We start from the raw sequence: 52,660 nt of genomic DNA, 5'->3' as shown, positions 1-52,660 counted from the left end.
GTTAGCAGTTAGCAGTTAGCAGTTAGCAGTTAGCAGTTAGCAGTTAGCAGTTAGCAGTTAGCAGTTAGCAGTTAGCAAAAAATAAAATATAATTTGGGAAAGAACAAAAAATGAGTAAATATTAATGTCCCAAATTTCGACGAAGTCGAAAACAACGATTTTTAGAAATAAAGAGCGAAAGGATGGAACTGCAAAGCGAAGCTTTAAGCATGGAATCCTGAAAGCGAATGGTGCTTTAGCAATTTCCTTATAAATCGTTTTGAATTTTTGGTTCGTTTTGTTTCAAGACAAAATGAACAGAGAAAGAAAAAATATTATATAAAAGAAAGCAATTAAAAACAGATTCCCACATTAGTGAGAAGTAAACATGAAACAACTACTAAACAGACTAATAAATCAAGAAAGCATCTCAAGCGAAGAAGCAAAAAACGTCTTGGTTAATATATCAGCGGGTCAATACAATCAAAGTCAAATCGCATCATTCCTAACCGTTTACATGATGCGGAGCATCACTTTAGACGAACTCAGAGGATTCAGAGATGCCCTTTTAGAACTTTGTATTCCTGTAGATTTAAGCGATTACGATACCATAGATTTATGCGGAACAGGAGGCGACGGAAAAGACACGTTTAATATCTCAACATTGTCCTCTTTTGTTACAGCAGGTGCAGGAGTACATGTTACTAAACATGGAAATTATGGCGTATCCTCAGCTTGCGGTTCATCCAATGTCATGGAACATTTGGGTATAAAATTTACTAATGATATCGATTTTTTAAAACGAAGTATAGACGAAGCAGGCATTTGTGTGTTACACGCACCTTTATTTCATCCAGCTATGAAAAATGTGGCACCAATTAGAAAAGAATTAGGTGTAAAAACCTTTTTCAATATGTTAGGACCAATGGTAAATCCTGCATTTCCAAAAAATCAAATGGTTGGTGTTTTTAATCTGGAATTACTAAGACTTTACGGTTATTTGTATCAAGAAACCGATAAAAATTATGCTGTGGTTCATGCGTTAGATGGTTATGATGAAATTTCATTAACAGGTAAAACAAAAGTCATAACCAATGCATCCGAAACATTATTTGAACCTTATGAATTAGGTGTAGATACGGTAGAGCAATCTGCAATATTCGGAGGAAACACAGTTGAAGAAGCCGCTAAATTATTTACAAAAATCATCAATGGCAATGGCTCAAAAGCCCAAAATAATGTTATTTGTGCCAATGCAGGTTTAGCTATTGCTACCGCAAAACAAATTTCACACAAAGAAGGGTTTGAATTAGCAAAAGAATCACTAATGAGTGGAAAAGGAAAACAAGCGCTAGATAAGTTGATTGAGATAAGTAATTAAATGTTAGTAGTTAACAGTTAGCAGTTAGCAGTTAGCAAAAATGAAACATTATTTGAGACAGAAAAAAAATGAGTATAAGTTAAAGTCCCAAATTCCGACATAGTCGGAAACATCAAAATTCAGAAATAATGAGCGAAGGAACGAAGATGCGAGGCGCAGCCTCAAGCACGAAGTTCTAAAAGCGAATGTCGCTTTAGCAAATGCTCAGCATTCACGATTTCAAAAAAACAATAGAAATCTATGAGTAATTCCTAATTTTGATTGTGATTTTTGATTCGTTTGCATCAAGGCAAATGAATAAATAAGAAAATGAATTAAAAATAAATCTGCTTTCACAGGCATTAATATGAACATATTAGACAAAATAGTAATAGACAAACGTAAAGAAGTTAATTTACGAAAATCTCTAATTCCTGCAAGTCAATTAGAACAATCCATTCTATTTGAACGCGACACTATTTCTCTAGCTCAAAACTTAAGAAACAGTCAATCAGGAATCATAGCCGAGCACAAAAGACGTTCGCCATCTAAATCCGAAATTAATCACAATTTAAATGTGCAAGATGTAGCAAAAGGATACGAAAATGCAGGAGTTTGTGGTATGTCTGTTTTAACTGACGGAAAGTATTTTGGTGGTTCTTTAGATGATTTAATCTTGGCTAGAGCAAGCTCTAACCTACCACTTTTAAGAAAAGAATTCATCATTGATACCTACCAAATTCTAGAAGCCAAAGCTTATGGAGCTGATGTTATTTTATTGATAGCAGCTATTTTAACAAGAGAAGAAATTAAACAATTTTCGCAGTTTGCAAAAGGTCTAAATCTCGATGTGTTATTAGAAGTTCATAACGAAGAAGAATTACACAAATCAATAATGCCTTCATTAGATATGCTAGGTGTAAATAACAGAAATTTAAAAACATTTGAAGTCAGTTTAGAAACCTCAAAACAATTGAGTCCAGTAATTCCTGACGAATTTGTAAAGGTATCCGAAAGCGGAATAAGTTCGGTTGAAGCTATAAAAGAACTACAACCTTTTGGCTACGAAGGCTTTTTAATAGGAGAAAATTTTATGAAAACGGATAATCCTGGAGAGAGTGCAACTAAATTTATAAAAGACCTAGCAGGTTTATAAAACCTAACAGGTCTCAATTTAAAAATTAAAACAATAAACTGTCATTCCGCACTTGATGCGGAATCCACAATAACCCACTAAATTAATAGATTCCTGCCTTCGCAGGAATGACAAAAATTATGAAACTAAAAATCTGCGGAATGAAATATAAAGACAATATAGAAGCTGTTGCGAATCTGCAACCTGACTTTTTAGGCTTTATATTTTACGATAAATCTGCTAGAAATTTCGATTCAATAATTCCAGACATTCCAAAATCGATTAAAAAAGTGGGTGTCTTTGTAGATGAAAACCTAGAAATTGTAAAAGAGAAAATAGAAAAATATAGTTTACAAGCCGTGCAACTTCATGGCCATGAAACACCAGAATATTGCGCACAAATAAATAATGTTGAAGTCATAAAAGTATTCAGCATCAAAGACGAATTTAACTTTGATGTGCTTCAGCCTTATGAAAAAGCTTGCGACTATTATTTATTCGACACAAAAGGTAAATTACCAGGTGGCAATGGTTACACATTCAATTGGAATGTACTCAACCACTACCCTTCCACAAAACCGTATTTTTTAAGTGGAGGCATCGGATTAAATGAAATTGAAAGTGTTCAGTCATTCCTGCGAAGGTCGGAATCTCAATATTGTTACGCTATCGATGTTAATAGTAAATTTGAAATAGAACCTGGATTCAAGAATGTCGAGGAATTAGAAAAGTTTAAAAAAGAAGTAAGCAGTAAGCAGTAAGCAGTAAGCAGTAAGCAGTAAGCAGTAAGCAAAAATTAAAAAAACTTGGGAAAGAACAAAAATTAGTAAAAATTAATGTCCCAAATCAATTCAGAGAATTGAACATCAAAATTCAGAAATAATGAGCGAAGGAATGAAGATGCGAAGCGAAGCTTCAAGCACGAAATTACGAGAGCGAGTGTTCCGAAGGAATTTCCTATATTTTGATTGTGATTTTTGGTTCGTTTGCATCAAGGCAAATGAACAAAATAAAAAAGAAAACAAATTGCAACACTGAATAACAATTCAATTTCGCAATAAAGAAACAAATAAAATGAGTTACAACATCAACGAAAAAGGCTACTACGGAGAGTTTGGAGGTGCATACATTCCAGAGATGCTATACCCAAACGTAGAAGAATTAAGACAAAACTATCTTAAAATAATGGCAGAACCTTCATTTCAAGAAGAGTTTAATGCCTTATTAAAAGACTATGTTGGTAGACCTTCGCCACTCTATTTCGCCAAACGCCTTTCAGAAAAATACAACACAAAAATTTATCTAAAGCGTGAAGACCTCAACCATACAGGAGCACATAAAATCAATAATACTATTGGTCAAATCCTTATGGCAAAACGTCTCGGCAAAAACAGAATTATTGCCGAAACTGGAGCAGGTCAGCATGGTGTGGCTACAGCAACCGTTTGTGCACTTATGGGAATTGAGTGTATTGTTTACATGGGAGAAATTGATATCGCTCGTCAAGCACCAAATGTTGCGAGAATGAAAATGTTAGGAGCAACTGTGATTCCGGCTTTATCAGGAAGTCGTACTTTAAAAGATGCAACCAACGAAGCTATAAGAGATTGGATTAACAATCCTGTTGACACACATTATATTATTGGTAGTGTGGTTGGACCTCATCCATATCCAGATATGGTAGCTAAATTTCAAGCAGTTGTTTCAGAAGAAATAAAAAGTCAGCTTTTAGAAAAAGAAGGTACGGAAGACCCAACGTATTTGGTGGCTTGTGTTGGTGGTGGAAGTAATGCAGCCGGAACTTATTATCATTATTTAGACAATGAAGCTGTAAATATTATTGCTATTGAAGCCGCAGGACATGGTGTTGATTCAGGAGAAAGTGCTGCAACATCTGTATTAGGAAAAGAAGGTATTATTCATGGCAGTAAAACCTTATTAATGCAAACTAACGATGGACAAATTACAGAACCCTATTCAATTTCAGCAGGATTAGATTATCCTGGTGTTGGACCAATGCATGCTAATTTATATAAAACAGGTCGAGCGGAATTTATAGCCATTACAGATGATGATGCCATGAAAGCTGGATTGGATTTATGCAAACTTGAAGGTATTATTCCTGCGATTGAAAGTTCTCATGCTTTAGCTGTTTTTGAACATAAAACGTTTAAACCAGATGATATCGTAGTGTTAAATTTATCAGGACGAGGAGATAAAGATTTACAAAATTATATTGATTATTTTAAGTTGTAAATTCGAAGTAAGCAGCAAGCAGTAAGCAGTAAGCAGTAAGCAGTAAGCAGTAAGCAGTAAGCAAAAATTAAAATATATTTTGGGAACAAAACAAAAAGCAGCAAAAATTAATGTCCCAAATTTCGACATAGTCGGAAGCAACGATTTTTAGAAATAATGAGCGATAGGATGGAACTGCAAATCGTAGCTTTAAGCATGGAATCCTGAAAGCGAATGTCGCTTCAGCGATTTCCTGACAAATCGTTTTGAACTTTTGGTTCGTTTTGTTTCAAGACAAAATGAACAAACTAAATAAAACTATAACATTTTGAACAGAATAAACCAAAAACTAGAAGAAGACAAAAAGCTATTATCCATATACTTCACAGCAGGATACCCAAACATTAACGACACAGTTACTGTCATAGAAAATCTTGAAAAATCTGGTGTAGATATGATAGAAATAGGACTACCATTCAGTGACCCTTTAGCTGATGGTCCTACGATTCAGGCAAGTTCTACAAAGGCATTGCATAATGGTATGACTAGCGAACATCTTTTTGAACAACTAAAAGACGTTCGTAAGACGGTTTCAATTCCGCTAATCATAATGGGTTATTTTAACCCAATGCTACAATATGGTGTAGAAGAATTTTGTAAAAAATGTCAAGAAGTTGGCATAGATGGACTTATTATTCCTGATTTACCAGTTGACGTGTATCATGATAATTACAAATCTATTTTCGAAAAATATGGCCTAATCAACGTCTTCTTAATTACACCACAAACCTCAGAAAAACGTATTAGATATATAGATTCTATTTCAAACGGATTTATTTATATGGTAAGTTCTGCAAGTGTCACAGGTAGTCAATCAGGATTTGGAGATGTACAAACGCAATATTTTCAACGTATAGCCAACATGAAATTAAAAAACCCACAAATTGTTGGTTTTGGAATTTCTAATAACGAAACATTCACACAAGCAACAAAATACGCCAAAGGCGCCATTATTGGTAGTGCATTTGTAAAACACTTAACTAATTCTGGTGTCGATAAAATTGATGATTTTGTAACTGCTATTTTATAATATGAAACTCTTAAACGACTGGAAATTAATTATTCTTTTATGCTTAACTTTAGGTTTGGCACCATTTTTTCCAGAACCTCACATCGTTGGTAAAATCAGATGGATTGAAGGTGGTGCAAATGGAATGACCGTAAAAGACTGGTTTGATGTTGTTTTTCATGAATTTCCATTTATTCTATTAGTCCGAATAATAATCATAAAGCTTTTAAAAAAGCCGAACGTTAATCGAGAATAATAAACTTCAATACATCTATTTTAAATTAAAGTTTATATTTGAGTCACATTAACCAACTAAAATCAAATTTATGGAATGGTATTTAAAAGTCGTAAGAGATAATTACGCAAATTTTACAGGTAGAGCAAGACGTCAAGAATATTGGATGTTTGTTTTGTTTAATATGCTTTTTGCTTTTGCAATTGTACTTGTTGCTGGTGGATTAGTTGCATTGACAGAAATAGGTGCATTCGCAGGACTATATCTAATATATATCTTAGGTATCATAATTCCTAGTTTAGCCGTTGCGGTAAGACGATTACACGATATAGGAAAAAGTGGTTGGTTTTACTTAGTAGCACTTATACCATTAGTAGGAGGTATATGGTTAATCGTTTTATTTGCAACAGAAGGCGACAAAGGACCTAACGCTTACGGACCAGATCCAAAAGAAATAGATTCTACTGTTACTGTTTAAGTCATCACACTTTAAACTGAACAATTAAAAACTTATATTTAATGCCTATTCTTATTAATTGAATAGGCATTTTTTTATTCTTAATTAAACTTAATAATGTCATTAAACATCGTACTCATAGAACCCGAAATCCCAAATAACACGGGTAACATTGGTCGTTTGGCTTTAGCGTCTGGTTCTACCTTACATTTAGTAAAACCATTTGGTTTTGAAATCGATGATAAACGACTTAAACGTGCAGGATTAGATTATTGGAAGCATCTAGACGTTATTTACTATGAAAATATTGATGATTTTTTCAAAAAGAATGACAATGCAAAAATGGTGTTCTTATCTAGTCATGGAACTCAAAGCCATTGGGATATAACGTTTGAAGATGATTTATTCTTAGTCTTCGGAAAGGAATCCGTTGGTTTGCCCAAAACAATTATTGAAGCTCATAAAAATGACCTTTTTAAAATTCCACTTTATAGTGAATCTATTAGAAGTTTAAATTTAGCGAATGCCGTAAGTATAATAGTGTATGAGGGCTTAAGACAATTAAGGGCATAATTCAGCAACTTATTAAATTAACTAAATTTTAAAGCTTTTTACCTTATATTGCTCTCATTAATGAATAATTAAAAAATTAATATTATGATTTTAAATACAATAAAAACAGGATTATTTTTCATAGCTATAACATCTTTCTCTTTTGCAAATGCTCAACAGAAACTTGAAACACAAAAAGTTCAGAATAAAAGAGCTATAAAAAGTTTTAAAGCACTTGACACTAATTCCGATGAAACCATAAATTTAAAAGAACTTAAAGCTAATTACAAAAAAGACGAATTTAGTGAAGAAGAGGTTAAAACCAAATTCCTTAAAATGGATACAAATAAAAACGGTTCCATAAGTTTGGATGAATTTACTTTGGCTTTCGAAATGAAAAAGAAATCTGCTCAAAAGACAGAATTGAAGCAGATTGAAAAAAACAAAAAAGCAACGCTAAAAAAAGATTAAATCCTTTTTTAAACATTTTAAAAAATCCTCATTTAGCAATGAGGATTTTTTTTATGATAATTAGTTTTACTTTAAGTTAGGATTCTTTTTTAAATACGCTAAATACATTTGCTCAACTTTAGTCCTAGCCCAAGGCGTTCGTCTTAAAAATTTTAAACTAGATTTAACTGAAGGGTCGTGCGTAAAACATCTAATATTAATCTGATAACCCATATATTCCCATCCATAATGCGCTTGTAGCTCTGTTACAATATCAGCGAGCTTTTTTCCATGCAATGGATTATTTGGTTGCGTAGACATATTATAAGCTATTTACTAAAGCTTTAATCTTAACGGCTTTTTCAAAATGGTCTAGCTCGTGTGTTTTTATCCACCACGTAGCGGCTTCCATCAACAATTCTGGATTATCATTTTTATTTTTAAAAAAAGCATAAAAAGAAACACCAACATTAGTTCCTTTTTGAGCAATCTTCTTATCGCAGACTTCAATTATTTTATGTTTTAAACTATCAGTCATCACAGCTTAATTACGCGTAGAATCGTTATTTCGGTTTCGGTTTCTACTTTTATTTCTATTAGAATTTCTGTTATTACCTGAACCTTTAGAATTAGAGTTTCTGTTATTAGTTCTTCTTCCTTTATTTTGATTTCTGTTTTGACCAGGTTTTATTGGTGCTGTTGAAGCGTTTGGATCTGGTTCAAAACCTTCCACTATTTCTACTTCAATAGATTCTCCAATTAACTTTTCAATACCTTTTAAATAACTAGTTTCATCTGCACTAACTAAAGATAATGCTTGGCCTTCTGCTCCTGCTCTACCTGTTCTACCGATTCTATGTACATAATCTTCAGAAATGTTAGGTAATTCAAAATTTATAACATGTGGCAATAATGGAATATCTATACCTCTTGCAGCAATATCTGTAGCTACCAATACTCTAACAGAACCATTTTTAAAACCTGCTAAGGCTTTTGTTCTAGCTCCTTGACTTTTATTTCCGTGTATAGCTGCTGCTGATATACCTGCACTAATCATCTTTTTACAAAGTTTGTTAGCACCATGTTTGGTTCTTGTAAAAACCAAAACTTGGTTCCAATTACCTTCAGAAATTAGTTTAATAATTAAGCCTGTTTTTTTGCCTTTTGCAACTCTATATACTTTTTGGTCTATAACCTCTACAGCCGTATTTTGTCGTGCTGTTTCAACCTGAACCGGATTATTTAAAATAGAATAAGCTAATTTTTTAATGTCTTTTGAGAATGTTGCCGAGAACAAAAGGTTTTGTCGCTTGTCCGGCATTAACTTCATTACGCGTTCAATATCACGTAAAAATCCCATATCTAACATTCTATCTGCTTCGTCTAAAACAAATATTTCAACACGTTTTAAAGATAATGCACCTTGATTTTGTAAATCTAGTAATCGTCCTGGTGTAGCTACTAAGACATCAACACCTTTTCTTATGGTTGCGATTTGCGGTTTTTGATTAACACCACCAAAAATTACAGCACTTCTTAAATTTAAAAATTCGCTGTATTCCTTTACGTTAGCAAATACCTGAGCTGCTAACTCACGTGTTGGCGTTAAAATTAATGCTCTTATTGGTCTGTATTTTTCCTTTGGATTTTCAGATAAGAGATGTAATAATGGTAATGTAAAACCTGCAGTTTTACCAGTTCCGGTTTGTGCTGAAGCCAAAACATCTTTTCCTTCTAAAACTGAAGGGATGGCTTTTGCTTGTATTGGCGATGGTGTTTCGTATCCTTTTTTACTGATTGCTTTTAATAACGGCTCAGATAAGCCTAATTCTTTAAATGACATATATAGTGTTTATGAAGCAAACTCTATATTATATTAGGTCACTCCTTTAATTTGGCGCGAAGTTACGCCTATTTTCTTGTTGACATAACTAATTACCTTCTTATTATGAATTTCTCGATTTTTTCCATTCTAAAAATTTAAAAAAAGGATTCGTCGCTCTGTTTTTATGACCATGCATTGCTGCATTTATCATTAATACAGCAGCAGCAATAAATGCAAAAACAGCAATCGAGTAATTATCATTTTTATTAGCAACACCAATACCAACTAATGCCCAGGCACCAACTAGAGCAAATTCGCGCATATTACGTTTCCAAATAACGGTAAGGTTAATTATTGTGGCAATAACTATTAGTGAAATTGCCCAGAATTTAGGTTCTAACCCAAATCCATTCCAATCTATTTTAACCAAATACGTAGACACATTTGCAATACTAGCTAATGTAACCCAACCTGCATAAATTACAAATGGCCACCATAAGAAGGCAATAATGGGAAATGGTTTATCATCGAGTTCCATTCTATTATTTACAATAATTTTTAAAATTGAAAACAATAATAAAAAGATGAATAGACAAGATAAGCCTGTAAATTCATAAATCCATGCAAAAACCCATAGTGAATTAAACATGCAAGACATAACAAACCACCAACCTGTTTTTAAAACAAAATCATCGTTTTTAGTCTTAAAACTTGAAGTTCTCGCTTGATAAACCACAAAGCATACCAACATAATATAAATAATTCCCCAAATTGAAAACGTATAACCTGCAGGCGTAAAAAGCGATTTATAACTGTTAGAAACTTCTCCAATAGTAGTGTTATTCATTATACCTGTATTAGACAGGTAATTAATAAATATGGTTATAATCAATGCTATTGCATTAGATATCTGAAGCGTTTTTCTCATTTTTTGTATTTCATACTAAGGTAATAAATATTTGAAATATCTTTAAGTTTGAATACTATCAATATTTGAGCAACTTATAACATCAAGAGATGAATTTCACACCTTTTACTGAACTTACTTCTGCACGACTCTCCCTCAGGAAACTGAAAGAATCTGATGCTGATACCATTCTCTTTTTACGTTCCAACGAAATTGTAAATCGGTATATTAAAAGACCTGAGCATAGACAAACTAAAACTATCTCAGATGCGTTAAACTTTATAAGAACACAGCATAATAATCTAGAGCATAGTATTTCGATTGTTTGGGGAATTACGCTAAAAGACAAATCAGAACTTATAGGTACTATTTGCTTGTGGAACTTCTCTGTAGACAAAAAAGTAGCAGAAGTTGGTTATGACTTAAATCCCAAATTTCACAATAAAGGAATTATGACGGAAGCCTTAAATTTGGTTCTCGACTTTGGATTTAATCAATTAAAACTTCAGAAAATTGAAGCTTTTACAGATACCAAAAATGAAAATTCTAAACGACTTTTAACTAAAAATGGATTTATTTTAAACCCTTCTCGAAAAGATGTAGATAATGAGTCTAATTTAATTTATGAGATTTTTGATGGAATTGTAAACAGCTAATTATAAAGATTTCAACAAACGTTCTACCTCAGCAATTGCAGTTCTGTAGATACGACGATTAGGTTTCGTCATATGCTTAGATTCTGTTGAGATTTCATTCAATAAATCCTTGCCTTCATTAGCTCTATTATTTTCTATATAGAATTTTGCTAATTCTAAACGCTCATTATAATTAGAATATGGTCTATCTATCTGTTTTAATTGTACTTCAGCATCTTCTAGTTGACCTAGTTCTTTTAAAGCTAAACCATAACAAAATTGTTGTTTAGACCCTTTAAATTCTGGTTTAGATTTTATGACTTCTACACTATCTAAAACTCCAGCATAATCTTGTAATTTAAAATAGCACAAAATAAGTTGTTGATGTGCGTATAAATTATTTTGGGATGTATCTTTTAACGTATGCTTATAATTAACAATAGCATTAGGCATATCGTTATTAGCGAAATAAGCATCTGCCAAATCAATTCTGTTTGTATACGTATCTGAAAATTCTAACTTCTTTTCTAAGTCCTTTGTTTTCTTAGTTGGATTGATGATAGACGTTAATTCACTTTGAATTTTATCGGCATCATTCTTATTATAAACTTGCGTTATGATGTATATAATTGAACCTACAACAGGAATAAAGAAGATGAGAAAAAACCAATAATATGGTTTATGATTTTTATAGACATGATAAATACAAAACGCCTGAAGCGCTACAATTAAATAGTAATACATGGATTAGAATTAGGTATCTAAATATAGTAACTATCTTGTAAATACCAATTCATTTTCAGAAGATAATTCTTCGCTAAATCCGTAGTTTTCTAAATTAAATCCTTTTACATCATCTAAAGTTTTAGCATCTGTATCAATGATGTATCTGGTCATTAATCCTCTAGCTAATTTAGCAAAAATGGCTACGATTTTATACTGTCCGTTTTTAAATTCTTTAAACGCTACATTAACGACTGGTACTTTTAAAGCTTTTGTATCTATGGCTTTGAAATACTCATTACTTGCCAGGTTAAGGAAAAGCTCATCATCTTCTAACTCTTCGTTTAAAGCTTTAGTGACTTTCTTTTTCCAGAACTCGTATAAATTTTTGTTTTTACCAACTGGCATTTTAGTTCCCATTTCTAATCGGTAAGGCTGAATTAAATCTAATGGTTTTAAAACACCATATAAACCAGATAATATTCTAACGGTATCTTCTACTTTATCTAATTTATCAGTATCAATTGTATAGGCATCTAATCCTCTATACACGTCGCCACTAAATGCATATATGGCTTGCCTTGCATTGTCTTTTGTAAATGGTAATTCCCAGTCTTGGTTGCGCTCATAATTTAATTGCCCTAAATTATCTGAAATATGCATTAGTTTAGATAAACTCTTTGCCGACTTCTTTTTTAATACTTTATTTAAACGTTCTGATTCCGCTAAAAAACTACTTTCCGTTGTTTTAGTGGTTGGTAATTTAGTCTCGTAATCTAAAGATTTTGCTGGTGATAGTACTAATTTCATATGTATTTGCTGCTACTGCAGACCTCTAATTTATGGTTAAACACTTCTTCTTTCTCAGTAGTAAAAATACGATGTATCTTAAAGATTTTCTAATATTTATTAATAGTAAAATTGATATCACTATTAGAAATAACTATGCCAATTCACAAATATGTTCAACGTAAGAATAGCTAAAAGAATTGGTTATTAACCTAAACGTGATAAGTAATGATTTGTCATTCTGAACTTGTTTCAGAATCTAATTTAATGAAGATGCTTTTGAGATGCTGAAACTAGTTCAGCATGACAAACTGAGTGAGTGAGTGAGTATTTTTAAACTTGCTCAAGATGTGCAGTTTTCTCATCTTTTCTCAATAGTCTTGGGAAAGCGCGTTAAGGATGGAAACGGCATCCTTTTTTGAGGCACGAAAAAAAGATATAGTGGACAGCCTGATTATTTTTTTCCTACAAGGTTTTAAAAACCCTTGAAGGTTAAAAAAAATAAAACGCCCAAAACATATTGTTTTAGACGTTACTGAGTCTTTGTTAAATCTACTTTTGATTCCGATAGCTATCGGAACTGCTTTCGCAGGAATTTGGCACTAATCATTAGCGTGCTTTGCATAATGTCTCCACTTCTCTATACATTGCGCGATATCCTGAGGAATTTCAGATTCGAATTTCATGAATTCTCCTGTGGTTGGATGCACAAACCCAAGCGTTTTGGCATGTAAAGCTTGTCTCGGCAAAATCTTAAAACAGTTTTCTACAAACTGCTTATATTTTGTAAATGTGGTCCCTTTTAAGATACGTTCGCCTCCATAACGTTCGTCATTAAAAAGGGTGTGACCAATATGTTTCATATGTACACGGATTTGGTGTGTACGTCCTGTTTCGAGCTTACAACTTACTAAGGTTACATAACCCAAACGTTCTATAACTTTAAAATGTGTTACGGCTGGTTTACCTTGTTCTTCTTCGTCATCTAGAAAAACCGTGTTTTGTAATCTATTTTTTGGATGACGACCAATATTACCTTCAATGGTGCCTTCTTCCTCTTCAATATTTCCCCAAACAAGTGCAACATATTCGCGCTCACTCGTCTTTTTCGCAAACTGATTAGAAAGATGTGCCATGGCTTGTTCGGTTTTGGCAACCACTAACAATCCGCTAGTATCTTTATCTATTCTGTGCACCAAACCTGGTCTTTCGCTTGAGTTGTTAGGTAAATTTTCGAAATGAAAAATTAAACCATTAATCAATGTACCCGAATAATTTCCGTGTCCTGGATGCACAACCATACCTGCTGGTTTGTTAACCACCAGTAAATCGTCGTCTTCATAAACCACATCAATCGGAATATCTTCTGCAATTAAAAGATTTTCGTGTGGTGGATGCTCAAACTTTACAGTGATGTAATCGTTTGGTTTTACCTTGTAATTAGATTTTACAGGTACATCATTCACAAAAATACTTCCGTCTTTTGCTGCAGCTTGAATTTTATTACGCGTAGCGTTTTCTATAAAATTCATTAAGTATTTATCGATACGAAGTGGCTGCTGACCAGCGACTACTCTAAAAGCATGGTGCTCGTAAAGTTCGTTTTCTCCTTCGTCTGAAATATCAGGAATATTTGGCATTGAATTGTTTTATAATTTACCGTTTCCTAACACCAAGTCTATCTTAGATGTTAATGGTAATTTTGTACCTGCTTTAAGAGGTTTGCCTTTATAAGACATAGACATTACACCTTCTCCAATAGCATCTTTATACGTAATTTCTCCTACTTTAAAACCTAAGGCTATTAATTGTGGTTCAGCTTGTCTAAATGTAAATTTTAAAATATTTGGCACTTCAACTTTACGATAATCAGAAGGATTTAATATTAAATAAATCTTTCTATTTTCCTTTACCTGAGAACCTGCTGCTGGCTTTTGCTCAATAACAGAATACTTTGGATATTTTGGATTGTAATTAGCTGAATCTTGAATTTTAAGCGTTAAATCTAAATCCTTTAATTCTATACCAACTGTTTCTAAAGATTTACCTTTTAAATCTGGTACAATTACAAATTCTCCGTGATTGGTAGAAATGTTTAACCATTTTAAAACAATAAAACACAAAACAACAAGCGCCACAATGGCCAATGCTATTTGTTTAAAAAACACTTTACTGGTAAGAAACTTAACTAAACTCATAAGCTATATAATTGTGGACAAAACTAAGAAATTCTAACGTTATATTAACGTCTCGCAAATAAAATACGTATTAACAACCCATTTAGATTATTAAAAATAAATTATACATTTACGCTATCGCTTATATAAACTAAAACAAACCCATTTTATTGGGTACATAAAATGAAGAAAAATATTGCAATTATTATGGGTGGCTATTCTAGCGAATACAAGATTTCCCTTAAAAGTGGTAACGTGGTTTACAATACCTTAGATAAGGCTAAATATAATACGTTTCGTATTCATATTTTTAAAGAGAAATGGGTTTTTATTAATGAACTTGATGAAGAAATTTCGGTTGATAAAAATGATTTTTCGATTGTAGTAGATGGCACAAAAATCACATTCGATTGTGTGTTTAACGCTATACATGGTTCGCCAGGCGAAGATGGTTTTATGCAAGCATATTTTGAACTGTTAGACATTCCGCAAACTAGCTGCAATATGTACCAAGCTGCATTAACATACAATAAGCGCGATTTGTTAGCGACTTTGAAACCTTATGGAATTAAAACGGCTGAAAGTTTTCCGCTTAACCTTGGAGACCAAATAGATGAAGACGCTATTATTACAAAAGTAGGTTTGCCTTGTTTTGTAAAAGCGAATAAAGCTGGTAGTAGTTTTGGAATTTCTAAAGTGTATAAAAAGGAAGAATTACAAGCCGCAATAGACAACTCATTTAAAGAAGATAATGAAATTATTATTGAACAATTTTTAGATGGTGTTGAAGTCTCTGTTGGAGTTATTTCTTATAAAGGCGAAACGCTCGTTTTACCAATAACTGAAATTGTTTCTGAAAATGATTTCTTTGATTACCAAGCTAAATACGAAGGAAAATCTCAAGAAATCACACCTGCTCGTATTTCTGATGATTATGCCAACAAAGTAAATATTGAAGCTAAACGTATCTATGAAATTTTAAAAATGAAAGGTTTCTCTAGAAGTGAATTTATCTTTAAAAACGATGAACCTTATTTGTTAGAAGTTAATACAGTGCCAGGTTTAACTAACGAAAGTATTTTACCGCAACAAGCTGCGAAAGCTGGCATTAGTATGGAAGCTTTATTTGAGAATGCTATTGAAGAAACTATCAATAATTAATAGTTATATTTGAAATAATTAAGACGTCTTTTTATAAGTTGTAAAACACTATCAATGAAACGAGCATTATTCCCAGGATCTTTTGATCCTATTACAAACGGACACTTCGATATTATAAAACGTGGTATTAAATTATTTGACGAAGTTGTTGTTGCTATTGGTATTAATGCCGAAAAAAAATATATGTTTTCTCTTGAAGAACGGAAAAAGTTTATCGAAGAAGCGTTTAAGAACGAACCTAAAGTAAAAGTGGTTACTTACACTGGTTTAACTATTGATTTTTGTGAAAAAATTGATGCAAAATTTATTCTTAGAGGCTTAAGAAATCCTGCGGATTTTGAATTTGAAAAGGCTATTGCTCACACCAACAGAAGGCTATCAAAAATTGAAACGGTATTTCTATTAACTGCAGCTAAAACATCCTTTATATCATCTTCAATTGTGAGAGATGTACTAAGAAATAATGGCGATTACACGGTTTTAGTGCCTGATAGTGTTAGGGTAAATACTAAATAAGATTATTTCGTTTCGCTTTCTGAACAGCTTCGAGTTTATTATGTACTTGTAGTTTTCTGTAAATATTTTCAATATGCTTTCTTATTGTCCCAGTAGATAGCATAAGGTTGCTCGCTATAGATTTATAACTTAACCCTTTGCTTAGCTGCTCTAATACATCAACCTCTCTTTCTGTGAGTTTAATTTCTTCTAACTTATCATTATCATTAGGAACAAATGGATTTCGTAATAATTTAAGAGTTTTTAAAGCAATTGAAGGATTCATAGCAGCACCTCCATTTAAGGTTTCTAATATGCCAGAATGTAAATCGCCAGCATTAATTTCTTTTAGCAAATAACCGTCTGCACCAGCTTTAATGGCATTGAAAATGTTTTCGTCATTATCAAAAACCGTTAGCATTATAATTTTAATATGAGGATACTTTTGTTTTACTTTTTCAGTCGCTTCAATACCATTCATTTCTGGCATTTCAATATCCATTAAAATTAAATCTAGATTATAATTTTCTTCTAATTGACTTAACAGAATGGCACCATTCATTGCTTTGAATTTTACCTCTAAGTTTTCAAAAAAAGATAATTTTTCCTCTACCGTTTTTATTAAAAACGAGTTATCATCTACAATAGCAATTTTTATTTTCATTCGTAATTATTACAAAAATAAGGTTACTGATGTTCCTTTATTCTCTTTTGTTTCTACACTTAAATTTCCACCTAATTCATGCGCGCGTTTTTTCATATTTCTTATACCATTACCCAATACTGTATTGGTATCATTAAACCCAATGCCATCATCTTTTATTGACACTCTAATATGATTATTTACTTGGTAAATTTCAACATTAATTTTTGAAGCCTTAGCATATTTTAAAGTATTGTGAATTGCTTCTTGGGTTATTCTATAAATATTCATCCCTTGTACTGAAGAAAAAACAGCATCATTATTCACATCTTTATCTACATTAAATTGAAAATCTATATTTTGAGCAGCAAGGTTGGCTTTGTCTATAAAATTTGAAATTCTTACTTGTAAATCTTCAAACGTAATCTCGTTTTTATTCATAGCCCAAATAGTATCTCGTAACTCATAAATAGTGCTTGAAGCAAAATCACTTATTGTACTTAATTTGGTCTTTAGTTTTTCGTCTTCCAGCTTAAAAGCATATTTAATATTATCTATAGAGGAGATAATAAAGGTTAATTGTGCTCCAATATTATCGTGTAAATCTCTACTAATACTTAGGCGTTGTTCTTGTAATTTATTTTGAGTTTCAATTTTAATCAAAGCTTTGTTCAACTCCTTTTCCTTTTCAAGTTGATGATTTTTTAAACGTTGTTGGTTATAAAAAAGATAACCTATAAAACTGAATATCGAAACCAAACCAATTAGACCATAGATCTGATAATTCCGCTTCTGTATAATTAAATCTTGTTCAGCTAATTCTGCTCGTTGAATTAATATTTGCTTTTGATTTTTTTCAGTCTCATATTTAATTTCCAAATCTGCAATGGCCTTTGCATTTTTTTCGGAAAAGATAGAATCCTTCAATGCTATATATTGACTTTTAAATGCTCTAGCTTTATTAAAATTATTCAGAATATAATAGCTTTCTGCGCCTGTTAAATACAAATCTGCAGACATAAGCGCACTTTCAGGATATTTTTCTACTAACAAAAAACCCTCGTTAATATAATTTAAAGCTTTTATTGGTCGGTTAGCATCATTGTATAATGTAGCAACATTATTGTATGTTGACAGTAAAGCTTTTTCATTTGCTTTGGCTTCTTTCGTTTTTTCAATAACCTGAAAATAGGTTTGTAATGCTAAATCTGTATCGCCATTTAGATTGTATGCATTGGCCAAATTATCTAACAGCTTGTGATATTCTAAATTATTGTTTTTTCGAATTGCTAAATCAATTCCTGTTTTATAAATTTCAATTGCTTCACCTATACGTCCAAGTTCCTTTAAATTAATCCCAATATTATTAAGTGATGCTATTTGATCGTTTTCTAAATTATATTTTTCTCTAACACTTAAAGCTCTTCTATGATATTCTAAAGCTTTTTCATTAAGATACATTTCTTGGTAAATGAGACCTATATTATTTAACGCGTTAGCTGTTGCACTTTCTTGATTTAAGGATTCATTTTTTTTAAGCGATTGAAAGAAGTAATCTAAAGCTTGGTCAAAATTGCCTCTATTCCAATTAAACATACCAAGGTTATTAATACACAAGGCTTCAATAGATTTGAACTGATGCTTTTGACTTATTTTTAAAGCTTTTTCAAAATAATATTGAGCAGAATCGCTTTTGCCCATAACATCCATATAAATGCCTTTGGTATTAATGAGTTCTGTTAAACCATATTGAAAATCAGCGCTATTAGCGAGTTGCACACCTTCTTCTAAGACTTTGATGGCTTTATCTGAATCATTGAAAATATATCTAAATCCAATTTTATTATACATTCTAATTTTTGCGGAATCATTAACTGTTTGTCTTGCAACAACGAGTAAACTGTCTAAATTTTGAGCAAAACCAATCAAACAGAAAAAGCATGTTAGGAATGCGATTTGATATTTTTTCATGTCTAAATTTAATTAAAAAGTGTTAAATACTATTTTCTTGTTAAAACCAGAACACAGACTTAACACTTTTTATACCATTGAATATCAACTAAAATAATATTGGTTTTAATAATTACTTAGAAATTCACTCGTATGAAAATCTAAAAATTTATTACCAGCATTATAAAGCCCTTCTACATATTTTTTTGAGTCTACATCAATCCATTTAGTAAGTGAACTGTAACTTGCTCCTGCAATAACCACAGGTTTAAATGACGTTGCAGTTTCTGAAGTTTGCTTAGAATATGCAACGACTTTTTCTTTTTTAATAACACCATTGATTTCTAAATCCTTTTTTAAAGTTCCGTTATATTGCGTCTCTGCTCCTAATCCCGTTTTACCTTTAGTAAAAGAAACCATAGAGTTAATTCTTTCTTGAGTTTGGGCACCTTTTAATCTTAAGCCTTTCTTTTTTGGTGCAGCAACAACATAATCTCCTATTAACCTATAGTTAGTAAACATTTTCACTTTAGCTCCACCTGCATTTTTAAAGAAATCATTACCAGCTTCAGAATACATAAAGTAGAGATTTACATTAGCTACGACAGCATCATCTAAATCATCAGATAATTTTTGAGGCACTAAAGAACCATTTAAAAATCCTTTTTTCTTCTTGCCTTTCTTTGTTTCTCCTTTATAAAAAAACGAATAACCATCTGGCACAGACGTCATAACACCAGGTAGACCAGATTCTATTACATAAGGTCCACTAGCCTTTTCCCAACCTTCATAAGTATCTGTTTTTCCTGCCATTTCAGCAGTTATAATCTCAAAACCTTTTGCTTTTAAATCTTCAATAAAATCATTGTAAAGCTGATTTGTTTTTTCTTGAATATCAGCTTCCTGTAGTCCATTAATCCCAATTGCAGCAGATGCAGTAGCTTCTCCTTTTGCCGTGTTTCTAAATCCTCCTGAAGATTTATAAGACACAGCCTCTTTATAAGTTTCAAAATTCACGTTAAAACTCGCTATGTATATTTTTTTTGGCCCTTTTTTAAGTTTACCTAAACCATACTTTTCTTTACCAGGTTTAAATTCTTCTAAATCTTGAGCATACGTTGTGCCAATAAGTAGGCAGCTAATAATAACAATAATGTGTTGTAATTTTTTCATGATTAATATGTTTATAAAATTGATTATGGGTTTCTATGTCACAAATTTGAATAAAAAGACAAAGCCAAACCATACGACGAATTGCGTATATTTTTAAACCAAAACAACATGGCATATTAATAATAGTTGTAACAAAAGGAGACTTTTAACTACACATAATTAATATATTGTTTCAATTCTATGCTAAATCAAATCACATATATGCTGTTTAAACTGAAGCTGACTCAGCCATCAGAAAACACTATTGATTATTGGGTTAATACCAATGCTGTTGAGAAACTAGAATATACCTTAAAACATGGAAATTATAAAACGAGATTATGGGCAGCGGAAGGATTAGAACATGAAGGTAGAGCATCTTCAGTTCCTGTTCTCTTGTATACTATTAACGATAAAATTCAGAATGTATCAATCGCTGCTTTAAATGCTCTAGAAGCTTTAGGTTGCAATAACGAGTTAACTATATCTATTACGAGTAAACGTTTTAATTGGGTAAAAACCATTAGAGATAAAGAAGAAAAACGTAACGTTATAATAACTAAAAAACATAATATTTACCGCTGGAAACGCGCTAGCAAGCAATCTTTTGACCGCGTAAAAGCACAGTTAAAAAAACCAATTAGATGAACTTGAAATCGATATTATTTAAAATCAAAAAAGGAATATTCTAATTTTAAGTTTTCAATATCCTTTTGAAGCTTGTTCAGAAAATCTTGATGTGCTTGTGAATTTGAATTAAACGGTCGGTGTGCTTTTCTAGACTGAATTGAACTAACTTTTTCTAGTGTTTCTAAAGCATCTTTAGATAACCAAACTGTGGTAAATTTTTCCCAAATATAATTCACAGCTGTAGTATTGGGATGCAGCATATCTGATTTATAAAAACGATAATCCCTCAATTCATCCATCATAATTTCATAAGATGGAAAATAATAAAACTGCTCTCTAGGCTCTACAACCTGATGGATTGCAGTTAGTAAATGCGATTTACTTTGGGTATTCTCTACAAAGCCATCTTTAATATGTCTTACTGGTGAAACAGTAAACAAAAACGAAACTTCAGGATTTACACTTTTTATTAAGCTGACGATTGCTTCTAATGATTCCGTAATTTGTTCTACGGAAAGTAATTCTTTTAAAAAATGTTTTTGAGATAATTTATGGCAATTAGCAACTATTTTATCTGATGCTATATGTCTGTAAACCCAACCTGTTCCTAATGTAATTATGACATGAGTTGCACTTTTGAGTTGATCGTATGTTTTATCAATATGATAATTTAATGAATGTAATAAGTCCTCTTTTGAAGCTGTATTTAATTTTGAATGTGCATCCAAGCAACTCCATTGCTCATTATGAAAATATAATTCATTTTTAGAATAATAATCTTTATTAATGGCACGCGTTACTAGATTTTCTATCGCCAAAGGATGAAATAAAATACCGAATGGATTTACAGTATTTTGAAATTTAAAATACTCAAACTTAGCACCTATATTTTCAGAAAAGCATGAACCAAATAAAAGCAATTTAGAGCTGTAATCTATTTGATTATGCTGTGGTGATTTAAGCGGTATTTCTGTTTGTAATTTCATTTAATATAGATTCTTAATCACTATCTGAATGACAAACTTATAGGTAATTTTTTCCTGCCTCCAAAGCAGCTTCAATACCTTGAGGATTCTTTCCGCCAGCTGTTGCGAAGAAAGGCTGTCCTCCTCCTCCTCCTTGAATATGTTTACCTAGTTCTCTAACAATTGTACCAGCATTTAAATCTTTACTTGCCACTAATTCCTTAGAGATATAACAAGATAGAATTGCTTTACCATTATTTTCAGCTCCAAATAAAAGCATCAAATTATCAAACTGACTGCCTAATTCAAAACAAACATCTTTAATTCCTGCAGCATCTAAATCTAACTTCTTAGCCAAAAATTGAATACCATTAATTTCGGTAATTTCATTTTTTAGTTCTGCTTTAATATTTTTTGCTTTGTCTTTTAATAAGCCTTCTATTTGCTTTTTTAAATCTGCATTTTCTTCTTGTAGATTCACTACAGCTTTCACAGGTTCTTTTGCATTGTTAAGCAAACCTTTTATTTCTAAATAAGAAGAATTATTCTCTGAAAAATAATCTCTTACAGCTTTATTAGAAATAGCTTCAATACGTCTAATACCTGAGGCTACTGCACTTTCTGAAGTAATTTTAAAATACCAAATATCAGATGTGTTTTTTACGTGGATTCCTCCACATAACTCAATAGAATTCCCAAATCGTATAGTTCTTACTGTATCTCCATATTTCTCTCCAAATAAAGCCATAGCACCATCTTCAATAGCTTTTTCCATTGGTACGTTTCGACCTTCTTCTAATGGTAGTTTTCCTTCAATTCTTGCATTAACAAAATCTTCTATTTCTTGAAGTTGTTCTGTTGTAACTTTAGAGAAATGAGAAAAATCAAATCGCAAAGCATTAGGTTTCACTAAAGATCCTTTTTGCTCCACATGCTCTCCTAAAATAGTTCGTAATGCTTGGTGTAATAAATGTGTTGCTGTATGGTTACTAGAAGATAATGTTCTATGTTCATCACTTACAACAGCTTTAAAACTCTCATTTAAATGATCTGGTAACTCTTTGGTTAAATGATACACTACATTATTTTCCTTTTTTGTATCTAAAATATAAACTACATCACCATGTTTATCTTCTAAAAAGCCTTTGTCTCCTACTTGGCCACCTCCTTCTGGATAAAATGGTGTTAAGTTAAAGACCAATTGATACATTTCGCCATCTTTTTTTGAGGTAACTTTTCGGTACTTCGCAATTTTTACATTTGCTTCTTCAGTATCATAACCAATAAATTCTTGTACATCATCTTCAAATAAAACCGTCCAATCATCTGTAGAGGTTTCACTAGCAGAACGCGATCTGTCTTTTTGTTTTTGTAATTCAACCTTAAAGCCTTTTTCGTCTAATTTTAAATTCTTTTCAGATAAGATTAGAGCCGTTAAGTCGATAGGAAATCCATAAGTATCATATAACTCAAAAGCCTTTTCACCAGAAACGGTATCGCTTTTAGTTTCTTCGACGATACGATTTAATAATATTAAACCTTGATCTAAGGTTCTTAAAAAAGAAGCTTCCTCTTCTTTTATTACATTTTCAATTAGTGCTTTCTGTAAGCGAATTTCTGGAAAAGCATCTCCCATTTTTTTGCTCAACACATCTACTAATCTGTATATAAATGGTTCCTTCTTATCTAAAAACGTAAATCCGTATCTAATTGCTCTTCGTAAAATTCTTCTAATTACATAACCTGCTCCTGTATTGCTAGGCAATTGCCCATCTGCAATAGAAAATGCTACAGCTCTTACATGATCAGAAATTACACGAATTGCAATATCTGCGTCATCATCCTTACCATACTTTTTGTCTGTAATGGTTTCAATTTCACGTATTATAGGAGTAAATACATCAGTATCATAATTAGATTGTACGTTCTGTAATACCATACAGAGACGTTCAAATCCCATACCTGTATCAATATGCTTATTTGGTAATGGCTCTAAAGATTTATTTGCTTTACGGTTGTATTGCATAAAGACCAAATTCCAAACCTCAACTACATGAGGATGGTCCATGTTCACTAACGATTTGCCGTCTACTTTAGCTTTTTCTTCAGCGGATCGAATATCTACATGAATTTCACTACAAGGTCCACAAGGTCCTTGGTCACCCATTTCCCAGAAATTGTCTTTCTTATTACCTTTTAGTATGCGATCTTCTGCGATATATTGTTTCCAAATATCGTAAGCTTCCGTATCCATATCAAGGTTATCATCGTCATCACTACCTTCAAAAACCGTAACGTATAAAATGTCTTTATCTATACCATAAACTTCTGTCAATAATTCCCAAGCCCAAGCAATAGCTTCTTTTTTAAAATAATCACCAAAACTCCAGTTACCCAACATTTCAAATAACGTGTGATGATATGTATCATAACCTACCTCTTCTAAATCGTTGTGCTTACCAGAGACGCGTAAACATTTTTGCGAATCTGACATTCTATTTTTCTTTGGCTCTGCATTACCTAAAAAGTATTCTTTAAATGGCGCCATTCCTGAGTTTACAAACATCAAAGTTGGATCATCTTTTAAAACCATTGGTGCAGATGGCACAATGAGGTGTTGTTTACTTTCGAAGAAATTTAAAAATTTAGATCGTATGTCTTGAGACTTCATATGCTGAAATTAAAGCTTGTTTTTAATAAATTTACGTAATTGCAAAACATTTTTTTATCTTTGGTCGTTACGCTAATATAAGACGCTTGCTTTGTACACTTATTTGCTGCAAAAATAGTATAAATTCAAACATGGCTAAAGTAAAATATTATTATGATTCTGAAACGCTTTCTTACCGCAAAATAAAGCGGAAGAAAAGAACAACTTTTAAGTATGTTGCTGTATTTTTAACTGCGGCTGCACTTTTTGGATTTTTGTCATTTTTTATAGCTAGTCAATATATTGAGTCGCCAAAAGAGCGACAAATGGCTAGAGAATTGCAAAATATGGAATTGCAATATGAGCTATTAAACAAAAGAACAGATGACGCTTTTGCGGCTTTAGAAAATGTTGAAGAACGCGATAATGCGATCTACAGACTTTATTTTGAAGCCAACCCTATACCTACGGAACAACGAAGAGCAGGATTTGGTGGTATTAACCGCTACAAAAAATATGAAGGTTATAATAACTCTCAGTTAATTTCCGAAAGTTTTAAGCGCTTAGACGTTTTAGAAAAAGCCATTGTTGTGCAATCTAAATCTTTAGATGAAATTGCAAAATTAGCAGAAGATAAAGAGAAATTTTTAGAGGCTATACCAGCAATACAACCCATTAACAATGTGAATTTAACACGTATGGCTTCTGGTTATGGTTATAGAACTGACCCATTTACTAAAGTTAGAAAATTTCATTTTGGAATGGATTTTACGGCACCAAGAGGCACACCAATATATGCTTCTGGAGATGGCGTAATTAAACGAGCAGATAATGGCTCTACAGGTTATGGTAATCACATAAGGATAGATCACGGCTATGGATACATCTCATTGTACGCCCACTTATACAAGTATAACGTAAAGGTTAATCAGCGTGTAAAACGAGGCGATTTAATTGGCTACGTTGGTAGCACTGGCCGATCTGAAGCACCACATTTACATTATGAAGTATTTAAAGATGGTGAACGCATTAACCCAATTAACTTTTACTATGGCAATTTATCTGCAGAAGAATATGATATTTTGCTTAAAAAAGCGTCATTAGAAAACCAATCTCTAGATTAAGATGCACATAGATTTACCAGAAAAACGTTATTATGGCATTGGTGAAGTTGCCAAAGCTTTTAAAGTTAACGCTTCCTTAATTAGATTTTGGGAAAAAGAATTTGACGTTTTAAAGCCGAAAAAAAATGCCAAAGGCAACCGAAAGTTTACACCTGAAGATATTAAAAATCTTAAGTTCATTTATCATTTAGTAAAGGAAAGAGGATTTACGCTTGAAGGTGCAAAAACACATCTAAAAGAAGAAAAAAAGCAAGCTTTAGATAAATTTGAAATTATCGATAAGCTAGAAAGTATAAAAGCACAACTAACTAAAATTAAAACACAACTTTAAAACTAAACTATTATGAAAAAATGGCTAATTCCTGTGATCGTAATTGCTATTCTGGCATTTGGATTTTATTCTTGGGGAAAGAATTTCAATAACACTGCCGTAACACTAAACGAAAATGTAAAGGAATCTTGGGGAAATGTTCAAACTTCTTACCAACGAAGAAATGACCTCATAGGTAATTTAGTAAAAACAGTACAAGGAGCCGCTGATTTTGAAAGAGGCACATTAGAAGCTGTTATAAAAGCAAGATCGGAAGCAACAAAAACAACTATTGATCCCTCAAATATTACACCAGAACAATTACAAGCATTTAACCAAGCACAAGGTGGTTTGAGTAGTGCATTATCGCGTTTACTCGTAACTGTAGAAAAATATCCTGATTTAAAAACCAATCAGAATTTCTTGAAATTGCAAGATGAATTAACAAGTACTGAGAATACGATACAGACTGCAAGAACACGATATAATGAGAAAATAAAACCTTATAACATTCACGTTAATACGTTTCCAAATAGCATTTTAGCAGGTTTTCTTAATTTTGATGAAAAGCCTTATTTTGATGCCGAAGCAGGTGCTGATAAACCAGTTGAAGTAGAATTCGATTTATAATAAAACGTAAAATGTCTAAACTTGAAGATTTTCTTAGTGCTGAAGATGAAGAGAGAATCGTAGAAGCTATACGTAATGCCGAAAAAAATACTTCTGGCGAAATCCGTGTGCATATAGAGAAGCATTGCTCAAAAGATATTTTTGAGCATACTTTAGAAGTTTTTCATTATTTAAAAATGGATAACACTAAACAACAAAACGGCGTACTCATTTATGTTGCTGTAGAAGATAAATCTTTTATGATTTATGGTGACAAAGGTATAAATACTGTTGTGGATGCGGATTTCTGGAATTCTACAAGAGACATAATTACAACTCAATTCAAAAAAGGTAATTTTGTTGGTGGTCTAATTGACGGAATCAATAAGGCTGGAAAAGAATTGTCAACACACTTTCCTTGGTTACATGATGATACTAATGAACTTGAAAATTCAATTTCAAAAAACTAATGCAAAAATTTAGAACTTTAGTATTTTCATTATTCTTGAGCGTATTGGCTGGAGTTTTTTACACTGCCAACGCACAATACAATGTTCCAGAAAAGCCGGATTTTATACCTTCGGTTATTGATAGCACTAAGGTATTAAAACCATACGAATTTTCTGCACTATCTGAAAAGTTACGACGCTATAACGATAGCACCTCTACAGAAATTATAGTTGTAATTATACCAACAACAAAAGGCGAAAACATTGGCTTACTTACTCCAAGATGGGGACAAAAATGGGGAATTGGCCAGGCAGAGGAAGATAATGGCGTTTTTATTTTATTAGCTAGAAAGGATAGAAAAATCTGGATTTCTCCTGGTTATGGTGTTGAGGATAGACTTACTGCTGGTATTGTAGGTGAACTAACTCGTAATATTATAATTCCTGAATTTAAAAGAGAAGATTATTACGGTGGATTAAATAAAGGTACTGATGCTATAATTGATGTGCTTAGTGGTGCATATAAAAATAATAAGCCACAAAGTTCTGGTGGTATTCCAATTGAAGTTATATTTTTCCTTTTTATAATTTTCGTAATTTTTATTATTGCCATATCTAAATCACGTGGTGGCGGAAACGGTGGAAACGGAGGCAATCGAAGTGACAGTAGAAGTATTCTCGAAGCCATAATTTTAAGTAATATGGGTCGCGGAAGTTATTCTAGAGGTTCATCTACAGGTGGCTTTGGAGGTGGTTTTGGCGGAAGTTCTGGAGGAGGAAGTTTTGGAGGCGGCTTTGGAGGTGGAGGCGGCTTCTCAGGTGGAGGCGCTGGTGGAAGCTGGTAAAACACGTACTACTCTAATCAAAGAAAATAATATCTCCATCGCTTGTATTTCCCTTATTACCAAGGCTATTAAACTTATAACTGAGGCTCAACATAAAATACTGACGTAATACTGTACTTTGACTATCCTCAATATAATCTTGAGTAGCTATTCGTCTAGCATTAGTATTTTGATTTAATAAATCGTAAACTTTTACAGTTAGGATTACTTTCTCTTTAAAAATACTATACGCTAAACTTGAATTCCAAAACCAAGCACTTTTTTGAAAACCATCTGCGACATTTGGGTTATAATTGAAATTAATATCATTTCGCCATTCTAAATTTTTAGGTAAAAATGTTGCCGTTCGCAAGCCAGCATTGTGACTTGTAAATTCCCTATCTTCAAAAGATTCTATATCATATGCGTTATTAGTAAAACTAAGCTGATAATATGGTTTTATCTCCATGACCTTATCCCAAAGAAAATCTATACCAAGTCTTGGCGAAATAGTCCTTACTTCACTAGAATATTTTACATCGTTATTAAAGTTAATACGCTTATTAAAATTATAACGCGTTCTAATTGCCAACTTTATGGTTCTTAAAGTATCTATTTTAAAGTCTTTAGTGTAATTGCCTGTTACGCCATAATTATAATTACCATCTACGTTTTCATAGGTGGTTGTTCTTTTTAATGTTTCGGCATCAACAATAGTTTTAGATACGACTTGATTATTACTAATATTAGCATTAAAATTCGCATAAAATCCTGTTCGTTTTTGCCAATCAAATCCATTATAACCTCCATAAAAACTATGTCTATTTGAAGGTTCTAAATTTGGATTTCCTATTACAGTAACCAATGGATTGGAAACATCTTCAAATGCTTGTAATTGTCTTAATCCAGGTGGTCTATTACTTAACCTATAATTTGCGTAGATTGAAGACTTAGGGCTAAACCTATAATTAATTCTGTAATTAGCTTCAATGTTTTCAAATCCTCTTTCTACATTAAATTGTGGTCTTAATAAATCTTCGTTTTTTAAGGTTCTGAAATTGTAGCTCATTTTAAAATAAAGCGATAGCTTCTCTCCTCTATAATTTGCTCCTATGGTTGGTACATTTCTAATATCTGAATATTTAAAATCTGTACTTAAGTCCGTATTAAAATCAGAAAAATCTTGGGTTCCATTGTTAAAATCAAACGTACTCTCCAAATTATTATCTATATCTTTTGCATACTCGTATTCAAAATTTAAAAATAGTTTTTTAGCCAATAAAGCTATTCTATAAGACAGTTCTGCAGACACACCATAACTAAAATTATCGCCTTCTGTAAACTGGTTTCGATCTATTGTTTCTGGGTTACTACCAAATACTTCTGTATTAGAATTTAAAAAATCTTCACTTTCCTGATCATTTATATCAGTTTCTAATTCGAACTTAAAATAAGATCCCTTATTACCTACTCGTTTTGTTGCTGAAAACACATTAGAAAAAGTTTTGGCATAGCTTTCTACAAAGGAATTAACATCAGATTGATTGGTTAACACAAAATCTTCATCTAGAGTTTCTTCGTTATTTAAATACCTTGTTTGTGATTTTGAATAACCAAAAGAAGGTTCAAAACTAATTTGAAAGGTAGAATCTGTTTCAATTTCAAATTCTAAATTCATAGAATGATTATAAGTATCATTATCTGAATTTGAATCTGAATTTGTAAAAAACCTAGAATCTGATAAAATTGTTTCGCGCTGTGTTGAAGATTCATTTTTAGAATTACTAGACGCATAAAAATAATCGGAAGCTATATCTGTGTTTTCTCCGATGACGTCAGCATAATTAACACCAACATTTTGAGATGATGTAATACCTTGTCCTCCACCAAATGATCGACCTCCTAAAGAAAAAGATCCGTTACTATTAAATGAGATTCCGCCTCCACTACCAAACATTTTATGAATTTCTCCGAAACTAAAGCCAGGAGAATTTGTATTGTTTCCGCCTGCAAGTACACTAATTCTCCTATCATTGTTAAATAGATTTACCATACCTGCAAACTCATAACGTTCATCAGTACCAGCACCTGCTGAGACACGACCAAAAACACCTTTATTATTCTCTTCTTTTATAGTAAGATTAATCGTTTTATTTTCTTTATCACCTTCTTCACCTGTAAAAGCCTCTGACTTTGTTTTTGTATCTACAACCTGAATTTTCTCTATAATATCCTTAGTTAAATTCTTGGTTGTAATTGTAGGATCATTACCAAAAAACGGCTTACCATTTACTAATATTTTATTAACAGGTTTACCGTTCACTTTTATATTGCCTGCTTCATCTACCTCAACACCTGGTAACTGTTTTAACAGATCTTCTACATTGGCATCCTTTTTAGTTTTAAATGATTTTACATTAAACTCTAAAGTATCTTTCTTAATCGTTATTGGTGCAGTTGACTTAATTAATACTTCGCCAAGCTGGTTTTCGAGTTTTAATGAAATTGTTTTAAGATCAATTTTCTCTTTATCAATTGCTATTTTTTTAAAATAAGTTCCATAGCCAACATAAGAGATGTAAAAATTTAAAGCAGTATCGTAAGTTGAACTCTCTATTTTAAATTTCCCATCCTTGTCAGAAATTGTGTAAGATACTACAGTACTATCTTTAATACGTTGTAAAAAAACTGTAGCCGATTCTATAGGATTATTAGAGTCTTGAGCCTTTAGTAAGCCTGTAATTTCAAATGATTTTTCTTGTGAAAATGTGAGTAACGAAAATAGAAATGCAAAAACTAAAAATAGTTTCTTCATATTAAATAATTGGTTGATTGATAGATTGTTGATTGATTCTTTAAACGTACTAAAATAAAAAATCGTATGAAAATTATAAGCTAATTATTTCAATCTATCTTTTTAGAGAAAAATGACCCGAGTTAACTCTTCCATCTAACAATTCAGCTACAAACCAATAATCATCGGTTGCCATTAACTTTCCATTATAAAAACCATCCCAAAACGGATTATTTGAATTCAACACCGTAATTAATTTACCATAGCGATTAAATATAGTAACACTTTCTATAACATTATCCTCTAGAGAAACACCTTTTATTTGCCATACATCATTTATAGTGTCTCCATTTGGTGTGAAAAACTTAGGAAATCCTAAAACAGAAATTTCTGCAGATACAATACCGCAATCAGCTTTAATATCTTTTACAAAAACGTCATGTAAACCTGATGGTACATTTTCAAAAATAGGAGATGTTTGATAAATGCCATTCGCGCTATCTAACGAATATAAATATTCTCCTTCGCCTGAAACTAAAACAGTAATGGTATTGTTTTCTGATAAATCAATTACCTCTATACTTTCTACCTCAGCAGTACTTGCTGGTAATACAGTAATTACTCTTTCATTTGTGCAACCTAATGGTTTTGTCACTTCTACAGAGTATGTTCCAGGTTCATTGACTTCAATAGACATTGTTGTTTCTCCTGTTGACCAATTGTAATAATAATTATTTGGAATATCTTCAGCAATGCCTCCATTAAGCCTTATTGTTTCAGGATAACTATCGGTACAATAATATACAATGTTGTCTTCCTCCAAAATTGGAAGACTTTCTACAACTAAATTAATTTTTGCTATACTATAGCAACTTCCGTTTTGTTCTAATCTTGCATATACTGTTTGGTTATATACCTCAATATTTGTGTAGTTACTTGCTATTTCATTCTCTTCAACTAAAGCATCATTATAAGTTTCATAGTATCCTAAGATTGAAATATCAGAAGCTTCATTGTTTAAAATTTGCGCATTTGCTAAACTCAAATCAAAGTTTACTAAACCAGTTTCGTTAATGTTATCGCACTCACTTAAAGCAGCCATATTTGCTATCGTTGCATTAACAGACAGTGTCACTTCGGCAATACTACTGCATCCTGTTGTGGTATCTGTTGCCAATGCATACACAATTTGATTATTAGCCAAGTTAGTATAGGATTGGTCATCTATTGAATTAAACAAGTCAATTGAATCATAAAAATCTACTTCAATATTTACTAAACTACCAGAGACAATAACATCATTATAATCGCTTAACTTAAAGTTTGAAATTCCATCCATGACATCATCCTCACATTGAGTAATAACCACATCTGAAACTTCTGGATTCGTAAAAATTGTCACCGTATAAGGTACTCTGGTGTTAGTTGCACAATCTTGAACAGCTGGCAATAACCAAAATGTAGTGGTCGCATTTAGATTAACATCATATTCTAATCCAGAATTAATTGGCACTGTTGCATTTTCATTTTCGAACCACCAAACATCATCGGTTGACGTTTCTACAGTTAAATTATAAAAACCTTCACCACAGTATGAAACCGGATTGCTCGTAACTCTTGGCATTATTAAAGTACTGCTCGCAGATAAATTAATCTCAGGTTCATTTGGCAATCCACCAAATTCTACAATATAACCTTTGGGATGATATGGACTACCAGGATTAATATCTCCTTCATTTCCGAGATCGTTCCAAGATCCCGAAACACCAATTGATGGATCTGTGATATGCGCATAATTTTCATCATTAAAGTCGTTTGGCTCATTGGTATTCCAAAATGCAAACATATCATTAGGTGCAAATCCATTAGATACACCTTGCCAAAAAACTTGACCAGCTTCTGGTCCTGTCATCCATTTCCAAACACCTTCAGTTTCTTCATCAGAACCACCTATCCATCCTGTACCAGCACTTTGTGCACCAGTCAATTGAGATTCTTCTTCTGTTGTAATTGTTGCTAAATATCCTTGTAATCCAAAATAATCTTGAGCAGCAGCTGCGTCTCTCGCTTCTGTCCAAGTTATACTTGTAGCTTCAACATAAAAATAATAATGACCTGTACTTGGTAAGTAATTAGCATTCCCTAAGTTGATTGAAAATTGCCTGTTCTGAGTAAAAATCGTTTGACTTGTTTGAAACATTACATTTTCAATAGCTGCAGAAAATTCTTCAAACGTAGCAGGACCAATAAGCGATAAACGGCCTTGCGCAATATCCCAACCAGAGGTAATATTTGAATGACTACCAAATAATTCTAAAACATCTTGTCCCAATTCATAGCCTTCTGAAATCTGAATAAAAACCTGTGATAACGTTGTATCTTCTGGGTTTTGATCGGTAATAACCGCAGAACTAACAATTGGAACAGATACATTAGCGCAATACGTTTGACCACCTGTTATACTTATTTCTGGAGGTACATTTTGCGAATACCCACAATAACTTAGAAATAATATAATAGTGTAGACCAACTTTATTTTCATGTGAAATTATTTTTTTCGCATGTAAACACTCACTGGCACACCATTAAAATCAAACTGATCACGCAATTTATTTTCTAAAAAACGCTTGTAAGGTTCTTTCACATACTGTGGCAAATTACAGAAAAATGCAAATTGCGGTTGTGGTGTTGGCAACTGCATTATATATTTAATTTTTACAAATTTACCTTTATAAGCTGGTGGTGGTTGATGCTCAATAATTGGTAATAATGTTTCGTTTAGCACACTCGTTTTAATACGTTTTGCTCTATTTTGGTAAACTTCAACAGCCGTTTCAATAGCTTTAAATATACGTTGCTTATTCAATACTGATATAAAAACAATAGGCACATCTGTAAAAGGTGCTATTTCATTTCTAATATGCTTCTCAAATTCTTTAGCTGTTTTTGTAGATTTCTCAACTAAATCCCATTTATTGATAAGTATTACAATTCCTTTTCTATTGCGTTCAGCCAACCAAAAGATATTTTGTACTTGCCCATCAAAACCACGAGTAGCATCAACTACGACTAAACAAACATCACAATGTTCAATAGCTCTTACACTTCGCATTACAGAGTAAAATTCTAAATCTTCTTTTACTTTAGATTTACGTCTTATTCCTGCTGTATCTACTAAGTTAAACTCAAAACCAAATCGGTTATATTTAGTATCAATAGCATCTCTTGTGGTACCAGCAATATCAGTAACGATATAACGGTCTTCACCAATTAGTGCATTTATAAAAGAAGATTTACCTGCATTTGGTCTGCCAACAACGGCAAAGCGTGGCAATTCATCTTCCTCAACCTCTTCTTTTTCTGGTAAAGCCTTAACTAAAGCGTCTAGCAAATCTCCTGTTCCACTTCCATTAATACTTGCTATCGCAAAATACTCACCTAAACCAAGTGAATAAAACTCAACAGCATCTTCTAATCGTTTGTTGTTATCTACTTTATTGACCACCAGAAAGACTGGCTTTTTTATTTTTCTTAAAAGTTGAGCAACATCTTCATCCATGCCTGTAACACCTGTCTCAACATCTACCATAAAAATAATAGCATCTGCTTCTTCAATAGCCAACTCTACTTGCTTATCAATTTCTGCTTCAAATATATCATCACTACCAACAACATATCCACCAGTATCAATTAGAGAAAATTCTTTTCCGTTCCAATCTGTTTTTCCGTAATGTCTATCTCTAGTTACACCACTAACGGCATCAACTATAGCCTCACGTCTTTTGATAAGACGATTAAAAAAGGTTGACTTACCAACATTAGGACGACCAACTACAGCTACTATACTACTCATTATTTATTATTTAAGACGACAAAGATAGTACATAAGCATTACTAATTGTTAACTATTAGAGGTCTTTTAACTAGACAGAATTAAAAACAAAATATCAATCTAAATAAATGAGATAATTACAGAAAAAATATTGTTAATATCCTGTTGATAACAAGTCTTAAATAAAACTATAACACTTATATTTTTAGTAATTTTAATGTTTGTATATATAATGGTTTTTTTTATCATCAAACGTAAGGCAATTACTGCTTAAATCGCTCAAGAGTTCGCCCCTTTTCTTGAATACTTATCACGATGAAAACCAAGCCAAATTGCACTTGTTTACTTGATTCAAGTGCTATTAAGTAATTAAAATTCAAATAAGAATGGGGAAATATTTTATGGTGATCATAGTTTTGATTTTAGGATCTAAACTGGCAACTGCTCAACAAGATAATATTGTCCATTCGATACAAAAAGGAGAAAGTGTTTATCAGATTTCAAGACAATATGGAGTAAGCGTTAATGCTATTTTTGATCTTAATCCTGGTTCTAGAGACGTAATTTATGCTGGTAGAACATTACTAATTCCTAATTCTTCAACTAATAACACGACCTCAACAAATACTGAAGTTACTGCAAATGGTATTTCTAATTACGAAGTACAACGAGGAGAAACTAAATCTGGACTTTCAAGGAGATTTGGTGTAAGCATAGCCATGTTAGAGCAACAGAATCCTCATATCGTTAGGATGCTGCAAGCAGGACACATTATAAATGTTGATAATACAATTGCAGAGCAAGCACCAAAGGCTGGCCCTGGAGAACACATTGTCGTTAAAGGAGAAACTTTATGGGGAATTGCCAGAAACAATGGTATAAGTGTAGCACAATTAGAAGCGGCAAACTCTAGTCAACTTTCAGAGTTTTTGCAAATAGGACAAACACTTATCATACCTGACCAAAATTCCGTTATAACTAATGACGGAGAATATTTAGTACAAAAAGGAGACACTAAATTTGAGTTAGCAAGACGTTTCAATATGACGATTGCTGAGCTCGAAGAAAACAATCCACATATTGTAGACATGTTAATGGCAGGTCATCGCATAGACACCAACAAGCCAAACAGTATAACTAGTATTGATACCGAATCTAATACAACAGAAACAAATACTGTAACCGAAACGAACATTAGTAATACAGAAGGTGATTACATTGATTACACTATTCAACCTCAGGAAACACTTTATGGTTTATCTAGGAAGGCTGGCATGTCTATGGAAGACCTTATGACATTAAACCCTAGCTTGAGAGATGCTGTTAACAAAGGTGACATTATCAAAATGCCTAGAAACCCGAATCAGAACACGCAATCTACTGCTGTTAATTTAGATAATACTACCAATGAAATTCTTGTAAATACGAGTAATAGAAATGCGCAATTATTTTCAAATTTAAATACTGAAACCACAACAGGTTTATATTTTTACACACCGTTTTCTAGCCAAGAGCTTAGTTCTCCTGAGGAAAGACAAAACATGGTTAACGCAGATCCTGACCAACAATTTTACATTGATTTTTTCCAAGGTGCTCAAATTGCTATTGATTCTGCTAAAGCTCTAAATTTAGATTTTGATGTTACTTTAATTAAGAAAAACATAGCCAAAACAAAACTTGACATCAATAGTACACACCAAAAAAATGTACTTCTTGTTCCTTTTTTAGACAATCCATCACATTTTCCTAAAATTAATTCTAATGAAGATGTCGCTGTAGTTGATATAGAATCTAATTTAGTTGCTAATGATAGTAGCCAAATCTACAAAACAATACCTAGTGATGAGTTTCAAAAAATTAAAACTTTAAATTATTTAGCATTGCAAAATGCTAGAGTAATTGTAGTAAGTGAAGAGGAGGAATCTAAGAATAAAGTGTTAGTACAAAGTATTATTCCTAACGCAAAATTTTTAAAAGTTGATAATTCAGGAAATTTTAGTCCTAATGTATTAGAAAATGCTTTAAGTACTAATAAGCTAAATTATGTAATATTAGATAGTGATAAAACCAGTGTGTTTCTAAATTCAACTACTGCATTAATGAGCAAATTATCGAATTATAATATTGAACTAGCCTTATTAGAATCTGCTTTAATACCAAAACAAGGCCAAGTTTCCGATATGAGATTTCGTGTTTTAAAACTTATCTTCCCTTCTGTTTTAGACCCTCAAAACAAAAAAGATATCAAGGATTTTAAACGTAGTTATAAGGATGTATTCGAAATAGCACCATCGAGACATGCTATATTAGGGTTTGATATTACATTGGATATTTTACTGAGATTAGCGCAAAATACTTCATTTGAAGAAACTGCTAATAATATCGTAACAGAACACCCTCACTTAAGGTTTGAATACAAAAAATCTAATGCCTCAAATTATTCTAATTCAGGTCTTCATTTGTTACAATACAATTCAAATGAAGGATTAATAGAAGTAGATTAACACTTTTAACCAAAGAAATAAAAAAATACTTTAAAACTGTCATATTTTAATTTTGCTATGTAAACGCTATTTACATATATTTGTTTCCCCCTTAATCTTACAAATTAGCAAGACAACGATTTTATTTTGAACTTGCTGTTCTTAATCCATGGCATCGATTTCAACTAAAAGTAATTATTTAAATTTTTTTAATGAAAGCCAAAAAGTACAGTTTTAAAAGTTATTCTATACTATTAGCGTTTCTTCTTATTTCAATTTCAGGTGTTTTAACTAGTGTTAATGCACAGTGTCCTACGGTTACAGAAAGCAATCAGATTTTATGTAATACCCAATCTGTTTTAGTAGGTGATTTAATTGCTACAGATAATGGTGGTGGTATTGTTTGGTACGATACTGCGACTTCAACAATTCCTCTGTCTAATTCGGACAATCTTATAAATGGTGAAGATTATTATGCAGATGATAGCACTGGTACATGTGGTGCACGTCAACGTGTAGATATTACAATATATATTCAACCAATTGGTGACAATTTTCAAGGTTTTTGTGTAGAGTCGGCATCTCTAGCTACTGTTGGAGATTTGGTCGCTGCAGGAAATGATGTACAATGGTATTTATCATCAACAGGAGGAATACCGTTAAATAATACTGATGTGTTAATAGATGAAGCTATTTATTACGCTGATCAAGCAATTCCTGACGGAAGTTGTAGAACATCAAGGCTTGCCGTTCTAGTAAATGTAGGTTTAAATCCTACACCTACTGGAGACATGATTCAAGAATTTTGTATCTCATCTGGTTCAACACCTACTGTAGGCGATTTAGTAGCTAGTGGTAACAATAATTGGTACATATCACTCTTTTCCTCTTTTCCTTTAGCTCCAACAACACCATTAATAAATGGACAAACATATTATGCAACAACTGTGGATCCTCCTTGTGAAAGTCTCGGAAGATTAAGTGTATTAGTTCTTCTGGAAACTGGACCTGATGCTGGTAATGATGGTATTTTAGATGTATGTGAAAACGAAACAGGCACAACTTATGATTTATTTTCTTCTTTAGGTGGTACACCAGAAACTGGTGGTAATTGGTCACCTGCATTAAATAGTGGCACGGGTGTTTATAATCCTAATCTCGATACTTCTGGAGTTTACACATATACTGTACCTTCAAATAACAGCTGTCCTGATGATTCCGCAACCGTAACAGTGTCAATTATTGATGCGCCAAACGCAGGTACAAACAGTTCAGAATTACTCTGTAGTATAGACAGTTCTATCGATTTATTTTTAAGTTTAGGTGGTACACCAGAGGCTGGTGGTATTTGGTCGCCTGCTTTAGCTAGTGGAACTAGTATTTTTGATCCAGCTGTTGATCCCTCAGGAATTTACACCTATACGGTAAGTGGAACTTCTCCTTGTGCAGATGCCACATCAACCGTTGATGTAACTGTAAATGATTTTAGCGATGCTGGAGAAAATGGTAGTGTTGAAATATGTGACAATGTTGGCACTATAGATTTATTCGATAGCCTTGGAGGAACACCAGATACAGGAGGAACATGGTCACCTGCTTTGAACAGTGGAACAGGCATTTTTGATCCTTTAATTGATCCTGCTACAGTATATACTTATACCTTTCCAGATACCATACCTTGCCCTGGAGATTCTGCTACAGTCACAGTGGTTATTAATTCATTATCTGATGCCGGATTAAACGGTGTCCTAGAAATATGTAGCAATGATTTAACTATCGTAGACCTATTTTCTAATTTAGGTGGCTCACCTGAAACTGGAGGATCATGGTCGCCTGCCCTTTCAAGCGGAACTGGCGTTTTTGACCCAGCGGTTGATGCTCCGGGAATTTACACATATACAATTACAGGTACTGCGCCTTGTCCTGATGTTTCAGCTGAAGTTGAAGTTATAATTATTGAAGAACCTAATGCTGGTCAAAATGCCACATTAATTCTATGTGACAACGAAGGAATAGTAGATTTATTTACCACCTTAAACGGTACTCCAGATGCAGGTGGTGTTTGGTCACCTGTGCTTAATAGTGGCTCAAGTTTATTTGACCCATTGATTGATGCAGATGGTACTTATACGTATACAGTTACTGGAACTGATCCTTGTGCTGATGCTTCTGCGACCGTAACTATATCAGTTTCTGCATTTGCTAGTGCTGGACTAGATGGTGCCGTAACTGCATGTTCTGAAGATGGATTAATTGATTTATTTGATAGTTTAGGTGGTACACCTACTACAGGCGGTGTTTGGACACCTGCACTTAATAGTGGCTCAGGATTGTTTGATCCATTAGTTGACCCAGAAGGTATATATACTTATACCACAACAGGAACAGGACTTTGTCCTGACGATACTGCAACTGTAAACGTATCAATAGAGGTTTCGCCAGATGCTGGTCTAGACGGAACATTAATCTTATGTAGTTTAGATTTTAATGCAGATTTATTTGATAGTCTTGAAGGCACACCTCAAACAGGAGGAGCTTGGTCGCCATCGCTTAGTAGCGGCACAGGAATATTTAATCCAAATTTAGATACAGTAGGAACCTACACTTACACTATAACCACAGTTAACTGCGGAAATAGTACAGCTACTGTTTCCGTTAGTGTTGATGACGCTAATCAAGCTGGAATTAATGGAATTGTAGAAATTTGTACAAATGATGCAGCAATAAATCTTTTTGATAGCTTAGGTGGTTCGCCAGATTTAGGAGGCATTTGGTCTCCTACTCTTAATAGCGGAACTGGCATATTTGATCCATCCATAGATTCAGCTGGGACTTACTCTTATACTGTATCTAATAGTACCACAATATGTCCTGATGATAGCGCAACTATTACAGTAATATTTCCTCAAGAATTAAATAGTAGTAATGACGGAACCCTCAATTTGTGTAACAACACGGCTACAGTAGACTTATTTAATAGCCTTACAGGTGTTACTCAAACCGATGGAACTTGGTCTCCTGCACTTAGTAGTGGAACTGGTATTTTTGATCCCAATGTTGACCCAGAAGGTGTGTATACCTATACCATTTCAAATATATGCGGAATGAGCTCTGCGGATGTTACGGTAACATTTACTAATTTAAATGATGCAGGAACAGATGGAACTATAGAGTTGTGTGCAACAGATTCTAGTATAGACCTATTTAATAGTTTAGGCGGTACACCAGATTCTGGAGGAACATGGTCGCCTGCACTTAATAGTGGAACTGGAATTTTTGATCCAAGTTTAGATAATGGCGGTGTTTATACGTATACTGTATCTAATACTGATTCATTATGCCCTAGTGTTACAGCAGAAGTAACTGTTAATGTGATACAAGGTCCAGACGCTGGTAACAACGGAACTTTAAACTTGTGTAATAGTACTACGTCTTTAGATTTATTTGATAGTTTGGCGGGAACACCTGAAACTGGTGGAACATGGTCGCCAGCATTAACGAGTGGAACAGGAGTTTTTGATCCTAACATAGATCCTGAAGGTGTCTATACATACACATTAACTAACTCATGTGGTACTAGCTCTGCGAACGTTTCAGTCTCTTACTCAGATTTAAATGATGCAGGCACAAATGGTACTTTAGAATTATGTGAATCCGATGCAACTATAGATTTGTTCAATAGCCTAGGTGGCACTCCACAAGTTGGAGGAACATGGTCTCCAACATTGGCAAGTGGCACAGGAGTTTTTAATCCTGCTATCGATGCTTCAGGCACATACACTTATACGATATTTAATAGTGCGTCTGACTGTCCAAGTGCAGAAGCCAATGTCATAGTTACTGTTACTGAAAGTCCTAACGCTGGTAATAACGGAACTTTAAACTTATGTAACAGTACAGCAACAGTAGATCTTTTTGATAGTCTTGCAGGAACTCCAGAAACAGGAGGAACTTGGACTCCTGCATTAACAAGTGGCACAGGTATTTTTGATCCAAACATTGACTTAGAAGGCACTTACACCTATACATTAAATAATTCATGTGGAATGGACTCAGCTGAAGTTGTAGTTACATTCTCAGAATTGAATGACGCGGGAACAAATGGATCTATAGTACTTTGTAATACAGACACTTCTGTTGATTTATTTGACAGCTTAGGAGGAACACCTAATACAGGAGGACTATGGACACCTGCTCTAGTTAGTGGAACTGGCATTTTTGATCCGTCAATAGATGCAGCCGGAACATACACATATACCATTTCTAATAGTGCATCTAATTGCCCAACTGCAACTGCAGAGATAACAGTAACAATAGATCAATTAGCAAATGCAGGAAACAACGGAACACTTAACTTATGTAATAGTACAGCGACTGTAGATTTATTTGATAGTCTTTCTGGTATTCCTGAAATGGGTGGAACTTGGTCGCCTGTACTTACAAGTGGAACAGGAGTTTTTGATCCAACTATTGATTTAGAGGGAACTTACACATACCAAATAACTAATTCATGTGGTACAAGTTCAGCTACTGTAACAGTAAATTTCTCTGCTTTAAATGATGCAGGAACAGATGGCTCTATTGAGTTTTGTAATACTGATCCATTAACAGATTTATTTAACAGTTTAGGTGGCACACCTCAAGTTGGTGGTACATGGTCTCCAGCACTCGCGAGTGGTACTGGAGTCTTTAATCCTGCAGTAGATTTAGCAGGCACCTACACTTATACAATCTCAAGCAGTTCATCTAGCTGCCCAACAGCTACGGCAGATGTAGTAGTTACATTTACAGAAGGACCAGATGCTGGTAATAATGGAATACTAGACTTATGTATTTCAATAGGATCTGTTGACTTATTTGATAGTCTAATAGGCACGCCTGAAGGTGGCGGAACATGGTCTCCAACACTAACAAGCGGCTCAGGTATCTTTGATCCTAATTCTGATTCAGAAGGTATTTACACATACACAATCACTTCATCGTGTGGCACAAGTTCAGCAACAGTTGATGTTACTTTTTCTACAGAAAATAATGCAGGAACAAATGGAGCAATCGAATTTTGTATTAATGATTTACCTAGTGATTTATTTGACAGCTTAGGAGGTACTCCCGAAACTGGAGGAACTTGGTCGCCAGCACTGTCAAGTGGAACTGGTGTTTTTGATCCAGCTTTAGATGCAGAAGGAACATATACCTATACCGTTTCTAATAGTTCGTCGTCATGTCCACCAGCAACCGCAGATGTGGTGGTTACTATAAATACAATACCAAGTGCTGGTAGTGATGCCATTCTAAATATTTGTATAGACAATACCAACCAAGTTGATTTATTTGACAGCTTGGGAGGTGCACCTGTAGCAGGTGGTACATGGTCTCCAGCTCTGGCAAGTGGAACTGGAGTTTTTGATCCTCTCGTTGACGCTACAGGAGTTTATACCTACTCAATTATCACGGTAGAATGTAATATAACGAGTGTAGCTACAGTTACAGTAGACATCGTAGATTTCCCTGATGTAACTGGTCTAACCATGGAAGTTCAAGATGATAATGTAGTGTGTATAGGCCAAGAAGATGCTATTATTAATATTACTGGAGCTACACAATTAGCTGATGGTAATTATGCCATTGTATATCAATTAAGTCTTGCCAATTCCTCTACCAATACAGTGGTAATTTCAGTGGTCAATGGTACAGCTTCATTTACTATACCACAATCATTATTACAGAATCCTGGTGAAACTGAAGTAGCTTTATCTCAATTATTCTTACTTGGTCAAACTTGTAATGCAGACACAAGCTTTGTTAATCCTATTAAAATATTTGTGGAAGAAATTGAAACTCCAGAACTTATTGAAAATGGAACCGAATTTTGTGCAGAACAAGAATCAACCATTGCAGATTTATCTAGCAATGTTGTACAAGGAGGTAATATAGTATGGTATGATGAGCCTATAAACGGAACGTTATACTCTACAACAACAGAGTTACAAGAGGGTGTTATTTATTATGGCGCAATTAGATCTACTAATGGTTGTGAAAGTAATATTAGATTAGAAGTAAGTATTAGTTTTATTGAGTGTATAGGAGATTTATTAATTCCTGATGGTTTTTCACCAAATGGAGATAATATAAATGACGTTTTTGATATTCTTTTCTTAAATGATCTTTACCCAAATTTTAAACTGAGTATTTATAACAGATATGGTAATATACTCTATGAAGGCGATATTAATACACCTAAATGGGATGGTACTTGGAAAAACAACAATACCGTTCTACCTGTAGGTGTTTATTTTTATATACTTGAATTTAATGATGGCATTACAGAAGCTGTACAAGGACGAGTCTATTTAAATAGATAATTATGAAACTTTAAAATGATCAGTAAAATAAAAACATATAGCATAACAATTATAATTCTAGTTTTAGGGTTATTTTCTCATGCGCAGCAAGATGCTCAGTATACACAATACATGTATAATATGAGTGTAATTAATCCTGCTTACGCTACAGATGATAGTTCTAAAATGAATTTAGGTTTACTATACAGATCTCAATGGGCTAGATCCATTGGAGGACCAACAACCGCCACTTTTTTTGCACATTCAACCATAACAGATCGTTTAGAAGGAGGTATTTCTTTTGTACATGATGAAATTGGAGATGTCGTTAAACAAACCAATGCATATGCAGATATTGCTTATGTACTACCCGTAGGTCAGACTACAAAACTTTCCTTTGGCGTTAAAGCCGGAGCGACATTTTTCAGCACTAATTTTGATGGCTTTGTATATTCTGACCCACTACCTGATCCAGCATATGCTGAAAACATTAACCATATTTTTCCAAATATTGGAGCAGGGTTGTTTTTATTCTCAGAACATTATTATTTAGGGCTTTCGGCTCCAAATTTATTAGAAACTAAATATTTACAAGAAGACAGTGGAATTGTAACAGAAGGTGTAGATAAAATTCATGTATTTTTTACAGGTGGGTATGTTATCGATTTTGGAGAAAATTATAAATTTAAACATGCATTTATGGCAAAACATGTGGATGGCGCACGTCTATCTGTAGATTTAACCGCAAATGTTTTAATTCACAATAAAGTAGAATTTGGCGTAGGTTACCGCTTTGAGGATTCGGTAAGTGGCATGATGAATTTTACAATGACTGATGCTGTTAGAATAGGATATGCCTATGACCATACTTTATCTAACTTAGGTCGTTTTAATTCCGGATCTCACGAAATATTTTTATTATTTAATATTGGTAAACTTGGGAAAGGTTACGATAAATCCCCAAGATTTTTCTAATTAAAAGCAAATGAAAACGATTAAACAATATATTCTATTAGCAACACTTACAATTAGTGTATTTTCTTTCTCACAATCTAAGAGCAAGGCAGATATGCTATACGAAAATAGAGCCTATGTCGAAGCTGCTGAAATCTTTACAAACTTGCCTAAGACTGCAACTAATTTAGAGAAACTTGGTGATTGCTATTATTATAATTCAGAGTTTGCTAATGCTTACAAAGCCTATAAACAAGTTTATGATTTAAAGGATAGTGCAGAACTTACTGATGAATTCTATTTTAAATATTTTGATGTTTTAAAAGGCATTAAAAAGTATGACGAAGCGGATGAGATTACTACAAATCACTTGAACAATCCTTTTAATACCAAAAGTTTTAAATCATTGTTAAAACGAATTATCCCTTACGAATACGAATTAGTAAATCTTACTTCAGATGTTGGTGGGTCTAGTTTTGGTGTAGGACTAAAAGGTGACAAAATTGTATTTGCTTCAACAAAAAACATTAAGAATCCAAACTATCAATGGAATGGTAAACCTTACTTAGATCTATATGAAGCTAAAGTTTCTATAGGAGACACCATTACTTTAGATAGTATTTTACCTTTAAGTAAAAAAATAAACACAGTAAAACAACATGAGAGTAATGCCGTTTTTACCAAAGACGGAAAAACAATGTATTTCTCAAGAAATCTTAAGAAAAGAATTGATTTAGATTCTACTAAGATAGCTGTTGTCAGTATTTTTAAAGCTGAATTAGTGGATGATGAATGGAAAAACGTTGAAGCTGTATCTTTTTCTAGTAATGAATATTCTACAATGCATCCAGCATTAAACGAGGATGAAACTAAATTGTATTTTTCAAGTGATATGCCAAATACTTTAGGTTCTTTTGATATTTTCTATGTAGATATTTTAGGTGATAATTCTTTTGGTGAGCCTGTAAATTTGGGAAATAACATTAATACTATTAGACGAGAACAATATCCATATATTGCTAAAGACAGTACATTGTACTTTGCCTCAAATGGTAAACATGGCTTTGGTGGTTTAGATTTGTTTTCTAGCTCGGTAAGAAACGATAAGTTTTTAGATGCCCTTAATTTAGGAGAAACTATTAATAGTGAAAAAGATGATTTTGCCTTTGTAGTAGTAGACTCATTAAATACAGGATTTTTATCCTCTAATAGATCTGGATTAGATAATATCTATACCTTTAAAAGAATAGATACAGAACGTACTTACTTTATAGAAGGGTTGGTAACAGATAAAGTTACAGGTGATATTTTACCAAACACAACCGTTACTTTATTTGATAAAGACGGTAATGTAGTGGCAGAACAAGTGGTAGGTGCAGATGGTAAATATAAATTACCAACTCTACCTAATCAGCAATACTCAGTTGAAGGTTTTCAACCTAAATACATACCTCAATTAGAGTATTTTGATACGAATGATAAGGGAAATATAGAATTTAACATTGAGCTCGAAATTGAATCTTATAAGGATGCTGAAGATATCGTCACCGATGATGATTTTGGTAATACGTTTATTCAACTAGAAAATATTTATTTCGATTTTGCTAAATGGGATATTAAGCCTCAAGCAGCAAGTACCCTCGATGTATTAGTTGCACTATTAGTTAAATATCCTAGAATGGAGATACAACTTGGTGCACATACGGATTCTAGAGCAGGCTTTCAGTTTAACCTAGACTTATCTGATAAACGTGCTAAATCTGCACTAGAATATTTAGTTCAAAATGGTATACCTCGAGAACGTTTAACATCAGTAGGATATGGTGAAACTAAACCATTAGTTCCATGTGGAGATAATTGTACAGAAACAGAACACTCTATAAATAGACGTGTCGAGTTTCTTATCTTAAAATAAAATTTTAGTCATTTCATGATATGGCGTTATCAAATAATATTGTATTAAGACCGCGATTTAAATATGACATACCAACAAATAATGATATCCTATTAAATGCATTTGAAAAATTAAAAACTTCACAATCTAAATTTGTTGTTAGTCGAATTGACGATCATGTATTTATAAAATTCAAGAAGAAAGATCAACATTTCTGGTCACCTCAATTGCATCTAGAAATTAATATCGAAGAAAAAGATAAGTCCGTAATTCACGGTCTTTTTGGACCCACCCCAACTGTATGGACACTATTTATGTTTCTACATTTTGTGGTGGCAGGCCTATTTACAGGTTTTAGTATATGGACATATACTAACTATACACTTAAAAGCAATTATTCAATTCAATTTTTCTTAGCACTTTTAATGATTCTAGTTTGGTTTATTCTATACTTTGCAGGACGAATAGGAAGAAGTAAAGGCATGCCTGAAATGCATCAATTGAATAACTTTATGAATGAAGTTTTAAATCCTTATCGCTAAGCATTGAATCTTTAAGAAAAATACGTTAGTAACAACTAATCAAGTCTATTTTTGATTGTACCCAAAACGCTTCAACTGATTCTGGTTGCTTCTCCAGTTTTTATTCACTTTAACATAGAGTTCTAAATGCACTTGCTTACCAAAGAATTTTTCTAAATCTTTTCTAGCTTCTACTCCTACTCTTTTTAGAGCAGATCCTTTATGACCTATAATAATTCCTTTTTGAGTTTCTCTCTCTACCATTATTACAGATCGCATTCTAATAATATTTTCTTCTTCAAAAAACTCTTCTGTATCTACTTCAACTGCATAAGGAATTTCCTTTTTATAATGCATCAAGATTTTTTCTCTAATAGCTTCATTTACAAAAAAGCGTTCTGGCTTATCTGTTAACTGATCCTTAGGATAAAAAGCAGGAGATTCTGGTAATAGTTCTATAATTCTATTAAATACGTTCTGTACATTAAAACCTTCTGTGGCAGAAATTGGAAAAAATTCAGCATTTGGCACTTTGTTTTGCCATAATTCTGATTGCTCCTCTAGTTGTTCTTGATTAGATTTATCAATTTTATTCAGTAGTAATAAAACAGGAATTTTTGAATTTTTAATTTTATTAAAGAATGCTTCATCCTTTAATTCCTTCTCACCAATTTCTACCATATAAATAAGTACATCTGCATCATCAAATGCAGACTTTACAAAATCCATCATTGAAGATTGTAATTCATAAGCCGGTTTAATAATACCTGGTGTATCACTTAAAACGACCTGAAAATCTTCGCCATTCACAATACCTAAAATACGATGTCTAGTCGTTTGGGCTTTAGACGTAATTATGGATAATTTTTCGCCTATAAACGCATTCATTAATGTTGACTTTCCAACATTAGGATTACCGATGATATTTACAAAACCTGCTTTATGCATACATTAAATTTTATACAAAGGTAGCACTAATTTGATGACATTTTAAAAAAGTGACGATTAGTAATTAAAGTATTGAATATCTCACAGAACCTAAATACTTATATCGAACCGTAACAAACCCTTATAGAAGTTCTATATCCAAATCAATGCTCTAAATAAATTCTACTTTATAAGTCTTATTTACAAGGTTCACAGTCTCTTTGGCAAACCCATTAGACTTATTTACGATACAAGTACAACCTAAGTGCTTATAAAGACTGAGATAGGTGCTTAACAAATATTATGAATTATCGCTTTTAATATTTATTAAAAAAGAAAATATAGACTCTGTAAAAACAAAAAAGTCTTTCCGTTGAGGAAAGACTTTTCAATATCTTAGTAGAAACTACAACTAGATTGCAGCAACATATTTAGTTAATTGTGACTTTAAGTTACCAGCTTTGTTAGAATGGATGATATTCTTCTTTGCTAACTTATCTATCATACTGATAACAGATGGTAACATTGTTTGAGCTTCTTTAGCATCAGTGATTTCACGTAACTTTTTTATAGCGTTACGAGTCGTCTTATGGTGATACTTATTAAGTACACGTCTTTTTTCGTTACTTCTAATTCTTTTTAAAGCTGACTTATGATTTGCCATTATATTTATTCTTATTAAAATTGTAGCCCGTAGGGGAATCGAACCCCTCTTACATGGATGAAAACCATGCGTCCTAGCCGATAGACGAACGGGCCATTTTGGTTATTAAATGATTTAAATGAACCTACAACGTTTCCATTGCGGATGCAAAAATACAACTATTTTTAAATTCTGCAACACCTAATCAATTTTTTTTAAAAAAATTAATAAGCCTTAGCAAAAAGCACACGCTGAGTTGATGGTTTACCACTGTAAATACAGGCACCTTCCTCCTTTTTATTATTCATAGGTATACAACGAATAGTTGCTTTTGTTATCTCCTTAATTTTCTGTTCTGACTCTGCAGTTCCATCCCAATGCGCAGAAATGAACCCAGTTTTAGTGTCTAATACTTTTTTAAACGATTCAAAATCATTTACCTCTGTAATATGTTCATCTCTATATGTCAATGCCTTATTAAATAATTCATTCTGAATTAATTCTAGAAGATTCTTTATAACAGTAGCTAAACCATCCATTGGAACAATCTCCTTTGTTAATGTATCACGTCTTGCTAACTCAATCGTATTATTTTCTAAATCTTTCGGTCCAATGGCAATTCTTAATGGCACACCTTGTAATTCATGCTGAGCAAATTTAGCTCCTGGTCTATGCGTTGTTCTTTTATCAAATTTGCAACTTACACCTAAAGCTTTCAGTTCATCTATTATACTTTCTGCTTTCTCGGTGATTGCATCAAATTGCTCATCGCTTTTATATATAGGTACAATAACGACTTGAGATGGTGCCAAATTTGGAGGTAAAACCAAGCCTTTGTCATCACTATGTGTCATAATTAATGCTCCCATTAGCCTTGTAGAAACACCCCAAGATGTTGCCCATACGTGATCTAACTTACCTTCGTTATTCGTAAACTTAACGTCAAAGGCTTTTGCAAAATTTTGACCTAAAAAGTGAGATGTACCTGCTTGAAGTGCCTTTCCGTCTTGCATTAAAGCTTCAATACAATACGTTTCTACTGCACCTGCGAAACGTTCACTTTCAGTTTTTACACCTTTAATTACAGGAATAGCCATGAAACCTTCGGCAAATTTGGCGTAGACATCATTCATTTGTTCAGCTTCTACCAATGCTTCTGCTTTTGTAGCATGAGCCGTATGTCCTTCTTGCCATAAAAATTCTGCTGTACGCAAAAATAGACGTGTACGCATTTCCCAACGCACTACATTTGCCCATTGATTGATTAAAATTGGTAAATCTCTATAACTTTGTATCCAGCCTTTGTATGTATTCCAAATTATGGCTTCACTAGTAGGTCTTACTACAAGTTCTTCTTCTAATTTTGCTTCAGGATCTACTCTTAACTTACCTTCATTGTCAGGATCGTTCTGTAATCTATAATGTGTTACTACAGCACATTCCTTAGCAAAACCTTCTGCATTTTTTTCTTCTGCTTCAAATAAACTTTTCGGAACAAATAAAGGGAAATAGGCATTTTGATGTCCGGTCTCCTTAAACATCTTGTCTAACTCTGCTTGCATTTTTTCCCAAATAGCATAACCATATGGTTTAATAACCATACAACCTCTAACTGCTGAGTTTTCAGCTAAATCAGCTTTTACAACTAATTCATTATACCATTTAGAATAATCTTCAGCTCTACTAGTAAGATTTTTACTCATTTTTTATGTTTTGGCACAGATATTGTGCTTATGTTAAATATTAAAATAGTTCAACAAAACTAACTATTTTTACATTGTTCAACAATTAAATAAAAAAGATATGCAAACTAAAACTTTTACACTCAAAAAAATGCCTTTTATTGTTGTACTCGGTTTAACTACTATTCTCACTTCTTGTGGTTCATTTCAATACGCAGGATACGATAATGACGGTATTTATTCTACGGATGCAAATGAAACCGAAGAACCAGTTGTAACAACTTCAACGAATAATTCTAATTATTATAAAAATTACTTTGCTGAGAATTCTGCAGAAATGGATGCTATTAGCGAAGAAAGTGAAATTTTTACGGATATAGATGCTTATGAAAGTGATTATGTTGAAACTGCTCAAGACACTATAGAACAACAAACACCTTATGGTGGTTGGGGACAAAATAGTAATTCTGTAACGATTAATTATATAGATAATGGCTGGTATGGCTACAATTCACCATGGATGTGGAATGGAGGCTTTGGATACGGATTTAATCATTGGGGTAGACCTTGGGGAATAGGCTGGAATAATACTTGGGCTTATGGAGGATATTACGGCTACGGCTTTGGGTCACCTTGGTTCTTTTCTGGGTATGCTTATCATAACTATGGTTTTGCTAATGGTTATCACGGAATACGTAATAGATATGCTTACAATAATTCTAGAAGAGGATTGTTATATAATAATAGCTTAAGTAGAAGAACTAACACTACATTGTCTAGAAGAAGTAATTCAGCGCTAGCTAGTAGAAATTATTCTACTAGAAGATTAACTAGATCTACAGCCACAACAACTAGAAGCTCTGGTTTAAGAAGTGCTAATCCATCGTCAAGATCGACTAATGTAACAAGAACGACTAGACCAAGTACAAGATCTTCAAGATCATCTACGTCTAGCAGAACAATTAGAACAACGACGCCGTCTAGAAGTAACTCAAGATCAACTACAACGAGATCATCTCGATCATCTAGAAGTTCCTCATCAGGAAGCGTAAGATCATCATCTTCGAGTTCTAGGTCTAGTGGTAGCAGTAGAAGTAGTAGTTCATCTAGCAGCAGAAGAGGAAGAGGATAGACTTGAGTTTAATTCCAAATTTTAAAAAAATTATTATGAAAAAGTTACTTATGTTAAGCATAGGCTTGTTAAGCTCGTCCTATATTTTAGCTCAAGATATTACAGATGCTGTACGATATTCTATGGATGAAATCCAAGGTACCGCAAGATTTAGAGCCATGAGTGGAGCGTTTGGCGCATTAGGTGGTGACTTATCTAGTGTAAACATTAATCCTGCTGGATCTGCTATTTTTAATAATAGCGAAGTCTCCTTATCATTAGGACTGTTTAATAAAAAAAATGATGTAAGTTATTTTAATGGATTAAACAGTTCATCAAATTCTAATGTTGATTTAAATCAGTTAGGAGCAGCATTTGTATTTAAAAATGCGAATACTAATTCTAAATGGAGAAAATTTACGTTAAGTATTGCATACGATCGTTCTACAGATTATGATGACGAATGGGTAGCTAGTGGTACCAATACAACCTCTATAGATAGCTATTTCTTGTCCTTTACAAACAATAACACTATTCCTTTTGGAATCTTGAAACTCCTTCCTGGAGAATTTATTGAAGATGCTTATGCAGATATCGGTACATTACAAAATGGATATTCTATTCAACAAGCATTTTTAGGTTATTGGTCAGGTATTTTAGATCCTGAAAATTTGGATGATGAAACTAACAATGATGAAACTAATTACTTGTCTAACGTCGCTTCAGGTAATTTTAACCAGAATTATCTTTATGCATCAACTGGTTATAATGGAAAATTAGCTTTTAATTTTGCTGCTGATTATAATGAAAAAATATACTTTGGATTAAATTTGAATAGTCACTTCATTAACTATGAAAAATTAACTCGACTTAGAGAAACAAACAATAATAGTGGGTCTATTGTAAACAATATTGCTTTTGAAAATCTATTAAACACTACAGGTAGTGGTTTTTCTTTTCAATTAGGTACAATTGCTAAAATTACTAATGATTTAAGAGTAGGTTTATCATACAACTCTCCAACATGGTACAGAATTAGTGATGAATTATCTCAAGGTATTGACTCTAACAATGCAGATCCTGAAATTAGCTATATTGGCAACATTATTAATATTTATGAAGAATATAAATTACAAACTCCTGGCAAAATTACTGGTAGTTTAGCATATGTCTTTGGTAAAACTGGATTAATTAGTTTTGATTACTCTGTAAAGGATTATACAAATTCAAAATTTAAGCCTTCAACTGATATTTTATTCTCAAATCTAAATAATCAGATAAATAATGAATTAACGACTTCGGCATCTTATAAACTTGGTGGAGAATATCGATACAAGCAAGTAAGTTTTAGAGGTGGTTACCATTTCGAAGAAAGTCCGTATGAAGATAACGATTTTTATGGTGATTTAAATGGCTATTCTTTAGGTTTAGGTTACAACTTTGGAAATTTTAATTTAGATTTTGCTTACAGTCAGTCGCAAAGAGATTTTAATCAACAACTTTATAATACAGGTCTTACTGATTCTGCATCATTACAATCTAAATACTCAGATTTCATTTTGACTTTAGGTTTTGATATCTAATAAAGTAAATCATAATTAATTTACAGCCAGAGGATTTTAATTCTCTGGTTTTTTTTTATTTTATAGATTATTGCTTATGATGAAAGCCTATCTATTTAGCTCAAATAAGAACTTATATTGGTAGTAGAAACTCTAAGTTAAAAATGACTCCAAGACAACATCAAAATGTTCATACCCTTAAGAATGAGTTAGTAGACAATACAACTGTATTGATTATCTAAATTAATAAGTCCTTCTTAACGTATTGTCTGTACAATTAAATATGTAAACTAAAAAAGGCCCAAACATTTTACATGTTTAGGCCTTTTTATATCGTTATTCTCCTTTATTCTTTATCGTTTCAAGGTAAAATGGGCTTTAAATTCTTTACGGATATCAGTACCTGGCTCGTCATACTCTACTGTG

The 52,660-nt window shown here is 32.8% G+C and carries 44 protein-coding genes and 1 tRNA gene; 25 read left to right on the top strand and 20 right to left on the bottom strand.

Translation table 11 applies throughout. From position 1 onward, the window contains the following. Positions 1 to 367: 367 nt before the first annotated feature. The 9 genes from trpD to Q0891_RS16475 all read left to right on the top strand — a co-directional run bounded on the left by trpD (position 368) and on the right by Q0891_RS16475 (position 7,493). Positions 368 to 1,360: an anthranilate phosphoribosyltransferase gene (trpD, locus tag Q0891_RS16515; RefSeq protein ID WP_299103439.1), complete on the top strand. Its 993-nt coding sequence runs from the start codon at positions 368 to 370 to the stop codon at positions 1,358 to 1,360. 346 nt (positions 1,361 to 1,706) lie between these two features. Further along, positions 1,707 to 2,495, top strand: coding sequence for an indole-3-glycerol phosphate synthase TrpC (gene trpC, locus Q0891_RS16510; RefSeq protein WP_299103438.1), 789 nt, complete (start codon positions 1,707 to 1,709; stop codon positions 2,493 to 2,495). 119 nt (positions 2,496 to 2,614) lie between these two features. Then, a complete protein-coding gene (locus tag Q0891_RS16505) occupies positions 2,615 to 3,235 on the top strand; it encodes a phosphoribosylanthranilate isomerase (RefSeq protein ID WP_299103437.1) in 621 nt (206 codons plus the stop codon). Positions 3,236 to 3,548: 313 nt separating this feature from the next. Beyond that, complete coding sequence (gene trpB, locus Q0891_RS16500; RefSeq protein WP_299103436.1) at positions 3,549 to 4,730, top strand: tryptophan synthase subunit beta; 1,182 nt, start codon at positions 3,549 to 3,551, stop codon at positions 4,728 to 4,730. 307 nt (positions 4,731 to 5,037) lie between these two features. Continuing rightward, positions 5,038 to 5,799 carry a tryptophan synthase subunit alpha gene (gene trpA, locus Q0891_RS16495; protein ID WP_299103435.1) on the top strand — a complete coding sequence of 254 codons (762 nt, stop codon included), beginning with the start codon at positions 5,038 to 5,040 and terminating at the stop codon, positions 5,797 to 5,799. Position 5,800: 1 nt separating this feature from the next. Continuing rightward, the gene (locus Q0891_RS16490) at positions 5,801 to 6,034 is read left to right on the top strand and encodes a hypothetical protein (RefSeq protein ID WP_299103434.1); all 234 of its coding nucleotides are present in this window, start codon (positions 5,801 to 5,803) and stop codon (positions 6,032 to 6,034) included. A 70-nt stretch (positions 6,035 to 6,104) separates the two neighbouring features. After that, on the top strand, positions 6,105 to 6,491 hold the full coding sequence (locus Q0891_RS16485; protein ID WP_299103433.1) for a DUF805 domain-containing protein: 387 nt from the start codon (positions 6,105 to 6,107) through the stop codon (positions 6,489 to 6,491). A gap of 96 nt (positions 6,492 to 6,587) precedes the next feature. Next, entirely contained in the window at positions 6,588 to 7,043 is a 456-nt protein-coding gene (locus Q0891_RS16480; RefSeq protein WP_299103432.1) for a tRNA (cytidine(34)-2'-O)-methyltransferase, read from the top strand. 84 nt (positions 7,044 to 7,127) lie between these two features. Beyond that, the gene (locus tag Q0891_RS16475; RefSeq protein WP_299103431.1) at positions 7,128 to 7,493 is read left to right on the top strand and encodes an EF-hand domain-containing protein; all 366 of its coding nucleotides are present in this window, start codon (positions 7,128 to 7,130) and stop codon (positions 7,491 to 7,493) included. A gap of 66 nt (positions 7,494 to 7,559) precedes the next feature. Here Q0891_RS16475 and Q0891_RS16470 read toward each other — a convergent pair whose 3' ends face one another. The 4 genes from Q0891_RS16470 to Q0891_RS16455 all read right to left on the bottom strand — a co-directional run bounded on the left by Q0891_RS16470 (position 7,560) and on the right by Q0891_RS16455 (position 10,225). Further along, the gene (locus Q0891_RS16470) at positions 7,560 to 7,793 is read right to left on the bottom strand and encodes a VF530 family protein (RefSeq protein WP_299103430.1); all 234 of its coding nucleotides are present in this window, start codon (positions 7,791 to 7,793) and stop codon (positions 7,560 to 7,562) included. Position 7,794: 1 nt separating this feature from the next. Then, positions 7,795 to 8,010: a DUF6500 family protein gene (locus Q0891_RS16465; RefSeq protein ID WP_299103429.1), complete on the bottom strand. Its 216-nt coding sequence runs from the start codon at positions 8,008 to 8,010 to the stop codon at positions 7,795 to 7,797. 6 nt (positions 8,011 to 8,016) lie between these two features. After that, positions 8,017 to 9,315, bottom strand: coding sequence for a DEAD/DEAH box helicase (locus Q0891_RS16460; RefSeq protein WP_299103428.1), 1,299 nt, complete (start codon positions 9,313 to 9,315; stop codon positions 8,017 to 8,019). 103 nt (positions 9,316 to 9,418) lie between these two features. Then, positions 9,419 to 10,225: a tryptophan-rich sensory protein gene (locus Q0891_RS16455; RefSeq protein ID WP_299103427.1), complete on the bottom strand. Its 807-nt coding sequence runs from the start codon at positions 10,223 to 10,225 to the stop codon at positions 9,419 to 9,421. Positions 10,226 to 10,314: 89 nt separating this feature from the next. On the opposite strand from Q0891_RS16455, the gene Q0891_RS16450 reads away from it, so the two are divergent. Beyond that, positions 10,315 to 10,860: a GNAT family N-acetyltransferase gene (locus Q0891_RS16450; protein WP_299103426.1), complete on the top strand. Its 546-nt coding sequence runs from the start codon at positions 10,315 to 10,317 to the stop codon at positions 10,858 to 10,860. Here Q0891_RS16450 and Q0891_RS16445 read toward each other — a convergent pair whose 3' ends face one another. The 4 genes from Q0891_RS16445 to Q0891_RS16430 form a co-directional block, all read right to left on the bottom strand. Next, the gene (locus Q0891_RS16445) at positions 10,861 to 11,583 is read right to left on the bottom strand and encodes a hypothetical protein (RefSeq protein ID WP_299103425.1); all 723 of its coding nucleotides are present in this window, start codon (positions 11,581 to 11,583) and stop codon (positions 10,861 to 10,863) included. It lies immediately after the preceding gene. Positions 11,584 to 11,613: 30 nt separating this feature from the next. After that, positions 11,614 to 12,372, bottom strand: a complete 759-nt coding sequence (gene yaaA / locus Q0891_RS16440; protein WP_299103424.1) for a peroxide stress protein YaaA — start codon at positions 12,370 to 12,372, stop codon at positions 11,614 to 11,616. 581 nt (positions 12,373 to 12,953) lie between these two features. Further along, positions 12,954 to 13,991 carry an RluA family pseudouridine synthase gene (locus tag Q0891_RS16435; RefSeq protein WP_299103423.1) on the bottom strand — a complete coding sequence of 346 codons (1,038 nt, stop codon included), beginning with the start codon at positions 13,989 to 13,991 and terminating at the stop codon, positions 12,954 to 12,956. A 9-nt stretch (positions 13,992 to 14,000) separates the two neighbouring features. Next, positions 14,001 to 14,549: a PASTA domain-containing protein gene (locus tag Q0891_RS16430; RefSeq protein ID WP_299103422.1), complete on the bottom strand. Its 549-nt coding sequence runs from the start codon at positions 14,547 to 14,549 to the stop codon at positions 14,001 to 14,003. Between the two features lie 162 nt (positions 14,550 to 14,711). On the opposite strand from Q0891_RS16430, the gene Q0891_RS16425 reads away from it, so the two are divergent. Further along, positions 14,712 to 15,689 carry a D-alanine--D-alanine ligase gene (locus Q0891_RS16425; protein WP_299103421.1) on the top strand — a complete coding sequence of 326 codons (978 nt, stop codon included), beginning with the start codon at positions 14,712 to 14,714 and terminating at the stop codon, positions 15,687 to 15,689. Between the two features lie 54 nt (positions 15,690 to 15,743). Then, positions 15,744 to 16,205, top strand: a complete 462-nt coding sequence (gene coaD / locus Q0891_RS16420; protein ID WP_299103420.1) for a pantetheine-phosphate adenylyltransferase — start codon at positions 15,744 to 15,746, stop codon at positions 16,203 to 16,205. Here coaD and Q0891_RS16415 read toward each other — a convergent pair. From Q0891_RS16415 to Q0891_RS16405, 3 genes are all read right to left on the bottom strand, one after another. Beyond that, positions 16,198 to 16,848: a response regulator transcription factor gene (locus Q0891_RS16415; protein WP_299103419.1), complete on the bottom strand. Its 651-nt coding sequence runs from the start codon at positions 16,846 to 16,848 to the stop codon at positions 16,198 to 16,200. The two genes, coaD and Q0891_RS16415, sit on opposite strands and share 8 nt — an antisense overlap. Before the next feature lie 9 nt (positions 16,849 to 16,857). Further along, the gene (locus Q0891_RS16410) at positions 16,858 to 18,798 is read right to left on the bottom strand and encodes a tetratricopeptide repeat protein (RefSeq protein WP_299103418.1); all 1,941 of its coding nucleotides are present in this window, start codon (positions 18,796 to 18,798) and stop codon (positions 16,858 to 16,860) included. 105 nt (positions 18,799 to 18,903) lie between these two features. After that, entirely contained in the window at positions 18,904 to 19,950 is a 1,047-nt protein-coding gene (locus tag Q0891_RS16405; protein WP_299103417.1) for a hypothetical protein, read from the bottom strand. 180 nt (positions 19,951 to 20,130) lie between these two features. Between Q0891_RS16405 and Q0891_RS16400 the strand changes: the two genes are divergently transcribed. Next, positions 20,131 to 20,577 (top strand): HEAT repeat domain-containing protein, encoded by a 447-nt coding sequence (locus tag Q0891_RS16400; protein WP_299103416.1) that lies wholly within the window; start codon positions 20,131 to 20,133, stop codon positions 20,575 to 20,577. Between the two features lie 14 nt (positions 20,578 to 20,591). Here the strand turns inward: Q0891_RS16400 and Q0891_RS16395 are convergent, their stop codons facing one another. Both Q0891_RS16395 and alaS read right to left on the bottom strand, forming a co-directional pair. After that, positions 20,592 to 21,545 carry a GSCFA domain-containing protein gene (locus Q0891_RS16395; RefSeq protein WP_299103415.1) on the bottom strand — a complete coding sequence of 318 codons (954 nt, stop codon included), beginning with the start codon at positions 21,543 to 21,545 and terminating at the stop codon, positions 20,592 to 20,594. A 37-nt stretch (positions 21,546 to 21,582) separates the two neighbouring features. After that, positions 21,583 to 24,195 carry an alanine--tRNA ligase gene (alaS, locus tag Q0891_RS16390; protein ID WP_299103414.1) on the bottom strand — a complete coding sequence of 871 codons (2,613 nt, stop codon included), beginning with the start codon at positions 24,193 to 24,195 and terminating at the stop codon, positions 21,583 to 21,585. A 131-nt stretch (positions 24,196 to 24,326) separates the two neighbouring features. Between alaS and Q0891_RS16385 the strand changes: the two genes are divergently transcribed. From Q0891_RS16385 to Q0891_RS16365, 5 genes are read left to right on the top strand one after another with little or no spacing between them, the layout of a single operon-like run. Then, positions 24,327 to 25,298 carry a M23 family metallopeptidase gene (locus Q0891_RS16385; protein WP_299103413.1) on the top strand — a complete coding sequence of 324 codons (972 nt, stop codon included), beginning with the start codon at positions 24,327 to 24,329 and terminating at the stop codon, positions 25,296 to 25,298. A 1-nt stretch (position 25,299) separates the two neighbouring features. Continuing rightward, entirely contained in the window at positions 25,300 to 25,629 is a 330-nt protein-coding gene (locus Q0891_RS16380) for a MerR family transcriptional regulator (RefSeq protein WP_299103412.1), read from the top strand. A gap of 12 nt (positions 25,630 to 25,641) precedes the next feature. Next, positions 25,642 to 26,238, top strand: a complete 597-nt coding sequence (locus Q0891_RS16375; protein WP_299103411.1) for a LemA family protein — start codon at positions 25,642 to 25,644, stop codon at positions 26,236 to 26,238. An 11-nt stretch (positions 26,239 to 26,249) separates the two neighbouring features. Further along, positions 26,250 to 26,687 carry a TPM domain-containing protein gene (locus Q0891_RS16370; RefSeq protein ID WP_299103409.1) on the top strand — a complete coding sequence of 146 codons (438 nt, stop codon included), beginning with the start codon at positions 26,250 to 26,252 and terminating at the stop codon, positions 26,685 to 26,687. Next, positions 26,687 to 27,511, top strand: a complete 825-nt coding sequence (locus Q0891_RS16365; RefSeq protein WP_299103408.1) for a YgcG family protein — start codon at positions 26,687 to 26,689, stop codon at positions 27,509 to 27,511. Before Q0891_RS16370 ends, Q0891_RS16365 begins: the two co-directional genes overlap by 1 nt. Positions 27,512 to 27,524: 13 nt before the next feature. Here the strand turns inward: Q0891_RS16365 and Q0891_RS16360 are convergent, their stop codons facing one another. From Q0891_RS16360 to der, 3 genes are all read right to left on the bottom strand, one after another. Then, positions 27,525 to 30,305 carry an outer membrane beta-barrel protein gene (locus tag Q0891_RS16360; protein ID WP_299103407.1) on the bottom strand — a complete coding sequence of 927 codons (2,781 nt, stop codon included), beginning with the start codon at positions 30,303 to 30,305 and terminating at the stop codon, positions 27,525 to 27,527. A gap of 94 nt (positions 30,306 to 30,399) precedes the next feature. After that, the gene (locus tag Q0891_RS16355) at positions 30,400 to 32,826 is read right to left on the bottom strand and encodes a T9SS type B sorting domain-containing protein (RefSeq protein ID WP_299103406.1); all 2,427 of its coding nucleotides are present in this window, start codon (positions 32,824 to 32,826) and stop codon (positions 30,400 to 30,402) included. A 6-nt stretch (positions 32,827 to 32,832) separates the two neighbouring features. Next, positions 32,833 to 34,137, bottom strand: coding sequence for a ribosome biogenesis GTPase Der (gene der, locus Q0891_RS16350; protein ID WP_299103405.1), 1,305 nt, complete (start codon positions 34,135 to 34,137; stop codon positions 32,833 to 32,835). Positions 34,138 to 34,502: 365 nt separating this feature from the next. On the opposite strand from der, the gene Q0891_RS16345 reads away from it, so the two are divergent. The 5 genes from Q0891_RS16345 to Q0891_RS16325 all read left to right on the top strand — a co-directional run bounded on the left by Q0891_RS16345 (position 34,503) and on the right by Q0891_RS16325 (position 46,330). After that, positions 34,503 to 36,620: a LysM peptidoglycan-binding domain-containing protein gene (locus Q0891_RS16345; RefSeq protein WP_299103404.1), complete on the top strand. Its 2,118-nt coding sequence runs from the start codon at positions 34,503 to 34,505 to the stop codon at positions 36,618 to 36,620. 191 nt (positions 36,621 to 36,811) lie between these two features. Then, positions 36,812 to 42,961 carry a gliding motility-associated C-terminal domain-containing protein gene (locus tag Q0891_RS16340; protein ID WP_299103403.1) on the top strand — a complete coding sequence of 2,050 codons (6,150 nt, stop codon included), beginning with the start codon at positions 36,812 to 36,814 and terminating at the stop codon, positions 42,959 to 42,961. A 15-nt stretch (positions 42,962 to 42,976) separates the two neighbouring features. After that, entirely contained in the window at positions 42,977 to 43,915 is a 939-nt protein-coding gene (locus tag Q0891_RS16335) for a type IX secretion system membrane protein PorP/SprF (RefSeq protein ID WP_299103402.1), read from the top strand. A gap of 10 nt (positions 43,916 to 43,925) precedes the next feature. Then, positions 43,926 to 45,809 (top strand): OmpA family protein, encoded by a 1,884-nt coding sequence (locus Q0891_RS16330; protein ID WP_299103401.1) that lies wholly within the window; start codon positions 43,926 to 43,928, stop codon positions 45,807 to 45,809. 20 nt (positions 45,810 to 45,829) lie between these two features. Continuing rightward, positions 45,830 to 46,330 (top strand): GTP-binding protein, encoded by a 501-nt coding sequence (locus tag Q0891_RS16325; protein WP_299103399.1) that lies wholly within the window; start codon positions 45,830 to 45,832, stop codon positions 46,328 to 46,330. A 45-nt stretch (positions 46,331 to 46,375) separates the two neighbouring features. Here Q0891_RS16325 and era read toward each other — a convergent pair whose 3' ends face one another. The 4 genes from era to proS form a co-directional block, all read right to left on the bottom strand. Next, a complete protein-coding gene (era, locus tag Q0891_RS16320; protein WP_299103397.1) occupies positions 46,376 to 47,257 on the bottom strand; it encodes a GTPase Era in 882 nt (293 codons plus the stop codon). Positions 47,258 to 47,648: 391 nt separating this feature from the next. Continuing rightward, complete coding sequence (gene rpsT, locus Q0891_RS16315; RefSeq protein WP_299103395.1) at positions 47,649 to 47,900, bottom strand: 30S ribosomal protein S20; 252 nt, start codon at positions 47,898 to 47,900, stop codon at positions 47,649 to 47,651. A gap of 23 nt (positions 47,901 to 47,923) precedes the next feature. After that, positions 47,924 to 47,995 (bottom strand) — tRNA-Glu (locus Q0891_RS16310). A gap of 108 nt (positions 47,996 to 48,103) precedes the next feature. Continuing rightward, positions 48,104 to 49,582, bottom strand: a complete 1,479-nt coding sequence (gene proS, locus Q0891_RS16305; RefSeq protein WP_299103393.1) for a proline--tRNA ligase — start codon at positions 49,580 to 49,582, stop codon at positions 48,104 to 48,106. Positions 49,583 to 49,682: 100 nt separating this feature from the next. On the opposite strand from proS, the gene Q0891_RS16300 reads away from it, so the two are divergent. After that, entirely contained in the window at positions 49,683 to 50,693 is a 1,011-nt protein-coding gene (locus Q0891_RS16300) for a hypothetical protein (protein WP_299103391.1), read from the top strand. Positions 50,694 to 50,728: 35 nt separating this feature from the next. Then, a complete protein-coding gene (locus Q0891_RS16295; RefSeq protein WP_299103388.1) occupies positions 50,729 to 52,255 on the top strand; it encodes an OmpP1/FadL family transporter in 1,527 nt (508 codons plus the stop codon). The last annotated feature ends 405 nt before the right edge of the window (positions 52,256 to 52,660 follow it).

The organism is uncultured Winogradskyella sp. (genome assembly GCF_947498005.1).
Taxonomy (GTDB): Bacteria; Bacteroidota; Bacteroidia; order Flavobacteriales; family Flavobacteriaceae; genus Winogradskyella.
The sequence above is the reverse complement of the archived record's forward strand: the minus strand, read 5'-3'. Positions and strand labels throughout refer to the sequence as shown.

Bases quoted from the DNA above. Each gene is read 5' to 3' on its own strand.
- trpD (WP_299103439.1), top strand. From the start codon at position 368: ATGAAACAACTACTAAACAGACTAATAAATCAAGAAAGCATCTCAAGC.
- trpC (WP_299103438.1), top strand. From the start codon at position 1,707: ATGAACATATTAGACAAAATAGTAATAGACAAACGTAAAGAAGTTAAT.
- Q0891_RS16505 (WP_299103437.1), top strand. From the start codon at position 2,615: ATGAAACTAAAAATCTGCGGAATGAAATATAAAGACAATATAGAAGCT.
- trpB (WP_299103436.1), top strand. From the start codon at position 3,549: ATGAGTTACAACATCAACGAAAAAGGCTACTACGGAGAGTTTGGAGGT.
- Q0891_RS16490 (WP_299103434.1), top strand. From the start codon at position 5,801: ATGAAACTCTTAAACGACTGGAAATTAATTATTCTTTTATGCTTAACT.
- Q0891_RS16485 (WP_299103433.1), top strand. From the start codon at position 6,105: ATGGAATGGTATTTAAAAGTCGTAAGAGATAATTACGCAAATTTTACA.
- Q0891_RS16480 (WP_299103432.1), top strand. From the start codon at position 6,588: ATGTCATTAAACATCGTACTCATAGAACCCGAAATCCCAAATAACACG.
- Q0891_RS16475 (WP_299103431.1), top strand. From the start codon at position 7,128: ATGATTTTAAATACAATAAAAACAGGATTATTTTTCATAGCTATAACA.
- Q0891_RS16470 (WP_299103430.1), bottom strand. From the start codon at position 7,793: ATGTCTACGCAACCAAATAATCCATTGCATGGAAAAAAGCTCGCTGAT.
- Q0891_RS16465 (WP_299103429.1), bottom strand. From the start codon at position 8,010: ATGACTGATAGTTTAAAACATAAAATAATTGAAGTCTGCGATAAGAAG.
- Q0891_RS16460 (WP_299103428.1), bottom strand. From the start codon at position 9,315: ATGTCATTTAAAGAATTAGGCTTATCTGAGCCGTTATTAAAAGCAATC.
- Q0891_RS16455 (WP_299103427.1), bottom strand. From the start codon at position 10,225: ATGAGAAAAACGCTTCAGATATCTAATGCAATAGCATTGATTATAACC.
- Q0891_RS16450 (WP_299103426.1), top strand. From the start codon at position 10,315: ATGAATTTCACACCTTTTACTGAACTTACTTCTGCACGACTCTCCCTC.
- Q0891_RS16445 (WP_299103425.1), bottom strand. From the start codon at position 11,583: ATGTATTACTATTTAATTGTAGCGCTTCAGGCGTTTTGTATTTATCAT.
- yaaA (WP_299103424.1), bottom strand. From the start codon at position 12,372: ATGAAATTAGTACTATCACCAGCAAAATCTTTAGATTACGAGACTAAA.
- Q0891_RS16435 (WP_299103423.1), bottom strand. From the start codon at position 13,991: ATGCCAAATATTCCTGATATTTCAGACGAAGGAGAAAACGAACTTTAC.
- Q0891_RS16430 (WP_299103422.1), bottom strand. From the start codon at position 14,549: ATGAGTTTAGTTAAGTTTCTTACCAGTAAAGTGTTTTTTAAACAAATA.
- Q0891_RS16425 (WP_299103421.1), top strand. From the start codon at position 14,712: ATGAAGAAAAATATTGCAATTATTATGGGTGGCTATTCTAGCGAATAC.
- coaD (WP_299103420.1), top strand. From the start codon at position 15,744: ATGAAACGAGCATTATTCCCAGGATCTTTTGATCCTATTACAAACGGA.
- Q0891_RS16415 (WP_299103419.1), bottom strand. From the start codon at position 16,848: ATGAAAATAAAAATTGCTATTGTAGATGATAACTCGTTTTTAATAAAA.
- Q0891_RS16410 (WP_299103418.1), bottom strand. From the start codon at position 18,798: ATGAAAAAATATCAAATCGCATTCCTAACATGCTTTTTCTGTTTGATT.
- Q0891_RS16405 (WP_299103417.1), bottom strand. From the start codon at position 19,950: ATGAAAAAATTACAACACATTATTGTTATTATTAGCTGCCTACTTATT.
- Q0891_RS16400 (WP_299103416.1), top strand. From the start codon at position 20,131: ATGCTAAATCAAATCACATATATGCTGTTTAAACTGAAGCTGACTCAG.
- Q0891_RS16395 (WP_299103415.1), bottom strand. From the start codon at position 21,545: ATGAAATTACAAACAGAAATACCGCTTAAATCACCACAGCATAATCAA.
- alaS (WP_299103414.1), bottom strand. From the start codon at position 24,195: ATGAAGTCTCAAGACATACGATCTAAATTTTTAAATTTCTTCGAAAGT.
- Q0891_RS16385 (WP_299103413.1), top strand. From the start codon at position 24,327: ATGGCTAAAGTAAAATATTATTATGATTCTGAAACGCTTTCTTACCGC.
- Q0891_RS16380 (WP_299103412.1), top strand. From the start codon at position 25,300: ATGCACATAGATTTACCAGAAAAACGTTATTATGGCATTGGTGAAGTT.
- Q0891_RS16375 (WP_299103411.1), top strand. From the start codon at position 25,642: ATGAAAAAATGGCTAATTCCTGTGATCGTAATTGCTATTCTGGCATTT.
- Q0891_RS16370 (WP_299103409.1), top strand. From the start codon at position 26,250: ATGTCTAAACTTGAAGATTTTCTTAGTGCTGAAGATGAAGAGAGAATC.
- Q0891_RS16365 (WP_299103408.1), top strand. From the start codon at position 26,687: ATGCAAAAATTTAGAACTTTAGTATTTTCATTATTCTTGAGCGTATTG.
- Q0891_RS16360 (WP_299103407.1), bottom strand. From the start codon at position 30,305: ATGAAGAAACTATTTTTAGTTTTTGCATTTCTATTTTCGTTACTCACA.
- Q0891_RS16355 (WP_299103406.1), bottom strand. From the start codon at position 32,826: ATGAAAATAAAGTTGGTCTACACTATTATATTATTTCTAAGTTATTGT.
- der (WP_299103405.1), bottom strand. From the start codon at position 34,137: ATGAGTAGTATAGTAGCTGTAGTTGGTCGTCCTAATGTTGGTAAGTCA.
- Q0891_RS16345 (WP_299103404.1), top strand. From the start codon at position 34,503: ATGGGGAAATATTTTATGGTGATCATAGTTTTGATTTTAGGATCTAAA.
- Q0891_RS16340 (WP_299103403.1), top strand. From the start codon at position 36,812: ATGAAAGCCAAAAAGTACAGTTTTAAAAGTTATTCTATACTATTAGCG.
- Q0891_RS16335 (WP_299103402.1), top strand. From the start codon at position 42,977: ATGATCAGTAAAATAAAAACATATAGCATAACAATTATAATTCTAGTT.
- Q0891_RS16330 (WP_299103401.1), top strand. From the start codon at position 43,926: ATGAAAACGATTAAACAATATATTCTATTAGCAACACTTACAATTAGT.
- Q0891_RS16325 (WP_299103399.1), top strand. From the start codon at position 45,830: ATGGCGTTATCAAATAATATTGTATTAAGACCGCGATTTAAATATGAC.
- era (WP_299103397.1), bottom strand. From the start codon at position 47,257: ATGCATAAAGCAGGTTTTGTAAATATCATCGGTAATCCTAATGTTGGA.
- rpsT (WP_299103395.1), bottom strand. From the start codon at position 47,900: ATGGCAAATCATAAGTCAGCTTTAAAAAGAATTAGAAGTAACGAAAAA.
- proS (WP_299103393.1), bottom strand. From the start codon at position 49,582: ATGAGTAAAAATCTTACTAGTAGAGCTGAAGATTATTCTAAATGGTAT.
- Q0891_RS16300 (WP_299103391.1), top strand. From the start codon at position 49,683: ATGCAAACTAAAACTTTTACACTCAAAAAAATGCCTTTTATTGTTGTA.
- Q0891_RS16295 (WP_299103388.1), top strand. From the start codon at position 50,729: ATGAAAAAGTTACTTATGTTAAGCATAGGCTTGTTAAGCTCGTCCTAT.